Here is a 48438-nt window from a genome sequence, read left to right on the forward strand (position 1 = left end):
AAAGACCTGACGGCATTCAACTGATCTGGATTTCATGGAGAAACCCGGCTTCCCCGGTTTTATGGGGTAGCCGGGGCAGTTGCCAGATCGCAAAGATCCAGGGGAGGGAAACAGGCTGTCTCGGTTCGCGGTCTTGACGCGGAATCTGACAAGGGCCTGGCTACCTGTCCGCTCCCCGATCACAGACTTACGAACGGAGCGATGCCATGAATGGTTTGATGATGCAAAAGCAGCTATTGATTTCCTCGCTCATTGAGCACGCCGATCGCCATCATGGCGATACGCAGATCGTGTCCCGGAGGGTGGAGGGCGATATCCATCGCTACACTTTCCGTGACTGCCACCGTCGCGCGCGCCAGATGGCCAGTGCATTGACCAGCCTGGGCGTCCAGCCCTCCGACCGGATCGGCACGCTGGCCTGGAATGGCTATCGTCACCTGGAGTTGTACTACGGCGTGTCCGGCATGGGTGCCATTGTGCATACCATCAACCCTCGCCTGCATGAAGACCAGGTCGCCTACATCGCCAATCACGCCGAAGACCAGTACATCTTCTTCGACTTGACCTTCTTGCCGCTGATCAAGGCCATCGCTGGTCGCTGCAATACGGTCAAGGCGTTCATCGCCATGACCGATCACGCCCACATGCCGACAGACGCCGGAATCGACAACCTGCTGTGCTATGAAGATCTGCTTCAACGGGGGGCCTCTGACTACGCCTGGCCGATTTTCGACGAGGACGCCGCCAGTACGCTCTGCTACACCTCTGGCACGACGGGCAACCCGAAAGGGGTTTTGTACAGTCATCGCTCATCGGTGCTGCACACCTATGCGGCCGCGCTGCCTGATGCCCTGAATTGTTCGGCGCACGACGTGATCCTGCCCGTTGTGCCGATGTTTCATATCAACGCCTGGGGGCTTCCCTACATCGCGTGCATGGTCGGGGCCAAACTCGTACTGCCCGGACATGCCTTGGATGGAGAATCGCTATTCGAGCTGCTCGAAGCCGAGCAGGTGACACTCTGCGCTGGTGTCCCGACGGTGTGGCAAAGCCTTCTTAGTCATCTGGAAAAAACGGGCCAGCAATTCTCCAGCATGAAACGCACCATCATTGGTGGCGCGGCCTGCCCCCCGTCCATGCTGCACACGTTTCAGGAAACCTACGGCGTAGCGGTATTGCACGTCTGGGGGATGACTGAATTAAGCCCTATCGGAACCGTCGGCACCCTGAAGGCCAGGCACGTTGAAATGTCCTCGGCAGAGCGTTATGCCGTGCAATCCAAGCAAGGCCGAGCGGTGTTTGGCGTCGACATGAAAATCGTTGACGCTGATGGCATGGAGTTGCCCTGGGACGGCGTAACTTCAGGTGACCTGTTGGTGCGTGGGCCATGGGTGGTGCGCGATTATTTCAGGAACGAAGGAAACAGTTCGCTGCTGCTTGAGCACGCAGGCCAAGGATGGTTCCCAACCGGCGATGTGGCGACCATCGATGTCGATGGCTTCATGCAGATCACCGATCGCAGCAAAGATGTGATCAAGTCGGGTGGCGAATGGATAGGTTCCATCGAATTGGAAACCATTGCGATGGCCCATCCGGCAGTTTTCCAGGCGGCCTGCATTGCCGCGAAACACGCGAAGTGGGACGAACGCCCATTGCTGATCGTCGTCAGGAAACCGCAAGCAACACTGACGCGGGAAGAACTGCTCGCCTTTTATGAAAGCAAGATCGCGAAATGGTGGACGCCGGATGATGTGATCTTTGTCGACACGATTCCGTTGGGCGCTACGGGCAAGATCCAGAAGAACCGACTGCGGGAGCAGTTCGGCGACCATCTGATGGTCAAAGCTGTCGGCTGAGCGTTGTAAGGATCGATCCAGTCCTGCCTGTGCACAATGGCAGGGCCAACGGTGGCAGATGCCAATACCGTTCGCCCTGCCATTGCACCGACGCTATCAAGTGGCTAAACATGCCCCTTGCTCAAGCGTCATATCGCTGGACGCTAGCGCCTAGCGTTCCAACTGCTCGAGAAACTCCAAGAGCAATTCATTGACTTGATCGGCGCTCTCTTCCGCGGCGCTATGGCCCACGCCGGGTAGCAGTACCTTCTTCTGCAGTCCGGGTAGATAGGTGTCGAGCTGGTCGTAGAGACCGCGGATTTCGACTGGTTCAAGTGAAGGGTCGGCAGCACCACCGATAAACATGCTCGGCTGGCGGACCACCGCACCGTCGAGAAACGCAGTGATTTCCCAGTTCCGGTCGCGACAGCGGTAGTAGTTCAGGGCACCGGTAAACCCTGTGCGGGTGTATTCAGCGACGTAGTAGTCGAGCGACCGCGCGCTCAACCAAGACGGGAACGCCTCCTTTGGCTCAGTGAAGGCGTTGAGAATGGGCTCACCGGCCTCGACGAACAGGCGCCAGCGTTCGGCCCCGACAGCGCTGCCGGAGATCGAATAGAAGACGCTACGCAATGTTTTTCTCGTATCGCTGGCCAACTCGCGATCCGGCTTATCGATCTGCTGGAAGTACAGGTGGTGATACACCCTGCCCTTCGCCATTGCCTGCAAACCTACGGTCGGTTTGACCTTGCCGCGCGGTGGCACCGGCGTATTGAGCATCACCAGGCCACGGAACAGATCCGGTCGCAGCATGGCCGCCGCTTGGGCCACCCAGGCACCCAAGTCGTGTCCAATGATCACCGCGGACGTTTCGCCCAGGGAAGCCATCAAGCCGACCATGTCGCCGACTGACTGACTCATGTCATAGGCTTCAATGGAATCGGGTCGATCGGTTTGCCCGAATCCCCGTTGATCGGGGACGACGACTCGAAAGCCGGCCTCGGCCAACGCCACGATCTGGCGCCGCCACATGTACCAAAGGTAGGGAAAACCGTGCAGCAGAATGACGAGCGGGCCCTGTCCTTCGTCGATGTAATGCATGCGAATGCCGTTGAGTTCGGCAAAGCAGTGGTTGAATGCATCAGGGTCATCGGCATCCACTGGCTCCATTGCAGCGAGCGGCTGACCGATGCGCATTGCGGCGCGTGTGTCCATCATCTACCTCCATCTTTTTTTAGTTGTCGGCCTGAAGGTAGCCCTGACAGGGTGTCCTGCACTAAGCTTCTCAGGACACAATCTGGTGAAATTGGGACATGAGGGAAAGCATGTATACCTTGACGCGAAGCGCCAGCCTTACCAACTATGAACAGGTTGCCCGTTCAGTGGGACTGGATCCTTTTCGTATGCTGCGGCTGGCCAAGCTGCCGGCCAGTGCACTCGACGATTCGAATATCATGATCAGTAGCGATTCGGTTGGGTGGCTGCTGGAGGAGTCAGCCCATCTGTCTGGCCAAGAGGCCTTCGGACTGCTGCTCGCGGAGAAGAGACACCTTTCCAACTTTGGCATGCTGGCGCTGCTCATCCGCGAAGAACCAACACTTCGCGCAGCCTTGCAATCTTGCGCTCGCTATATGCGGCTGCATAACGCTGGCGTGGAATTGCGGCTTGAGGATGTAGGCGACCTGGTCCTGCTGCATTTAGGTGTGAATATGCAGGGTCATCACGGCGTCTGGCGCCAGGCTATCGAACAGTCGGCTGGCATCGGACTGCGGACGTTGAGCATGCTGACGGGCAATACGTTACGCCCGGTAAGAGTCAGTTTCACTCACGAGCGCCCTGTCAGCCTTGAAGTGCACCACCGCGTGCTGGGAACAGCCATCGAGTTTTCACAGGAGTCCAATGCCATCGTTTGCCGAAGGCGAGATCTGGACATGCCGATCCTTACTGCAAACCCGGCACTGCATCGCGAGATAAAGCGATCGCTGGACATGCAGTTGGCTAACCTGCGTGACGAGCCAGCGCAGCGGGCGCGCCAGATCGTCAAGATGCTGCTGCCAAGCGGACTGTGTTCCGTCGATGGCGTTGCCCAGCATCTTGGCGTGCATCGACGCACCCTTAACCGACACCTGGCGACCGAGGGTGAGAGTGTCACAACGATCATCAATGCTGTACGTGCTGAACTCGCTGAGGAGTATCTGGCTAACAGCAAACGCCGATTGTATGAGGTCGCCGAACTTCTCGGCTTTTCCTCTGCCGGTGACTTTTCACGCTGGTTCCGCAGCCAGTTTGGCAAGACACCCTCGGCTTGGGCCGTCTCCTATCGAGAGAGCAAGGCGGCATCCGAGCCCATATCGCCTGAATAAATAGAAAGACAGGTTCGTGGGCGACTCTCAAGCCTCCTGGCCAGCCACATGGGCTGAACCTGTCGAATCCTCGATATTTCTGACGCCGCCACCCAACCATGGCCCGCTGGCAGCGTCCCAATACGCGAAGAAACTGTCCCGAATAGCCCATAACCTCGCTCTCGTGCAACCTACTATGGGTCAGCGGCCCCTGCTCTGCTGATAGGGGACAGCAACATCTGCCGGATACACGTATCCCGCCCGCGATTGGATCTTTGATTGCTCCATCGGTTTCCGAATTCGAGTCCACCAGACAATTCGATGGTGATGCAAAAAAACACGATCTTAAATCTGATCGCGCTACTTGCACTCCGTCACCCGGATTACCGAAAGAGTATTGCTAGAGCCATCTGAACGCCGTCTTCGCACTCAACACATCTTCGATGAGAAATGGACCGCCGCCATCGGCCCTGGGAAGTACTACGCATGCCTATGCTTGTTCGCGCCGCCGTCTTGACCAAATACTTGGACGTCACCCAGAACCTGGGATTCAACCCGCACGACGTCATGGCAGTCGCCGGCCTAAGCAAGGCTCAGTTGCAAGCCCCCGAATACCGCATTCCCATCGATGCCGCCGTGCGCCTGCTGGAAGATTCGGCCGCCGCCAGCGGTTGCCAGACCTTCGGCCTGAGCATGGCCGAGTCGCGCCAGCTTTCGGATTTCGGCGTGGTCAGCCTGCTGCTCAGCCATCAGCGCACCCTGCGCGAAGCGTTGCAAGTGATGGTGCGCTACCGTCATCTGATGAACGATTCGCTGGCGATCTTCGTTGAAGAGGCCGGCAAGATGACGATCATTCGTACAGAGATGGTCACCGAGTCGCCGATGCCCAGTCGCCAGGCTACGGAGTTGGCCATCGGCGTGATGTTCCGTCTGTGCTCGACCCTGCTCGGCTCGCACTGGCACCCTTACAGCGTCAACTTCATGCACCAGCCGCCGGACAACCTGCACCTGCATCGGCGCCTGTTCGGCTGCAACCTAGAGTTCGGCAGCGAGTTCAACGGCATCGTTTGCTCCGACGCCAGTCTCGATATGATCAACCCCAATGCCGACCCGGCCATGGCCCGTTATGCCCAGAACTACCTTGACTCGCTGCAAAGCCCCGAAGGCACCTCAATACTGTTCGAAGTGCGCAAGGCAATCTACCTGCTGTTGCCCATGGGCCGCGCCACCATCGAGCAGATCGCCCAGTCCCAGGGCATGAACGTGCGTACCCTGCAACGTCGCCTCAAGGAAGACGGCTGTGCCTTCAACGACCTGATCAACGATGTGCGCCGCGCCTTGGTGCTGCGTTATCTGGAAAATCCGAACAACTCGCTGAGCCACATTGCCGACATGTTCGGCTTCTCCATGGCGAGTTCCTTTACCCGCTGGTTCATCAACCAGTTCGGCATGCCGCCGGCAGTGTGGCGTAGCGCGCAGCAACCGTCCGGTTCCCCCCTCAACGGACGCGGCCGCCCCCAAGCCTTTCTGAGCACACGGCCAAAAAAAACGGCGACTGCTGGTACAGTCGCCGCGAAAAACCGGTGTTTGTGACACCGGTCGAGAGCCTCACTGAAACGAGGAGCCAACCCAGTGAAGCCCTGCCATAACACCTATGGGAGGCCTGTATTCAAAGGCCCCAGCGCAGCAACAACAGCACCAGCACAACGAGGAACACCGTCTCGCCCACCATCAGCAGGATCGGTTTGATCCCGACCGCCACCAGCTCCTTGAGCCGTGTCTTCATGCCCAGAGCGCTGATGGAAATCACCAGGCACCAGCGCGACAGCTCGTTGACCGATCCTTGCACCGCAGGCGTCACCCAGCCGGTGCTGTTGATACACGCCAGAGCCAGAAAACCAACGGCAAACCACGGCAACAACGGCGGCCGTTTGCCCATCGGATCGGCGCCCTGCATGCGGGTGATCATCGCGGCGGTGACGATCACCGGCAACAGCATGGCGACCCGCATCAGCTTGACCACCGTGGCCGTGTCGCCGGTCTCCGTCGACATGCTGTAGCCAGCGCCGACCACCTGGGCCACATCGTGAATGGTCGCGCCGAGGAATACCCCGGCCACCTGCGGCGACAACCCCAGCCAGTTGGCGATCATCGGGTACACGATCATCGCCATGGTGGAGAGCGCCGAAACACCGATGACGGTGAACAACGTTGCGCGTTCTTTCTGCGGATGGTTGGGCAGCGCCGCCGCCAGCGCCAATGCAGCCGAGGCGCCACAGATTGCCGTCGCCCCGCCGGTGAGCATGCCGAACAAGCGCTGAAAGCCCAGGGCCTTGGCCGCGACCACGGACACGCCGATGGTCACTACCACCAGAATCACCACCAGCGCAATTGGCCTCCAGCCCAGCGCCACCATTTGCTCGAGGGTGATGCGCATGCCCAGCAGCGCCACGCCGATGCGCAACACCGTGCGTGCAGTGAACTCGACGCCGGCCTTGCAGGCGCCGTCATCGGCCAGAAAATTCAGGGCCATGCCCAATAGCAAGGCGAACAACATGACCGGCGCACCGTAGTGCTCGGACAGAAACGACGCAGCGGCCGCCACGATCAGGCTGACGATAAAACCCGGGGCCAGTTCGCGCGTGCGACTATGGATTCGGGTGAAAGCAATGGCGCTCATGGCGCGGACTCCTCGAAAACGATGACGATGAACGCCTGGCCGTCAATGATCTCGACCGGGTAGTGGGTGACTTTGACTTGGGTGGAATTGAGCAGGTAGCCGCTGTGCGAATCGAAGCGCTGGCCACGACCTGCGCGTCGAAGCCGCAGCACCGGGCGATTGCCGGCAACGTCTCGCGGCTACCCAAATCCTCGCCGTTCTGGAAGTACGCCGCGAACAGCCGCTCAAGCAAGGTCTCACGCTGGACAGCACTACCCGGCGTGCCGGCACACTCCAGCAGACGCTGGGCGCGCAGATTCACGACTTCACCCCTAACCCGGCTTCGCTGATTGGCTCAGAAACGCTCTGCCCCTGAAGGCGGGCGATATCTCTGTGGTAATGACACTTGGCATAAAAGAACACTGCCGCCGCCACGAGGCTAACCAGTGGCACCAATTGAAACGCGGCATGTAGACCAATGAGATCGGACACTCGGCCCGTTATGAACGGCCCCGGCGCCAACCCCAGCAGGTTGTTGGCCAGGGTCAGCGTGGCGAACGCCGTGCCGTGGACCGAGTAATGGGTCAGGTTGGCAACCATCGCGCCGCTAGGGCCGGTAGTACCCGTGGCAATCAGCATGCCCAGACAGATCAGCAGTAGTTGCACCGGCCCCGCCGGCAAGGCAAAGGCCGTCGACAGCAAAAGGCAACTGCCCAGGCAAAACGCGATGGCCAGGCTGACCTTGTGCTCCGGCGAGTGGCGACACAGCCGGTCGCTGAGCATGCCGCACAGAACCATCCCCACACCGCTGCACAGCACGATGCTTGCCGCCATACCGCCGGCCTTGTCCGTGGGCATGTCGTAATAGCGGTTGAGGTAGCTGGGAATCCACACCATCACCGTGCCGCCGACGAACAACTGCAAGCCACTGGCGACATAGGTCGCCACCACCGAACGACTGGACCACAGCGTGCGTAGCGGACGCTTGCCCGCAGCCGTTGCCTTGTTCGCCACTTGCGCGGCACGTTGCGGAGCAATGCGTGCTTCCTTGACGATGAGTGGATACAACGCCGCCAACACCAGGCCAAACAAAGCCATGCCGGCGAACGACCAGCGCCAGCCCAACTTGGCGGCGATGGCACCGCCCAGAGCCATCCCCAGAACAGCGCCGAACAAGCCGCCGGCCATGAAGGCACTGGCCAGGGTGGCGCGCATGTGTTTGGGGAACACCGAAATCACCACGGCGATGCCCACGCTGCCGTAGGCCGCCTCACCGACGCCGACCATGAAGCGTGCGATGAACATCTGTTGATAATCCTGCGCCAAGGCGCAGCCGAGGGTGGCCACACTCCAGAGCAGCGCCATCAACGCCAGGCTTTTGACCCGGCCGAAGCGGTCGGCCATCAACGACAGCGGGAACGTCAGCAGGCCCACCATCAGGGCCACGATACCGCTGAGCAAACCGAGCTGACCGTCACTCAGGGCCCACTCACCCTTGAGTAGCGGAAACACCGCGTTCAATACCTGACGGGACATGTAATCGGAAATCAACAGGCCGAACGTCAGTGCAAAGACGATCCAGGCATATTGGCGCGCAACGCCGACTCCACCGGAGTCGTCATCGTCGGCGGCGATTGGGTGAAAGGCCATGCAGCCTCCTCAATGTCTTTGTTTTATTGTTGTTATCAAGCGTGTAGCCGTACGGCGAGCGATAGTGTCTTCAATGCCCACACGCGGGTGCATCTACAGGGCCAGGGCCATGGTGTTGAACGGCAGAACGTTATTGAGCAGGGATTCGGCGGTCAGGGTGCAACTGTCCTGCACGCGGTGGATGAAGTTGAACGAGTTCGGGCCATCGAAACAGCCATCGATGCCGCTCCAGGTATGGGGTGGAATGCATCAGGGTCATCGGCATCTACTTGCCGCGCTGCGGCGAGCGGTTGACCAATGCGCATTGCAGTGTGTGTCTCCATTATCTACCTCCATCTATTCTCAGTTGACGGCCTGAAGGTAGCCCTGACAGGGTGTCCCACACTAAGCTTTTCAGGACACAATCTTGCGAAACTGGGACATGATGAAAAGCATGTATACCTGACGCGAAGTGTCGACCTTACCAACTATGCGCAGGTTGCCCGTTCAGTGGGGCTCGATCCAATTCGTATGCTACGGCTGGCCAAGCTGCCGGCCAGTGTCCTCGCCGATCCGAAGATCATGATCAGGAGCGATTCGGTTGGTTGGCTGCTGGAGAGCGGCTCTCACTGCCAGACAGCAATCGGCCAGAAGCGGCCTGCATGGCATGGCTGTTAGCTCAACTCTCCTCTTGCCTGTCAGCACCAGTCTGCCTAAAGCGGGCCACCTTGAGCGGCTACAACGCAATACATCGGCAGCGACTAAACTTTTGCGAATGAACCTTGTCCCCCAAGGAGATTTCCATGAGCACCGCCACCCTGTCCGAACTCGATGCCGCCCTCCCCCGTTTGGCCTGCAAGATTCGTGTACTGGATGCCCTGGCGTGGCCGGGTGGCGTCGAGGAAGTCTTCCTGGCGCATTGGCGCGGCGGGCATGCAGAGTTGCCCAAAGTCGAGCTGCGCCCACGCAGGCACAGCGCCGAGATCGCCGCCCTGGAAGCTTTTGTTGGCCGTTGCGATGAGGGGCATCCGGCCGGGAACTACCTCGCCATGACAGCGCGTAGCTATGCCACCGCCGGACGCATGCTGAATGCGATTGGCACACCCGCCTTTACTCACTATTCGTCAGCGCTGTATCGGCGCCCGGACTTCTATTACACCCGCCTGAAACTGAGCATGCTGGACGCGGCCCATTTCTTCCTCAAGACCACCGACGCCCTCCTGGGCGGCGTCCAGATTCCACCGAGCCTGGCCGAGATTCCGGCCGAGGCCTTTGCCGCCTGGATGCAGCCGGAACTGGACCGCTTCTTCGGTGCGGGCCGGATCACCGTCATGCTCGATCCGACCCTGGCCGCCAAGGCCATCGCCGGGGCAAGCCGCATCCGCCTGCGTGCCAGCGCCCTGTTTTCGGAGCTGGACAAGAACCAGTTATTGCAACATGAGGCCTTTGTGCATGTCGCCACGGCACAAAACGGTGCGCGCCAACCCAATCTCAAAAGCCTGGGTCTGGGGGCACCACGCACGACCCAAACTCAGGAGGGGATCGCCACCCTCGCCGAACTGTTCACCGGCAGCATGGACATCAACCGCCTGCGGCGCCTCGCCCTGCGCGTGCTCGCGGTCCAGCAAGCGCTGGATGGCGCCGACTTCATCCAGGTATTCGAAGGTTTCCTTGCCGCCGGTCAGTCGCAAGAGGAGTCCTTCCGCTCGACCCAACGGGTGTTTCGCGGCGCGGACCTGCATGGCGGCTCGGCGTTCACCAAGGATGCCGCTTACCTGACCGGTTTGATCGGCGTCCATACCTTGCTGCGCATCGCGATCCGCGACAACCGGCCGGAACTGGTAGGCCATTTGTTTGCCGGGCGCCTCAGCCTGGGTGATACCGTACGCCTGGCGCCACTTTTCGAGTCCGGCTGGCTCCAGGGACCGATCTATCTTCCAGCCTGGGCCTCGGACCTGCGTCTGCTCGCCGCCAACCTGGCCTTCTCTGCCTTTATCGCCCGGATCAAACTCGACGTGCTCGATCTGGAGGTGCTCATGGCATTTGCAGACGAGCACGAAGCCGATGCCAGCGCCCAGTGATCCCACATCAGTTTTTTCTGGCTTTCGGTGTAATAGATCCGAGGTCTCTGCTTCATCTGCAACACTCCTTCTGCTTACACAGAATTTAGTTGTGTTGCATCGACCGGTTGAATCCACAGTCGAAAGCGGTCCTTAGATGAACGTCCGATCTTGGCCAATAGCCCCCTTCGATACCGGCCGTTTTATCCCTGCCGACCGGGTCTCTGGCAACGTATGAGAGCCCGTACCCGGCAACCCAATCCTCAGAGCGACCTGCCAACAGCGCCATACCTCTAACTTCGCAAAACCCTCAAAGCAAGCGTTCAATGGCAGAATCTCCTTAACTTGATCGTTTTGGAGACCACCATGCTTCGTGCGTTTGAACGAAGGCTCGACCCCTTTCCTCCTGACGAGGTACCACCGCCACCCGATGGCTTGGTTCGATTTCTGTGGGCCTGCACACGGGGCGCCCGCGGTTACATCTTTGCGCTTGCGCTGCTCAGTGCGGGTGTGTCGATTTACGAAGCCTGGCTGTTTTCCTTCCTTGGGCAGGTCGTAGACCTGCTCTCGACCTGGCAGGCAGGCGGTGATGCGGCTTCGCAGGAAAGTCGCGTGTTGTGGGGCATGGGAATCGTAATGGTGACCAGCGTCGGGCTAGTGGCGTTGCGCACCATGGTGCAGCACCAGATATTGGCGATCAATCTGCCGTTGCGGCTGCGCTGGGACTTCCATCGCCTGATGCTGCGGCAAAGCCTTTCGTTTTTTTCCGATGAGTTTTCCGGCCGGGTCACTACCAAGGTGATGCAGACTGCGCTAGCCGTGCGCGACGTGCTATTCACCTTTATCGAGATCGCACCCGGGATCGGGGTGTATTTCATCGCGATCATCGCACTGGCCGGCGGCTTCGCACTGAAACTGATGCTGCCTTTCGTTGCCTGGGTCGTGTTGTTCGGGCTGGCCATGCTGTACTTCGTGCCCCGTCTGGGGAAAGTCGGGCAGGAACAGGCCAATGCGCGGTCGATGATGACCGGGCGTATCTCAGACGCCTACACCAACATCACTACGGTGAAGCTGTTCTCCCACTCCAATCGTGAAGCGCACTTCGCGCGTGCAGCGATGGAGGATTTCAAGCAAACCGGCTTCCGCCAGATGCGCTTGGTAAGCCAGTTCGAGATCGTCAACCAGGCATTGGTGGTGGCGTTGATCATGGCCGCAGGTGGTTATGCCCTGTGGCTATGGCACCAGGGTGAGGTCGGTGCAGGTGCCGTGGCGGCAATCACCGCCATGGCGTTGCGTATCAATGGCATGTCGCACTGGATCATGTGGCAAATGACCTCGCTGTTCGAAAGCATCGGCACCGTACAGGATGGCATGGCAACCCTTACCCGCGGCCCCAAGGTGCAGGATGCGCCGGACGCGGGTGTGCTGGTGACCTCCGGCGGGGCGGTAACCTTCGACAATGTGAGCTTCAACTACAATGGCGAACGCCAAGTGCTCGATGGCCTGAGCCTGAACATTCGCCCGGGCGAAAAAATCGGCCTGGTAGGCCGATCCGGAGCAGGCAAATCCACGCTCATCAACTTGCTGCTGCGCTTCTATGATGTAGACAGCGGGCAGATTCGCATCGACGGCCAAAACATCGCAAAAGTGACGCAAGACAGTCTGCGCGGCTCCATCGGCATGGTCACGCAGGATACCTCCCTGCTGCACCGTTCCATTCGAGACAACATCGCCTACGGCCGTCCCAATGCGACCGACGCGCAAATCCGAAGCGCCGCGGCCAATGCCCAGGCCGATGAGTTCATAAGCCAACTGAGCGACCAGCAAGGCCATACCGGCTACGACACACTTGTGGGTGAGCGCGGCATAAAGTTGTCGGGCGGCCAGCGCCAACGCGTCGCAATTGCCCGGGTGATGCTCAAGAACGCCCCGATCCTGCTTCTTGACGAGGCCACCAGCGCGCTGGACTCGGAAGTCGAAGTGGCCATTCAGGAAAGCCTCGATGAAATGATGCAGGGCAAGACTGTGATCGCCATCGCCCATCGGCTGTCCACGATTGCGGCCATGGACCGGCTCATCGTCATGGATGACGGACGCATCATCGAACAGGGCACCCACACCGAATTGCTCGGGAAGAGCGGCGTCTATGCGCGGCTGTGGCAGCATCAAAGCGGCGGGTTTCTGGGTGAGGATATGGGAGTAGTCGAGGCTATGGATCAGGCGTGAGCGTGAAGGGGGCGCAGCAGAGGGGGCTTTGAGCGGTGCAGTGGGGCGAGAGTCAAGGGCTGCTCTGACCCATCTTCGATGTGTTGTAGATGACACCGGAGTCGGGTGCACGAAAATATCGGCGTAAATCAAAGGCATGTTTCTGGTTGGAGCGTACTACGGGCCTATAGTGGTGCGATTGTATCTGGATAGTTTTTGGCGGTGACGACTGTCGCTTATGGCCGACAACAGCCACTCATGCCCGCACCTGAAGTACTTGTCCTATGCCTGCGTCCAACCAACAACGCCGGACATCGACATGCCCGCCCCCGAATCCACCCTCCTCCAAAGCTGGCACCACAACGCCCAATCCTGGATCGAAGCCATCCGCACCGGCGCCCTCGAAAGCCGCCTCAAGGTCACCGACCAGGCCATCCTGCTGGCGGTGCAAGGCTGCCAGCCCGAGCACGTACTCGACCTGGGCTGCGGCGAGGGCTGGCTGTTGCGTGCGCAGGCTGAACGAGCCATCAAGGCGGTCGGTGTGGATGGCGATGCGACACTGGTCGAGGCGGCACGGGCCGCAGGCTCTTGGCCGGTACATGTGGCGAGCTATGAGGAACTGGTGGAGGCAGAAGTCGACATCGGCAGCGACTACGATCTGATCTGCGCCAACTTCTCCCTGCTGCACCAAGACATCATCCCTTTGTTCGCCGCCATGAACGCCCTGCTCGTCCCTGGCGGCGCGCTGATGATCCAGACACTGCATCCGTGGACCGCTGCCATGGGTGACTATCAGGATGGTTGGCGGGAAGAGACCTTCGTCGGGTTCAAGGGGCAATGGCAACCCATGCCCTGGTACTTCCGCACCTTGTCCAGTTGGCTCAATGCGCTGGACATGTCCGGTTTTCGCCTGGTCAGCCTGCAGGAGCCACAGCACCCGCAAAGTCCTGTGCCGCAGTCATTGCTGCTGGTGGCCGAGCGGCGGGATTGAGCGATCGGTTGGGCCTGCCTACGAAACCAAGGGCGATTCATAGGCCGCGATGAACGCGCAGCATTTCCAGCAGCGAGAACAAAACGTTCTAATCCCTCGGGCGGCTCAGGTCCATACTTAAAGACGGGCTCCTGGCCAATGAGTTTAGGGGGTCCACTACGTCTCTACTTTCCAGGAGCTTCAACATTCCTTTCTGACAAAAGTCACTTGGCTGACTCCCGTCGAGGCAAGTCACCATGTTATCGACTTTAGAACTACGTCACCTGATAGAGCAAAGCTTCCTCCCGACCCGCTGCGAATGTACGGTTGACCCAACAGCAGCGCTGACCGTGCGTTTTTATCAAGGCGCCTCGAGTCAAGAAATGCTCGTTGTCACCGGGATCTCGATGGCCCCGCTCAACAACGGTTATGCCATCGCGAGCCTGATTGCAGATCTACGTAAAGACCTCGAACGGGGCGCTTCAACCTCTCTGTACCTGGCGCATTACACCGCCAGGTAGATCGCAGCGCAGCCAGATTCATCCCTCCTCCTACCCCTCCGCGTTATCAAATTGAATGATGCAGCGGATTGGACATCGCCCCCCTCAACGAAACCTAACGATGTCCAATGCAAACTGACCCGACAGGCAGAAAACGCCAAAAGCGGTCACTCGTAGGCTTCTAGAAAACCAGGGGCGATTCACCGCCTATTTCCAGCGTTATACACTAAGTGCGCACCACAGGAATCTGACCCAATCTTTTAAGCTGATATCATTCAAGAACATACAAACCGAGTAGAAAAATATGAACCGTCGTAAAAAAATAAAGCAGTTATTAAAGGCTCACGCCAAAAAGGCTAGTGCCAAATTGGCACCGCAAAGCAAGTCTAAATACATTAGTAAAGCTGACCGATTGAAGCTAGCTGCCGAATCCAGTCACGACCCAATCATTTCCTCTGAGAGCTGATCTATGTAGCTTAAGCACCTCCGGAATTTACAAATTTGATTGGGCTATTCATTCCGATGGCAGGTACCGCGAGGACGCGGCCTATCAATTCATTCAAGCCGAAGCCGCTTCGCGGCTCTGAATCGAACCGGTTGAATCCACAGTCGTAAGTCGTCTTTCGGACAGGTCTACGAACCCAGAGGCGATTCACTGAACGACTCATGTGCGTAAAGCGTCACGGAAGCACGCAGCTTGTTGCCGCCGAAAACACACATCTTTTCGAACGCCTTGTGGCTGACGGGAAGATGCTGGCAGTCGAGTGCCTGGCGGTGCTGACTGTGATCGATATCCGGATCATGCAAGTAGACAAACTCCTCATCGTAATCAGTGACGATGACCCAGTGAGGGGCTTTTGAGCGGGTCAGGCGATAACTGCTGATCAGTACCAAGGGTTGGCCGCCGGCCTTCAGCGCCAGCGGCAGGTCCAGCTGGTTGCTGCTGACCTGTTCCACATCACTGTGCTGGAGTTCGCTGCAGAACGCTTCATGTACCAGGCGCATCACCTCCTTCTTGTGTTCGTTACGCACGCCGTCGAGAAACAGCGGACCTGCGACGCTGACCTGCAGACGCACTCGAAATCCTCGACGCCAGGCCGCCAGTGCCAGGCCTTGTGGGCTGCAACCACCGTGACCTGAAGTCATGAACACCGTCGTGGCTTCACGCCAGATCTGCAGCTCGTCCCTGCGCCGAATCACGCGATCAGGCTGTAACGCGCTCATGGCCATCAACAGGCAAGCCGGGCCGCAGGTAAACTCAGTGGTCTGTTGGTAATAAGGAACCTGGAACTCACGGTTGTCCCGATGCTGCACAATACGTTTCTCCAACCGCAGCGCCGGCACATGATCTTCGTAGTAGTCGTTGACCACAGCGAAACGCCGGTAGCCATTGCGCTCGTAAAGACCGATGGCGACCGGATTGTCCGGACGGACTTCCAGTCGCAGGTAAGCGCAGTCATGCGCACGAGCACAGTCTTCCGCCTGGTCCAGCAGCTGTTTTCCCAGGCCCAGGCCACGGCTGTGGGTGGCAATGGCGATGGAATACAGGCGCGCCAGGGAGGTGCCGCGATGGAACAGGACCAGACAGTAGCCCATCAGTTGGCTGCCGACTTGTGCGACGATCAGGCTGGCATGGGCCCGGCTGATCATCCACTGAAAGCTGCGCGGCGTCAGCCGATCAGAGGTAAAACACTGGTTTTCCAGTTCCAGCAGAGACTTCAGGTCATCCTGTGTGGCTTTACGAAATAACAGGGTCATAGGGCCGCCGTAAAAGTTGCGTAATGAAACGAGACTTTTAAAAAGTATCGTGCTTAATAGATAAGGACTTGTTCTCCAACGGACCTTTTCATATGTCAGCGGTACAGGGCGGCTTGCGCGAAGTATCAGAGCAAAATCGATTAACGGCAATATCAAACCTGACTTATTTACCGGATGCACCAGGCAGATCCAGCCAGGTGATTATTATTGTTGAGCGAAAAGAAGATTGGGCCTCTTACTTCCCCTCAGAGGACGTGATGAGTGCGCAGGAGTACCTGGAGCAACCCCTTGAGATCGAAGCCGGCAAGCGCGTTCAGGTTATTAACCTGTGTCGCAGCTACAAGTACCTGGGGCATGGTTACTACTGCTCACTGCTGGCAGAGGCACGTGGCCATAAGGTTATTCCGTCCGTGCGCACTATCAGCGAACTGACCAAGAAGTCACTGTATGGCCTGGCGCTGGACGATCTTGGCAAACCGCTGGACAAAGCACTGAGCAACCACATTTACAGTAATACCGAAGGATTCACGCTGACGTTGTACTTCGGTAAAACCAATCTCGAACCTTTACAGGAACTGGCACGGCAAATTTTCGAAATCTTCCCGTGCCCTATCCTCCTGGTAGAGTTCCGCAAAAGTAATAGTTGGCGCATCGAGGGAATAAAATCCGGGGTCTTGCAAAAGTTACGCGAAGACCAGGAAGACCCATTTGCCAACTCGCTGGACAGTTTCAGCCGCAAGGTCTGGCGAGTACCGCGCTCACCCCGCGTGGCCCGTTATGACCTGGCCATCTTGCATGACCCACAAGAAGCATTACCGCCCTCCAATGCCCAGGCACTGGACAGTTTTATCCGGGTCGGCAAGGGGCTGGGCATTGACGTCGATCTGATCGAAAAGAAAGACTATTCACGAATCGCCGAGTACGACGCCCTGCTGATTCGCGAAACCACCAGCGTGGATAACCATACCTACCGCTTCGCCAAGAAAGCGGAAAGCGAAGGCCTGGTGGTGATGGATGACCCCGCCTCCATCCTGCGCTGTACCAACAAGGTGTACCTGACCGACCTGCTCAAAAGCCACCAACTGGGGATGCCAGCGACCGAGATCCTCTATAAAGAGCGACCGGAAGACTTCGAGCGCGTCGGTGAGCGCCTGGGCTTTCCATTAGTGCTGAAGATTCCCGACGGGTGTTTCTCCCGTGGCGTGATCAAGGTCGAAAGCCAGCAAGCCTTACTGGAGGCCACCTCAGAACTGTTCGAACACTCGGTGTTGTTGCTGGCACAGGAGTTCTTCTACACCGAATACGACTGGCGTATCGGCGTGCTTAACCGTAAACCGATTTTCGCCTGCCAGTACTTCATGTCCAAAGGTCACTGGCAGATCTACAACCACAAGGCCAAGGGCCAGGACATTAACGGCGAATGCCGCACCCTGGCAGTCCACGAGGCACCGCGCGCGGTTGTCGAACTGGCGGTCAAGACCGCCAACCTGATTGGCGACGGCTTGTACGGCGTCGACCTGAAACAATCGGGCGACAAGGTGGTGGTGATCGAAGTCAACGACAACCCCAACCTGGATGCGGGTATCGAAGACGCGTACCTGCAGGACGACCTGTATGCCCTGGTCCTGGAAGAGTTCATTCGCCGCCTTGAGTTGAAGCGGCGTGGCCAGGCCTGGTGAGCGTCTTTTACATCTCGACCTGTGTGCCCAGTTCTATCACCCGATTCAACGGCAATTTGAAGTACTTCAGGTTGCTGTTGGCATTCTTGAGCAGAAAGGCGAACAAGGTCTCTCGCCAACGAGCCATACCGATGCGCTTGGTCGGGATGACCGTCTCACGGCTGAGAAAGTACGTCGTGCGCATTGGACTGAAATCCAGTTCGTTCAAATGACAGAGGCTCAAGGCCAGGGGCACATCCGGCTCTTCGATAAAACCAAAGTGCAGGCTGACCCGGAAGAACCCCTCACCGTAAGCCTCGACTTCGAATCGCCGGTCCGCCGAAACGCGCGGGCTGTCTTCGGAGACCACGGTGAGCAACACCACTTGATCATGCAGCACCTGGTTATGCAGCAGGTTATGCAACAGCGCGTGAGGAACGGCATCGGCCCTGGCGGTCAGGAACACCGCCGTACCCTGCACGCGATGGGGCGGTTGCGAGCGGATGCTGCTGATAAACAGCGGCAGGGGCAGCGTGCTTTCGTCCAGCCGTTCGACAATGATCTTGCGGCCCCGCTTCCAGGTGGTCATCAAAATGAACAGGCCAATGCCCGCGATCACCGGGAACGCACCGCCCTGGAAGATCTTCGGCGCATTGGCGGCAAAGTACAGGCTGTCCACCAGTAGAAAACCGAGGAGCATCGGGATCGCCAGCCAACGTGGCGTTTTCCAAAGCAGCAGGACGACCGCCGAAGACAGGATGGTGGTGATCAACATGGTCCCCGTCACCGCGACCCCATAGGCGGCGGCCAAGGCACTGGATGATTCGAAACCGATCACCAGCAGCACCACACCGACCATCAACGCCCAGTTGACCGTGCCGATGTAAATCTGGCCCTGTTCCTGGCTCGAGGTGTGCTGGATAAACATGCGAGGGACATACCCCAGCTGGATGGCTTGGTGAGTCAGGGAGAAAGCGCCGGAGATGACGGCTTGGGAGGCGATAATGGTGGCCAGCGTGGAAAGCGCGATCATGGGCAGCAGTGCCCAGCCCGGCGCGAGCAGGTAGAACGGGTTGCGCACCGCCTCCGGGTTGTCCAGGATCAGCGCGCCCTGGCCAAAGTAATTGAGTACCAGCCCTGGCAACACCAGGATGAACCACGCGCGGGCAATGGGCTTGCGACCAAAGTGGCCCATGTCGGCGTACAAGGCCTCAGCGCCGGTCAATGCCAGAACCACCGCCCCCAGGATCGCCACGCCGATCCCCGGGTGAACCACAAAGAAGCGTACCGCCCAAGCCGGGTTGAGCGCCTGGAGCACTTCCGGGCGCTGCAAAATACCGTAGATGCCGAGCACGCCCAACACCACAAACCACAACACCATGACCGGGCCAAACAGAATACCGATGCGGGCCGTGCCGTGTTTCTGGATCAAGAACAGCGCCACCAGAATGATCACGGACAAGGGGACGACCCAGTGCTCGATACCATCAAAGGCCAACTGCAGCCCTTCAACCGCCGAAAGCACCGAAATGGCCGGGGTGATCATGCTATCCCCGTAAAACAGCGCCGCGCCGAACAGCCCCAGCAGAACCAGCACCCGGCTCATGTTCGGGTAGGGCGCTGCCGCCCGGCGAGCCAATGCCGTCAATGCCATGATGCCGCCTTCACCCTGGTTGTTGGCACGCAGGATGAACAGCACGTATTTGACGGTGACCACCCAGATCAGTGACCAGAAGATCAACGACAAAACGCCCAGCACGCCATCGTGGTTGGCCTGGACCCCGTAGTGTCCGGCAAACACCTCTTTGAGGGTGTAAAGAGGACTGGTGCCAATATCGCCATAGACCACACCCACGGCAGCGACGAGCAAGCCCGCCCCTGACGTCTTGGCGTGGGAGTCATCATTTGCGCGGGTCGCTGTGTCGGTCACGTGCGGCGTCTCGAAAATTGAGGGGGGAAGCGCCTGCCATCCCTGGACCAGGCGGTTTGCGTGGCCGTTGGTTAGGCACTGCGTGGATCAACCAAAGGATTCGAACGATTAACGATTAATAAGACTGTAGCCCTTGCGATGCCCACCATTGGCTTGTGCAACCGGGCAGTTCCAGGGCCCCCAAGGAAACGAAGGGCTACAGGCCCCGTGGACGCTCGAAAATTCGCCCGCAAGTATCCTTGCGAGTAAAAACACCTACCGTAAAGAAAGCGTAATTTTTTTCGCCAAGTGAGCAGCGAGTAACGGACACGCAATAATCGCCCCGGCCCTGAAGTGCAATGACAGATTTCACGCCGACAAATTTGCAGATCCCTCTATCCCCTACCACACTGCACTGATCGTCTGTCCAGACCGTCAGGCGCGCCGTATTGCCTTCACGATCGGAAACCGGACTTCGCTCCAAAGGCCTGCAATACCGGGGGGATTGCCAGCGCCATCTGTACGGGGTTTCTCAAATGGCGGTTATAGAACGTGCGTGCCAAGTCTATCCGCGGGCATCTGTGCGGCACGTCGCAATCACTGATTAAAGTCAGCAAATGCCCCCTATGAGCGGTGCTACGCTGTTCGGTGACTTTTATTATGGAGGGGTTCATGGGTGTAACCACGATCGATGTCGGACAGTTCCAAGGGAAAGACCAGCGCCAAGGCACCGCTCAGGTGCAGACTACGGCCATCAGTACCCCGCACTGCCCAGCACCTGGAACGCATCCGCAGGGAGGCATTTTTTCCAGCCGTATTGGTTTGTCGATTGCCGTTCTGGCCGGGATAGTCGGCCTGCTTGCCGGTTGCGGCAAGGAACCCGTTTCCACGGCCCGCCATGCCCCGAATGTGACCGTAATGACTGTCACCGCCCAGGACACCCCCGTCACCTTCGAATTCGTCGCCCAGACCGAGAGCTCCCGCGAGGTAGAGATTCGCGCCCGTGTGGCCGGGTTCCTGGAAAAACGGCAGTACGTCGAGGGCGATCTGGTCAAGGCCGGGCAAACGCTGTTCCAGATGGACCGCAAGCCGTTCGAGGCCTCCCTGCTCTCGGCCAAGGGCCAACTGGCGCAGCAGCAGGCGCGCTGGGAAGTGGCCAAGGCCACGCTGGCCCGCGTTCGCCCGTTGGCGGAACAGAATGCCGTCAGTAAGATGGACCTGGACAATGCCGTCGGCGAAGAGCGTCAGACCCGTGCTGCCGTGCTGGCCGCAGAAGGTACCGTTCGTACCGAGCAACTGAATCTCAGCTACACCACTATCAGCTCTCCCCTCACCGGCCTGTCCAGCTTTGCCAAAAAGCAGGAAGGCAGTTACATCACACCGGGTGAGTCAGGGTTACTGACCACGGTGTCGCAGATGGACCCGATCTACGTCAACTTCAGCCTTTCGGAAAACGAAACCCTCAAGTACCGCGACGACATTGCAGCGGGCAACCTGAAGTTCCCGCCACGCAGTGAGTTTGTCGTCGAAGTGGTGCTGGCGGACGGCTCCGTGGTCCCTGATCGCGGCACCCTCAATTTCACCGCCCCGTCCTATAGCCAGGAGACCGGTACCTTCCTGGTTCGCGCCGTGGTGGCCAATCCGAAGGGACTGCTGCGCCCCGGACAGTTTGTACGGGCCCGGGCGGTAGGAGCCTCTCGGCCGAATGCCATCCTGGTGCCGCAAAAAGCCGTGCTCGAGGGCGCCAAGAGCCATTTCGTCTGGGTCCTCAATGCCGAGGGCAAGCCCGAGCAACGGGTGGTCGAGGTCGGTAGCTGGCAAGGCGACGGCTGGTTTATCAACCAGGGCCTGCACGCCGGTGAACGCATCGTGGTCGATGGTGCTATCAGGGTCACCCCCGGTGGTCCGCTGAACATTGTCGAGCCAAAAGCGTCCGCCCCGGCAGGCAAGGCCGCCGCGCCAACGCCTGCCGCCGGTGAGCCGAACAAAGACAGTGAGAAACGCCCATGAGTCTTTCTCACTACTGTATCGACAGACCGATCTTCGCCGCCGTCATCTCGATCATCATCACCCTGGCCGGTGCCGTGGCGATGCTCCAGTTGCCTGTCGCCCAATACCCGGACATCACGCCGCCGCAAATCACGGTGTCCGCGACATACCCCGGGGCGGATGCGGAGGTGGTGGCCAACAACGTGGCCGCGCCTATCGAACAGCAGGTCAACGGTTCGGACAACATGATCTACATGAACTCGTCGAGCTCCGCGACGGGCAACATGACCCTCAACGTGTTCTTCGAGATCGGCACCGACCCGTCCCTGGCCCAGGTGGATGTGCAGAACCGGGTCAACCTGGCCCTGCCCCAACTGCCTTCCGCCGTGCAGAACCAGGGCATCCAGGTACAGAAAAAATCATCGGCGTTCATGATGGTCCTGGCGGTGTATTCCAAGGGTGACCGCTACGACAGCACGTACGTCGCCAACTACGCCAACCTGTACCTGCTCGATGCGATCAAGCGCATCCCCGGGGCCAACCAGGCCGCCATCTTCGGCACGCCGGACTATGCAATGCGGATCTGGCTCAAGCCTGACCGCATGGCACAACTGGGGATCACCGCCGCCGATGTGCAAAAAGCGGTGTCCAACCAGAACCAGCAATTTGCCGTGGGCCGTGTCGGCCAGTCCCCGACGGGCGAAGCCGTGGAGCAGTCCTTTGCGGTGACCACCAAGGGGCGCCTGACCGAGCCGGCCGAGTTCGAAAACATCATCCTGCGCGCCAGCAACGACGGCGCCGCCATTGTGCGTCTCAAGGATGTCGGACGCGCAGAACTGGGGCAGAAAGACTACTCGCTGCGCAGTACCTACCAGGGCCGTCCCGCCACGCTGATCGCGGTGTATCAACAACCCGGCGCCAACGCTCTCGACGTGTCGAAGGCCGTCACCGAGACCCTGGCGCAAATGAAGGAGACCTTCCCCGAAGGCATCGAATACAAGATCGTGATGGACACCACCGCGTTTACCCGCGCATCGATTTCCGAGGTGATTTACACCTTCTTCGAAGCGCTGGTGCTGGTGGTGATCGTGGTGTTCCTGTTCCTGCAGAGCCTGCGTGCCACGCTGATTCCGGTGCTGGCCGTGCCGGTGTCGATTGTCGGCACCTTCATCGGTATGGCGGCCATGGGCTTTTCGGTGAACATGCTGACCCTGTTCGGCATGGTGCTGGCCATCGGTATCGTGGTGGACGATGCCATCGTGGTGATCGAAAACGTCGAACGCAACATGCATGTCCACAAGATGAACGCCAAGGACGCCGCCAAGCGAGCCATGGATGAAGTGGCGGGGCCAGTGGTGGCCATTGTGCTGGTGCTGTGTGCGGTGTTCATCCCGGTGGCCTTCATGGGCGGGATCACGGGCCAGCTCTATAAACAGTTCGCCATCACCATCGCCATTTCCGTGGTGATCTCCGGCCTGGTGGCCCTGACCCTGTCACCGGCCCTGGCCGCGCTGCTGCTCAAGCCGCAGCACGGAGAGAAGAACGCCTTCTTCCGCTGGTTCGAACGCAGCTTCGACCGCATGACCGCCAGCTACTCGCGCTCGGTGGCCTTCATGATCAAGCGCTCGGCACTGGCGCTCATGCTGTTTGCCGGCATGATCGTGCTGTCCGTGGTGATGGCGCAGCGTATCCCCAGTGCGTTCCTGCCGCCCGAGGACCAGGGCTACTTGCTCGGCGCCGTGATCATGCCCGATGCCGCCAGCCTGGATCGCACCGGAGAGGTAGGCAAGGTGGCCAGCGACTTCTTCATGAATGATCCGTCCGTCGAAGGGGTGGCCATCGTGAACGGCTACAGCCTGCTGGACGGCCAGAACAAGAACAACGCTGGGGCCTTCTTCGTTGGCTTCAAGGACTTCGAGGAGCGTTACAAGGACTCCGAGACCATCGAGGAGCAAAGCGCTCCCGCCGTCATACAGAAGGCTGCCCGCGCATTTTCCACCATACAGGACGGTATCATCCTGCCGGTCAACCCCCCCTCCATTCCAGGCCTTGGTACCACAGGGGGTATGGAGGTATGGGTGCAAAGCAAGGGCGATGGCAGCATCGACCAATTGGCCGAAATGGTCACCACCCTTGTCGCCAAAGCCAAGGAGCGCCCCGAACTCGGCATCGTCACCTCCACCTTCAACGCCCACTCCCGGCAACTGATGGTGGATGTCGACAGGGAAAAGGCCGAAGCACTGGGGGTGCCGGTCGAAGATGTCTACAGCACCATGCAGACGATGTTCGGCTCCCTGTACGTCTCGCAGTTCAACAAGTACAGCCGGCTGTGGCAGGTCATCCTGCAGGCCGAGCCGGTCTATCGCCTCAAGGCCGAGGACCTGCAAGAGATCTATGTGCGTAACAAGAATCTCGAAATGGTGCCGCTCAAGGCCCTGTTGAACACCCGTTACGTCACCGGTCCCGACCTGCTGACCCGCTTCAACAACTTCCCGGCGGTCAAGCTCACGGCCAACGCCGCCCCCGGCTACAGTTCCGGCCAGGCGCTCAAGGCCCTGGAGGAAATCAGCGCCGAGATCATGACCAACGACTATGCGCTGGCCTTGAGTGGTGAAGCGTTCGAGGAGAAGAAAAGCGGCGGTGCGTCCTCCAAGGTCTTCATCTTCGGCCTGGTCATGGTGTTCCTGATCCTGGCGGCCCAGTACGAGAAGTGGTCCCTGCCCATTGGCGTGCTGCTGGCGGTGCCGTTCGCCTTGTTCGGTGCCCTGCTCGCGGTCATGCTTCGGGGCTTGAGCAATGACGTCTACTTCCAGATCGGCCTGACCATGCTGGTGGCCCTGGCCGCGAAGAACGCGATCCTGATTTTCGAGTTCGCGGTGCTGAACCGGGAAAGCGGCATGTCCGCCTACGACGCCGCGATGACTGCCGCCAAGGAACGTCTACGGCCGATCGTGATGACGTCCCTGGCGTTCATCCTCGGTTGCGTGCCGTTGGCCATCGCTGTCGGTGCCTCGGAAAACAGTCGCCACTCCATCGGTACAGGGGTAATCGGCGGGATGCTGGCGGCGACCGTCATCGCCGTTTTCTTCATCCCGTTGTTCTACTACCTGGTGGAACGGATCACCGAGAAAAAGGGCTCGGCCCAACAAACCGCCCAGCCTCCTGCGGCAACGCCATCCGGGGAAACTCCCGGCAGTGCTGCCCAACCACGCCATGAGGGGGAATGAGATGCGTACCTTCCCTATTCCCCTGGTGCTGTGCCTGAGCCTGAGCAGTTGCATGATCGGCCCGGATTACCAGCGCCCGGCCACGGACGCTCCCGCGGCCTATCGCTACGCCGACCATGAGGTCAGCGCGTTGTCCAACAGCCTGTGGTGGGAGCAATTCAAGGACCCGGTCCTCGATGAGCTGATTCGCAGTGCACTGGCCGAGAACAAAGACATCAAGATCGCCGCTGCGCGGATCGAGCAGTTCCAGGGCCGTTACGGCCAGGTTCGCTCGCAGATGTATCCGCAAGTCGGCGTCGGCGCACAGGGCGACCGCAACCGGGCGCCCCGGGACAACAGCCCGGTGCCCCTGGACTCCGGCATTGACCCGATCTACAACAGCTACGAGGCCGCTCTGAGTGTCAGCTGGGAGCTGGACATCTGGGGCCGCCTGCGGCGCCTCAACGAGTCCGCCCGGGCCGACCTGCTGGCCTCGGAAGAAGGTCGGCGCACGGTGATCCTGAGCCTGGTGTCGTCGGTGGCATCGAGCTACATCACCCTGCGCGATCTGGATCGGGAACTGGAAATTGCCCGCACTACCGCCAAGGCCCGCGGCGAATCCTACGAGATCTTCAAGCTGCGCTTTGCTGCCGGCACCATTTCCGAAATGGAACTGGCGCAGAACCTCTCCGAGTTCCAGCGCACCCAGGCCTCGATCTCGCAATTCGAGTCCCAGGTGGCACAACAGGAAAACAACCTGGCCGTGCTGCTTGGACGCAACCCCGGCGCTATCATCCGCGGGCGCAGCCTGGCGCAATTGACACTGCCGTCGGTACCCGCCGGATTGCCTTCGGACTTGCTGGAACGGCGCCCCGACCTGCGTCAGGCGGAGCTGAACCTGATTTCCGCCAACGCCCAGATCGGTGCCGCCAAGGCCCTGTACTACCCGTCCATTTCCCTGACCGGGCTGGTGGGCTCGGCGAGCAATGAACTCTCCAACCTGTTCACCGGCCCGGCCGCCACCTGGAACTATGGGGTCGGGGTGAGCATGCCGATCTTCACCGCCGGCGGGATCTCCGGACAGGTGAAACAGGCCGAAGCGATCCAGCAACAAGCGCTGTTGACCTACCAGCAGTCGATCCAGTCGGCTTTCAGGGATGTTGAAAACGCGCTGGTCGCGGCGAGCAAGAGCCGTGAGCAAATGCAGTCCCAGGCCAATCAGGTCGAGGCCCTGCGCACTTACACCAAGTTTGCGCGACTGCGCTATGACAATGGCTACACCAGCTACATCGAAGTGCTGGATGCCGAACGCAGCCTGTTCGACGCCGAGCTGAATTACACCCAGACCCGCGGTCTGGTATTCAGCGCCATGGTTGATGTCTACAAGGCAACGGGCGGAGGTTGGGTAACCCAGGCTGACAAGCTGACGGCGAGCGCCAACGAAAAACCACAATGAACAGGAGGCCGGCAGCTCGCCGGCTTGACCGATGTATCGGTGCAAGCGCGAGCCTGCCAAAGGCCCTATTCGAGAGCAACTGGAGGCTAATGAATGGCTAAGAAAAAACATGATCGTGCGCAGCCTGAACCGGTGGTAGAACCCACCACCCGGCTCAGCCGCAAGGATTACGAAGCGCAGTTGAAAACTCTGCACGTCGAACTGGTCAAGTTGCAGCAATGGGTCGTTGCCACCGGTGCCAAGGTGGTGGTGGTCTTCGAAGGCCGTGACGGCGCCGGCAAGGGCGGCACCATCAAGGCCTTGACCGAGCGCGTCAGCCCGCGGATCTTTCGCGTAGTGGCATTGCCGGCACCGTCGGAGCGGGAAAAATCCCAGATGTACCTGCAGCGGTACATGCCACACCTGCCGTCGGCTGGCGAGGTCGTGATCTTCGACCGCAGCTGGTACAACCGTGCGGGCGTCGAGCGGGTCATGGGCTTTTGCACCGACGAGCAGGTGCAGAACTTCCTCGATCTGGCGCCGGGCTTCGAGCGCCTGATGGTCAACTCCGGTGTCCTGCTGTTGAAGTACTGGCTGGAAGTCAGCCCGCAAGAGCAGACCCGGCGCCTCACGCAGCGCATCACCGACGGGCGCAAGACCTGGAAACTGTCGCCTATGGACATCAAGTCCTATAACCGTTGGGACGACTACACCCGCGCCCGTGACGAGATGTTCGAGGCCACCGACGTCGAATGGGCGCCTTGGTATGTCGCCCGCTCCGAGAACAAAAAGGCCGTACGCCTGAACCTGATCACCCACCTGCTGGAACAGATCCCGTACGAGACCATCAAGCAACCCAAGATCAAGTTGCCCAAGCGCAAGGTCGGTGACTACGAGACCATCAATTACCCCTTCAAATACATCGCTGAACCCTTCCAGGCCTCAGTGTCGGAGGAGTAATCCTGATGAGGTGCCGCCAGGTCGTTTTCGACCTGGCGGTAATGGTTCGAATGTCATTGATCATCTGAACCCACAGGCTATGGGCAAGCCCCTGGAAACACTGGGGCTTGGCGGTTCATAAATTACTGGACTAATCAGTAATCCTACCTACGCTCTTTCCGGGGGGAGATGCATTTAACGGCGACCGGGGGTTCGTCCCAGAGTACCAATACTCAAGCATGGGAACTCGTCATGAACCGCACACGACAACCCACGGCCCTGGCCGCGGCGATACTGATTTCCACACTGGCCCTCCCCTTCACTCTCCATGCCGCCGATAACCCGCCCCCCAACATTGTCGTGATCATGGGCGACGATATCGGCTGGTCGAACATCGGCGTCTACAACCAGGGCATGATGGCCGGCCGAACACCCAACCTCGATACCCTTGCGGCCGAAGGCATGCGCTTTACCGACTACTACGCCGAAGCCAGTTGCACCGCCGGGCGCGCCAACTTCATCACCGGCGAACTGCCGATCCGTACCGGCATGACCACGGTCGGCCAGGCCGGCTCGCCCATCGGCATTCCCGCCGAAGCCGTCACCATCGCCACCGCGCTCAAGGCCATGGGCTATGCCACCGGCCAGTTCGGCAAGAACCACCTGGGCGACCTCAACGAGTTCCTGCCCACGGTACATGGCTTCGACGAGTTCTTTGGCTACCTCTATCACCTGGACGCCATGGAAGACCCGGCGCACCCCAACTATCCGCAGGCACTCCTGGCCACCGTCGGCCCCCGCAACATGGTCCACAGCTGGGCGACCACCACGGATGACCCGACAGTGATGCCACGCTGGGGCAAGGTCGGCAAACAGAAGATCGAAGACGCTGGAACGCTCTACCCGCAACGGATGAAAACCGTCGACGAAGAGATCCGTGACAAGGCGTTCAGCTTCATCGACAAATCCAGGCAGGACAACAAACCGTTCTTCCTGTGGCTCAACCCGACCCGCATGCACATCGTCACCCACCTGTCCGACAAGTACCAAGGCATGCGCAATGCAGACAATGGCTGGTCAGAACAGGAAGCCGGCATGGCGCAGCTCGATGACATCGTCGGCGACGTCATGGCCAAGTTGAAGAAAGATGGCATGGACGACAACACCATCGTGGTCTTCACTACGGACAATGGCGCGGAAAACTTCACGTGGCCAGATGGTGGTCAGACACCGTTCGCCATGGGCAAGGGTACGGTGATGGAGGGCGGCTTCCGGGTACCGGCAATCATTCGCTGGCCTGGCAAGGTGCCGGCCAATCAGGTCGCCAACGGCATCATGTCCGGCCTGGACTGGTTCCCGACCCTGGTCGCGGCGGCAGGCAACCCGGACATCACGGCGCAATTGCTCAAAGGCAAGCAGATGGGTGACAAAACCTACAAGGTGCACCTGGACGGTTATGACCAGACACCGATGCTCACCGGCAAAGGTCCGTCCAGTCGCCATGAGATTTTCTATTTTGGGGAGAGTTCGCTCGGAGCGGTACGCATCGATGACTACAAGTACCGCTTCATTGACCAGCCTGGCGGCTGGCTGGGGGCCAAGCTGACCGTCGACGTGCCAATCCTGACCAACCTGCGGCTGGATCCGTTTGAACGTGCCGGCTGGCCGGAAAACCAGGCCGCCAACGGTTCGCAGCAGTACTTCGACTGGTTCAAGTTCCAGTTCTGGCGCTTTGTGTTTGTGCAGCAGCAGGTCGCCAAGCTGGCTGAAACAGCGGTTGAGTTCCCGCCCATGCAAAAAGGCGCGAGCTTCAACCTGGACTCGGTGAAGGCCAAGATCGAGGCGGCCAGGGCTGCGATGGCCAAATAGATGAACCAATGACGGTGGGCAGGGTTGCCCGCCGTCATTGACTCAAACAACAATAAATAAAGGGTGCTTTCATGCGGTCCAGACTCCCCGGCAAGTATGCATTGAGCCTGACACTGCTGTCGGTGTACTACGCGCAACAAGCGAGTGCCGGCGGTCTCATGCTTTACGAAATCGGCACCGACAACGCAGGCCTGGCCAATGCCGGCGCCGCGGCTCGTGCGCAGGGCCCCTCCACCATCGCCAGCAACCCGGCGGGCTTGAGCTACCTCAAGGGAACCCAGGTCACCGGTGGCCTGCAAGTGCTCTACGGCGACCTGACCTTCGACCGCGACAATGGCAGCAACGTGCCCGGCAGCGGCAGTGGCAATGGCCTGGACCCGATCCCCGGTGGCAGCTTCTTCATCAGCCATGAACTGGACGACAACTGGAGCGTCGGCTTCGGCACCTACGGTGACTTCGGACTGGCGTTCAATTACGACAACGACTGGTCCGGGCGCTACTTCGCGCAAAACGGCAGCATTGCCGGGTTGTCGCTGGTGCCCAGCGTGGCGTATCGCTTCAACGACCAGTGGTCGGTCGGCGTCGGCGTGAAAGCCATGTACGGGATGCTGCAAGCCCAGACCGCGATTGACCGCTCGCCCTTTGGCTTCACCGACCGCGGCGACGGCCAGTTCAAATACGAGGACACCGATTGGGGCTACGGCGCCAATGTGGGGGTGATCTATGCCCCCGGGGCCGGTACGCGCATCGGCCTGACCTACACCAGCCAGGTCGACCTGGATTTCGAAGACCGGCTCAACGTCAAGGGCAACGGCCCCGCGCTGGATCGCCTCAACGGCCTGAACACCGACCTGTCGATGCAAGTCCCCCAGACCCTCACCCTCAGCCTGTTCCAGCCACTGGACCAGCAATGGGCGTTGCTGGCGTCGGTCAACTGGCAGGACTGGTCGGAGTTCGGCGAAGTCGGGGTGCAGGTCGATACCTCGGCCGTCGGTGCCCAATCGACCACGATCGATGCCCACTACAAGGACACCTGGCAACTCGCGCTGGGTGCGCAGTACCAGGCGACGGCGCAACTGCTGTGGAACGTCGGGCTGGCCTATGATTCCAGCGCCGTCTCCGACAGCGACCGGACAGTGACCGTGCCCATGGCCGAATCCTGGCGCATTGCCACTGGTGCGACCTATGCTGTGGACAAGGACACCGACGTGAATGTCAGCTGGGCCATGGTCTGGTTGGGCGACATGACGGTGGACCAGAGCAAATCCATTTCAGGCAATCGAATATCGGGGCAATTCGACAACGCCTGGATTCAAGCCGTGACCGGCAATATGACGTGGCGCTTCTGACGCCCTGAAACCCGAGCAGAACATTTCAATCCATGGAGTAGAACCCTATGAGCTTGTCGCGAAAACTGATCTTTGGCGCCGCCTTGGCCAGCCTGCTACTGGGCGGTTGTACCTCGAAAGTCACCGAGCGGGACCAGTACTCCGGTTTCATGTACAACTACAACGACCTGCAGGAAGTCACCACCACCAGTGGCGAGAAAGCGATGCGCTGGGTCAGTCCGTCATGGAACGCCAATGCCTACGACACCGTGGCGTTCAACAAACTGGAACTGTATCCGGCACCCAAGCCTGATGAGCGGGTGAACCGACAGACCCTGGAAGAACTGCAACAGCACATGAGCAGCGGTGCAAAAGCCGTGCTCGGGCAGAAGTACCGCGTCGTCTCCACCCCGCAAGCCGCACCACCCGGATCAAGGCTCCTGGTGCTGCGCGCGGCGATCACCGGGGTCAGTGCATCCAACGAAGGCATGAAATGGTATGAAGTGGTGCCCATCGCAGCCGTCGTCGGCGGGGTCTCCGCCGTTACCGGCCACCGCGACCAGGACACCGAACTGTTCGTCGAGGCCGAGCTGATCGATGCGAGAAGCCAGCAGACCATGGTCAAGGTGGTCCGCAAACTCTTTGGCGAAACCCTGGAAAACTCCAGCCAGCCAATCACCACCAATGATTTCAAATCGGCGATCGGCAAACTGAACTCCGACATGCAGGCGTTCATCCGTTAACCACCCGCCATCACCCGCGCCACCACCGGGCGGCGCGGGCCTCACCTGAGTTCGACCCCTGGCCTGAAGACAGCCGCACAGGAGGTTCTACGTGAATCATCTACTGGTCGCCTTCATCGTCTTCCTCTGCCTGTTCGGCAGCGCGCTGCTCGGCGCCTATGTGCGCGCACGCCTGCCCTCCCACCACCTGAGCGAAGACTCCATCAGTGTCGTCAAGCTGGCCACCGGCCTGATCGCGACTATGTCGGCCCTGGTGCTGGGACTGCTGGTCTCCAGCGCCAAAGGCACCTTCGACACCGCCAACAACGAACTGGTCAGCACCGCGGCCAAGGTGGTGGAGTTCGACCGTTTGCTGTCACGCTACGGCACGCAAACCGACCCTATCCGCCAGCTGGTCAAACAGCGCTACGCCGAAGTCGTGACGCTGCTCGCCTCGCGCAATGCCACACTGCTGGAACAACTCGACAACCCCCAGACCATCCGCCGCTCCGAAGCGCTGCAACGCGAAATCGAAGCCCTGTCACCGGCCAATGACGGCCAGCGAGCCCTCAAGGCCCAGGCCCTGGCACTGATCGACGAAGTGTTCGCCACCCGCTGGCTGGTGCTGCTGCAGGCCCATGCCTCGATCCCGTTGACGATGCTGGTGATCCTGGTGGCCTGGCTGTCCATCATCTTCGGCTCATTCGGCCTGTTTGCGCCACGTAACGGCACCGTCCTGGCGGTGTTGATGATGTGCGCGCTCTCAGCCTCGGCCTCGATCCTGCTGGTCGAAGAGCTGAACCGCCCCCTCGATGGCCTGATCAGCCTGTCGCTGTCACCGATGCGTGAGTCCTTGACCCGACTGGGTCTGTGACCCGCACCAAAGCGCACCTACCGGACCACCCTCACCGCCCGATGGATCAGGCGCCTTTTTTCCCCTTCGAGACATTGAGCGCGACGGCGGCGCGAATCAGCGCCATGAAGGCGGTTTCATCAATCCCGCCCCCCTCATGCATATCAATGGCGCGCCGGGTATTGCCTTCAAGGCTGGCGTTGAACAGCCCCGCTGGGTCCTCAAGTGCAGCGCCCTTGGCGAAGGTCAGCTTCACCACCTGCTTGTAGGTCTCGCCGGTGCAGAGAATGCCGCCATGGGACCACACCGGAACGCCCCGCCACTTCCACTCTTCAACCACCTCGGGATCGGCCTGCCTGATCAGCGCCCGAACCCTGGCCAGCGTCTCGCCCCGCCAGTCGCCGAGCTCCCTGATTCGCCCGTCTATCCGCTCAGAGACAAAGCCTGCCTCTTGCTCTTCGTTGACCTCGTCCTGCACCGTTTTCATGGTCGTCACCGCCCCCTTTGAAGATGGTTGTCACCCGCTTCAGGGTAGAGGCTGCTCGTGCACCACAGGAGTCTCACTGACTGACGGCTGCCCCACAGGGCATCAACAAACCTGGCGCCCACAAGAAACGAACCCTGCCCAAGGGCAGCGGTCAGAAAAGTGATGGTATTGAGAAGTGACAGCGCTACAGACTCCCGCATTCCACAACGGAGGTTTGGTCATGAGTGCCCTGACAATTGAGGGTTGGTGCAAAGCCGGCGACGACCAGAAGTCTGTCCCGGTGGGGGAAATCCATTTCTACGTCGATGGCCCCCTCCATGTACGCCTGGAACAAGCCGAAGAACGCCTGCAAGAAACCCATGAGCCGGAAGCCATGGTTGACGTCGACATGGACACCATGGACTTGATCGTCCCCGAAGGCTACGGACCCTTGGCCGACTGCCAGATGCGCGTCTACCTGCACCGCGAGCGCGGTCAGTTCCATCTGGTTGGGCACCGGGCCAGCGATGGCAGCCTGATTTACAGCAACGCGGTGCTGATTGATCAGTTGCTTTAAAGACCGCTCCTGGAGAGCGCCAGCGTCAGGTCGAGAGCAGCCGCTTATCAGGGGCTGCTTTCGCCCAGGCGCGGACGGAGGGCTTGCCGTCATCCGTGCATCGCACTGTCGATATCGCAGCGTCTCGTTCGACTATTCGTGAGGGAATGAACCTGATTGATCGCAGTGATTGTAGGCGTTCCTTGTACGAGAACTTTCACGAAGACGAACCTGGAGAAGCGTATGCGCAAGCTCATCGTTGCCGCGTTCACGAGTCTGGATAACGTTATTCAAGCACCCGGCGGGCCTGAAGAAGACACCAGCGGCGAATTCCACTTGGGTGGCTGGATAGTGCCCTACGCCGACAAAGGCATCAGCCAGGCCATACAGGCGTTGTTCTCGCAGCCGTTCGAGTTGCTGCTGGGGCGTCGCACCTACGACATATTCGCGGCGTATTGGCCGCACGTGCAGGCCAATTCGAACAGCCGCACCATCGCTGACCTGTTCAACAACGTGCCCAAGCACGTGGCCACGCATCGTTGCGATACGCTGAATTGGCAGAACAGCCATGCGTTACAGGGAAACCTTGCCGATGCGGTACGCACGCTCAAGCACCAGGACGGTGCCGATCTATTGACGCAGGGCAGTGGCGATCTGGTGCGCCAACTGCTTGCAGCCGGGTTGGTGGACGAGCTTCGGCTGATGATTTATCCCATCGTGCTTGGGCACGGCAAACATCTGTTCGGCGACAACGCACACGCGTCGGCCTTCACGTTGGCGCACTCGACCAGCACGCCGGGCGGTGTGCTGATCACCCGCTACGTGCGCAGCGGCGACGTGCGCACAGGAACGTTCGTGTAAGCGGGATAGGCAATAGTGCCCCGGCAGCCAATCGACCCTCGAACCCTGCCGATGCCAAAACCAGGGAGGTCGCCATCAATCAGCACCGCCGCGGGTCTGGTTCATTCCCACTTAACGGAATCGGCGGATAATGCAACTTGGGCATTGGATCATGGACGAGGTGCCCGCCACCTCTAGTGGGAGACATGCCATGAAACGCACAACCCTGATCGTCGCTGTCCTGATGACCTTCGGCTCGGCATCTGCCTTTGCCGAAGGTGGAGCCGAACGGATGAGGTACTACTTCGCCAACTTCCCGGTGGGCCAACAAGAGGCACAGAGCAAGGCCGACGCGAGCAGAAACAATGAAATCTGGGTGCCGAATGATCAAACCGCACAAGTGACCGAATCCTACAGGCCGGAATAACCGATGGACTGCTGACAGCCGTGCTGCAGAGTCAGCGACAAACGTTCCTTGATCCAGGCATCCGACTGTGTGCCGGGTTGAATCACCCATAGGTTCATGGGTATATCTGAACGACTGTTTTTGGCTGTTTTTGCCCGTCACGACTGGCTGCCGTGGATCGATCGCAGCCAGTGGTGACAGGCAGTTTTGGTGGAAGGGGGGCAGATTTGTTTTTTTCACTCTAGTTCTGTCTAATCAGTCAGTTTTCGAGCAGATAAATAAATCCTCGCTCTTTTTCTCCTTGGAGCTGTGTTCAGGCACCTGTGACTGTCAATCGAGGGTATATTTGCCTTCGACCATGAACGCCGGCTCTCTCCAGTTGGGCCCCCTGACAATTCCGCCCCCACTATATTTGATAAAGCCGGCGTCGCACATGTTCTTGACGAGGTTCAATAGTCCCATATTGTCTGTCACATGCGCCCAGTTGGCTCTATTATACAGGCCATCAAGTTGAGGAAAGGAGATACCCAACTCATTTTTGGTTAGAAATAGAATGACCTCTTCAGGCTTCTCGTTGAGTACAATAGCTTTCATGATGCTCATCGCTTTACCCCTCCTATTTGTTTGTACTCTTTTTCCCTTTGCTTTTCATCCGCCGCTATAGCGCCAGGCGTATAGAGCAACTCAAAGTCGCCCTTTAGCTTGTAGTCTTCCAGTGTTGCGGTGTGAGTGTTATTCCAAATGACACCCTCGTCATTCGGGTATACACCGTCAGCCACCCCTACTGCTCTGAAGCGCTCCAGCTCTACCACTGTACTTTCCTCTCGTGGTAGCCCCTTCATAAGGACTATTGAAAACAACGTAGATTGGCGGCAGGCCACTCTCGCTCGGAAAGCAGTAAATGCAATCCTTGAAGTCCGGCAATTCGACAGCGGGCAAGGGTTCAGGTTGCACGAGCAATGGCGTCAGCGTAATACCCGTGTAAATCGGTACTTCCGCGGGCCGGGCGGGCGAAGTTGTCGAGCTGCTTCCCGGGCGAATGATAGGAAAGCTGAGGGTAATGGGCGGTGTATCGTTTGACGTGAAACTGTAACTGCTGGTCGTCGGATCGAACGCCAGGGCCCGCACTGGCACTTTTGCCGAAATGCTCCCTTCAACCGGGGTTGCAACGAGTCTGTACTGGCTGAGGTCGCCATAGATCCGATAGGGAAGGTCAATGGTTCCTTCGGCAGCGGCGATTTCATTCAGGTTAAACGGCAGCTCCGGCATGAAGGTGCGGCCAGGCAGGCTAAGCGCTGTTTGCGGATAACGTTCGCCGTTGCCAAGGGAGGGTGAGTAGAACAAGGCGCCGATGCCGACGGCAGTAGCGCGACTGAGCAGTGCTTCCCCCAATCTGCTCAACAACTGAATGCCTTTATGGATAGCTGCCTCGAAGGTCCAACCGTTGGCGGTGTGGAGGGTAATGGCACCCACCACGGTTCCCAGCTGTGCGCTTTGGCTAATGGGTAGTCTGAAGGTGTAGGCAGCTTCGCCCCTAGCCAAGGCAGAATGGATTGCAGCGTCTGCCGCTTTGGAGGCGTCTTCCAGAATGGAAATGGCTTCGATAAGGATTCGTTTAACGTAGGCGGCGGTCAGTGACCTCAGAAAGCTTTCATAAAGGCTTCTTGACGCTCCCTCGAAATCTTCTGTATCCACAGAAGCTGCGAACAAATCTGAACTTTCGGTGCTGTCCAGGGACAGAGCATCTATGCCAAAAAACTCTTCCGCCTCGCTCCAGCTTTTGTTCAGCCTGACCCTTTGCAGAAGTTCAACCACAATCGCTTTCTTTTTCAAGGCGACTTCCAGTGTGTCGGGTTGTTGGGTATCAATGGCTGAAGCTATGTGCTTCTCCAGGCCGTTTCGAACATTGGGTCTACTGCCCTGAAAACTGCTCTTTATCTGGACTTGCGCCGAAAGGGCTATTTCCACTAAATTTTCGTATGCGTTGCGAGTGGCTTTGATACTGTCAATACTGTAAGGCGTAGTGACCGCCGGGACAGCACCCTCCCAAAATAGAATGCTGTCGAAGTCTGAAGGAAAGGCCAGAGTTTCTTTGGGTGGGGCAGGCAGAGAGTCAGGCGTTATCAAAAGTGGTGGAAGCGTTATAGGTTCCTGCATGGGGTGCTCCGTGCAATAATATGAGTTCCATGTGATAGACAAGCACCCTAAGTTTTGTCGATATAATTGAGTTATTTCAATTTTAAAATATTGACTGGATTTGTCGCGTGCAGACGCTGGCTTTACGTTGAAGTAATTTCTGAAAATTTCCGTAAAAAGTTCTTACAGCAAAAGTGCCGAATTCACTCTGTTATATGCAGGCTGCGATTTGTAGAGCTTGTCGTGGGCTATTACCCAGCGTGTCCACTCTTTAACTGCTCTGGAAAGAGAACGGCAGCGAAGTAGTCGCCTAACCTGGGCGCTGGGCCCGTTCCGATTCATCCAGGTGCTCCAGCAGCACCGCTATCGTTGCATCCCGCAGCTTGATTGCCTCTGTCCAGCCCGTCCCTTCCGCCAACTGCGGGGGGCAGACGTTGACCTGAATTGCACCGTGGCGCGGGAACCACTGACCGTCGCGCAGTACCCGGCGCGTACCGCGGATTGCGACCGGCAGCAGCGGCACGCCGACACGCGCGGCGAGCACGAAGGCGCCCATGTGGAAGGTGCGCAAGCCTGGCTCGCGGGTAAAGGTCCCCTCGGGGAAGAACACCAGGGGCTGGCCAGCCTGTAGCGCCTCGGCCAGGGGCTCGGTGTCCGCGGCGCCGCGCTGCAGGTCGAAGCGTTCGACGAAGCGGGCGCCGAGCTTGCGCAGGAACAGGCCGGCGATCCACTGGTCAGCCAGTTCGCGCTTGGCAACGAAGCTGAACTGCGGCGGCAGCGCCGCGCAAAGAATGATGCCGTCGAGGTAGCTGGCATGGTTGACGGCCAGCACGCTCACCGAGGATGAAGGCAGACGCTCCAGCCCCGTGACGCTGAACGGCACCCCCGCCAGGCGCACGAACAGCCGTGCGGCCGCGCGGGTAAAGCTGCGGCACCAACGCTGGCGCGGCAGGATCGCGACGCCCAGCCAGGTCAGCGGTGTGACCAGCCAGAACAGCAGCCAGATGTAGGCGGCGTACAGCGCGGCGCGGCAGGTCCGCCAACTGCGGCCGAACTGCCCGCGAACGGCTTGCAGCACCAGGCGCAGTAGCTGGCGCCACACGGCGAGGTGCGGCCGATCCACTTCGCCGCGCTCATACAGTTCGCGGCTGGCAGCACGGCGAATCTTGCCGCTGGAGGTCTTCAGTACGCTATGCGGTGGCGCCAGAACGATATCGTCGGGCGGCACACCGGTGAGGTCGACCACGATGCGGTTGACCTCCTGCTGCAGGCGCTGCCGCGCGGCAGCTTCCTTCTCGTAGCTTTCCGCCAGCACCACCAGGCGCTCAGTGCCGGTGGCCGGGTCAGGACTGCCGAACACTGCGATGCAGCCTTTACGCAGGCCGGGCAAATTGCCGACTGCTGCTTCGACATCGTAGGGGTAGATGTTGCGCCCGGCACGGATGATCAGGTCCTTGGCGCGGCCGGTCAGGTAGACCTCACCGCCGGCCATGTAGGCGAAGTCGAGCGAGTCAATCCAGCCATCGCGCAGCACCCGACGAGTCTCTTCGGGGTTACGGTAGTAGCCACCGGTGGTGGACGGTCCGCTGAACTGCAGGTGACCTTCGCTGCGCTCGGGGAGTTCGACCCCGTTGCCATCGACGATACGAATCTGATGGCCCGGCAGAGGCCGGCCGCTGGAGACGAAGCATAGCGTCGCACTGGCACCCGCCTCGGCGGGCAGTGCATGGCCGCGGGCCTGGAACGCCTCGCGTTGCACCCGATCGATCAGCGGCCCTCGGCCCAAGGGCGGAAAGGCTACACCCAACGTGGCCTCGGCCAATCCATAGACCGGCGCCAGCGCGGTGGGCGCCAAGCCGTAGCGAACGAAGCGTTCGGCGAAGCGTTGCAAGGTATCCGGGCTGACCGGCTCGGCACCGTTGAAGGCCATGCGCCAACTGCTCAGGTCCAGGCCCTCGAGGTCGGCGTCAGCGAGTTTGCTCAGGCACAGTTCGTAGGCGAAGTTGGGCGCCGCCGACAACGTGCCGTGGAAGCGGTCGATGGTCCATAGCCAACGCGCCGGCCGCGCGAGGAAAGCCAGCGGCGACATCAGCACCAGGCTGTAGCCGTAATACAGGCTCCCCAGCCAGGCACCGATCAGGCCCATGTCGTGGTACATGGGCAACCAGCTGACGAACACGTCCTGCGGCCCCACGTTCAGAGCCCTACCCATGGCGCGCAGATTGGCCAGCAGATTGGCGTGGCTAACCATCACGCCCTTGGGCTGGCCAGTACTGCCCGAGGTGTACTGCAGGAAGGCGATGTCATCCGGTTGCCGCGCGGGTGTGATGCACTCGCCCCCCTCACCGGTCAACTCGGCCACGGTAGCAATGCGAGTCAGACTCGGAACCTGCGGCTGGAGCAGTCGGGCGAGCAGCTTCGCTTGTGTCACGGTAATCAGCACTTTGACTTCGGCGTTGCGCAGGATGCCGGCCTGGCGGCGCAGATGATCCTCTATCTGCGACAGACGCAGCGGTGGGTAGATGGGCACCGGCACACCGCCGGCCAACAGAATTCCGAAAAAGCCATGGAGAAAGTCGCGCCCTGTAGGCAGCATCAGGGCCACGGTCTGACCGGCCTGCAAGCCACTGCGTTGCAGCCCTGCGGCAACGGCCAGAGCGTCCTGGTGCAAGGCGCCATAGCTGATGTCCTCCGGCTGCTCACTTTCATCCAGCAGGCGCACATGGGGATGTTGCGGCTGATGGCGCACATGCCATTCCAGCACTTCGATCAAGGTCCGCGCGGTGTCCGGCGTCTGCCCCATTGCTGTCGGGGCCTCGCTGGAAGGCAACGGGCGTGCCGCCTCGGCGCCAGGTCTGCTGCGCAATACACGCAGTACATCGGCGGGAGTGTCTGCCGAGGCGAACAGGGTTTCCGGCAAGCGCACAGCGAACTCGTGCTCGATACGTGACCAGAGCTCGACCCGGGCCAGGCTGTCTACGCCCAGGTCCCGGTCCAGCACGCTGGACAAGGTGACGTGCAACCCTTCTGCCGCCTGCGGACGCAACTCGACCACCGTGCGCTGGACAATTTCGAGCAATTTTTCTGCGTCCCCATCGGAGCGGGGAACGGCGCGGGTTTCTGGAGGCGGACGAGACATCGGCGGCCCCTCATGACAGGCACTCGGTGTAGATCCTTGCCAATTGCCATTATGCGCCTATGGCGGTAACTGGGAATGCCATCTTCGACTGCAGAGCTCGCAGGATGTGTAGGAGCGAGCTTGCTCGCGATGGACTCCAGAGCGGCACGTTTAATCAGAAAACACGCGTTATCGTTAACGTCCATCGCGAGCAGTCGAGCGTCGACCGGCTGCTCCTACTGATATTAGGGCTAGGCTCTTAAGGACCCAGCGCATACAGAGACATCACCATGCCAGCCAGCCTTGCCCCCGGAGTGACACGCCGAGAAATCTGGGCTTGGGCGATGTTCGATTTCGCCAACTCCGGCTACACGACGGTGGTGATCACCGCCGTGTTCAATGCCTACTTCGTCGCGGTGGTCACCGAGGGCGAAGCCTGGGGTACGCTGGCCTGGACCAGCGCCACTACCCTCTCCTATGTCCTGATCATCCTGACCGCGCCGCTGATCGGCGCCTACGCCGACGCCTTCGCCTGCAAGAAGCGCCTGCTGCTGTTCAGCACGGTCGGTTGCGTCGCCTTCACCTCTGGACTCGCGCTGGCCGGACCAGGGGAGTTCGGTGTCGCGATCCTTTTCATCGTGCTATCCAACTTCTGCTTCGGCAGCGGCGAGAACCTGATCGCCGCCTTCCTGCCCCAACTCGCCCGTGCCGATGCCTTGGGCAAGGTGTCCGGTTGGGGCTGGGGGTTCGGCTATATCGGCGGTCTGGTCAGCCTGGGCGCCTGCCTGGCCTTCGTCAGTTGGGCCCAGGCGCAGGGCCAGACTGCGGCGCAGTTCGTGCCGGTGTGCATGCTGATCACCGCAGCCTTGTTCGCCGTAGCCAGCGTACCGACCTTCCTGTTCCTGCGCGAACGTAGCCAGCCGCAGCCCGGGCGCGGCGACACGCCTATTGCGCAAGCGGCGCTAGCGCGCTTCGCGCAGACGCTGCGAGAGGCCGATCGTTATCGTGACCTGCTGCGCTTCCTTGCCTGCACCGTCTGCTACCAGGCCGGTATCTCGGCGGTGATCACCCTGGCTGCCATCTATGCCAATCAGGTCATGGGCTTCAATACCCAGGACACGCTGCTACTGATCTTCGTGGTGAATATCACGGCCTCCATCGGCGCCGTGCTGTTCGGTTGGCTGCAGGATCGCCTCGGCCATCGCGCCACGCTGGCACTGACATTGCTGGGCTGGCTCGGCATGGTCGGTCTGGTCTGGATTGCGCACGGTCCCGGGCTGTTCTGGCTGGCGGCCAATCTTGCCGGTCTGTGTATGGGCGCCAGCCAATCGGCCGGCCGCGCGATAGTCGGTCTGCTGGCGCCGCCGAACCGCCTGGCGGAGTTCTTTGGCCTCTGGGGGCTGGCAGTCAAACTGTCGGCAATCCTCGGCCCCATGACTTACGGCCTGACCAGTTGGCTGTCCGGTGGCGATCACCGCCTGGCAATGCTGATCACCGGTGGCTATTTCGTTGTCGGCCTGCTGATCCTGGCTGGCGTCGACCTCAAGCGCGGACGGCAGGCAGCTTTCAGCCATGCCGAGAATCTCGAAAAGTGAGAGGGACCGTCCATATCGAGTCAGTTATCACCTAACGCGACTGCCTCAATTCGGCTGTGGATTCAAACGGCCAGGTCCCCTTATTGGTCGGACTTCCTGCTATCGCGCATGCAGCGGCTGTAATTGACCCGCGCGCATTTTCCAGGCGCGGTTGATCGGGCTCTCAGGCTTCAATGCAAGGCGCTCGGCAACCAGTGCCTCGGCAAGTGTGCGGTTGCCAAGGCGAATAGCGGCTTCGGTCAGCGTCCATGAGAAGACATCACGCTGCGCGTGACTACCGCCGAAGCGGTTGGCTTTGGCTCGTAGCGGCATCAACGACGCTATAGCCTGGGCGTAATCCCCACGACCAAACGCCACCAACCCTTCGCACGCCGGCACACCAATCTCTCTACTCATCATGGCGTTGGTACCAGTGCCAGCAGCGGCCCGCTTCAGGGTATCCAACTGCTGAGTTTGTGCACGGCTGTTTCCAGAACCCACGAATGACATCATCGCGTTCACGTCGTTAAAGGCGTAGAAGCCGTCTTCACAACGGGACTCCCATCTTTCGGCCAGTCCTTTCCACCGATCTCCAACGTCATGACCGAGCAGAGAGAGTCTCCAGAGCAGCGCTGATCCATCAAGTAGCTCAAGCGCTTGACCAAATCCACCCGCTGAAATGTCCTCATCAAAGAGACGAAACGCGCCCGCCACATCATTGGCCTCAAGGAGGAATAGCGCTTGGTGCCACCACAAATGGAAGGCAAACATGCTATTGGGAGCCCAAGCACTGGCGCTGGATGAAAGATACTTGGCCCCCTCTTCGCTACGGCCCTGCATTTCCATGACATGGGTGACGGCATGCACTGCCCAGCCATCCTGCGGGTTCAAGGCAACAGCCTCGCGCCCCTGCTCTTCGGCCTGCCGGTAATCCCCTGCCTCTTCCAGGCCAAAGGCATACATCCCTTTCACAAAGCCAAAGCCAGGAATCTGGTTATCCCAGCGCGGCATCACACGAGCCACGCGATCACGTAGCATGTGCGAGTAACCTAGGTAGAAGTCGCCCAAATGGGCGAATTGCAGGGCCAGCAGATCGCGAGGGTGCTCCATCGAAACACGCCCCCAGGTTTCGATTGCCCGCTCCCAGTCGCCGTCGAACCAAGCGCGTACGGCATGGATATGCTGCCGCTCGCGATCATTCGCTTTCGGTGCCAACCGCTCTGCCGCGTCCAAACTTTTGAACAGCTCTGAGTCAAACGCTTTGTCGGTCGCAGTCGCAATCGCGCCAGCACGAAAGGCGTGGGCCAGCGCAAAATCCGGGTGCTGCGCGATAATTTTGTCAGCCGCCGCCAGAGGATCGGCCTGGTAGGCATGCAGCAAGTCGCAAGCGCTATCCAGAGCATCGATCGCCTCCTGCACGCCATAGGAAACAGGATTGCCACGCTTGTCGCGTTTGCTCATGATTTCCTCCTGACCACGCCCTAAGGGCATACATGATCGAGATGTGAAGATCGCTCTCGATTGTCCCCCCGAATGTGGCTCAGAGACACTTTCCCGACGAAACGTGAATGGCTGCTTCTGGTCCAGGCTGTGTAAAAACGCCTGCATCATTTTTTAGGTCTGCGTTGCTACGTGAAATCTGCCGGAGTTCTGGTCAAATCAAGACCTGAAATTTGCGTGGGATCGCGTTATTTGACCCGATTCAGATCGCCGTTACTGGTCGAGAACGTTTTTACACAGCCTCGGTCGATTGCGGCCAATCATGTGTGTCCATATACGGACTGTGAATGACCTCCCTGCATTGGACAAACACGGACTTAAAAGAGCCCGCTCAGCAAATCGCCCCCCAATGCGCCAAGTCCGTTAATCTGCCCCAAGGGCAGACGCAACACCGTCTAATCTAAGTAGGGCGCGGCCACAAACACGCCTCGAGCCTCTTGATACAGGGGAAACAGGATGACCGGAAAAACAGCGCGTCAATACTCGTCATGGGTCCTACCCTCCCTGCTCGCCATCAACCTGGCGCTGACAGCAGGATGTGCTGGCAAAACTGCCACGGCTCGCTCTTCGGCTTCAAGCACAGGCTCAAACTGCTACGCAAAAGCGCTTCCCACTGCCGGCGAGGGCGCCCTGGCTTGGGGCTCCACCTTGAGCATGGCTCGCAAAAAATCCATGGATAATTGCATACGCTATGCCGGCCGATCCGGTGGCACGCCGCATACCTGCCAAGTGGTATTGGCGGAGTGCAAACATTAATAGAATTGCTCAAACTAACCTGGCTGTCGCGCTGCCCCATACAGCATCACCCTTGATTCAGCGCCGGATCGTCCGCGTTGGGTCGGTTGCAGCCCTTCGCAACCGGCAGCCATAGGCCGACAACAGCCACTCATGCCCGTACCTGAAGTACTTGTCCTATGCTTGCGTCCACCCAACGACTCCGGACATCGAAATGGCCGCCTCCGAATCCACCCTCCTCCAAAGCTGGCACCACAACGCCCAATCCTGGATCGAAACCATCCGCACCGGCGCCCTGGAAAGCCGCCTCAAGGTCACCGACCAGGCCATCCTGCTGGCGGTGCAAGGCCGCCAGCCCGAGCACGTACTCGATCTGGGCTGCGGCGAGGGCTGGCTGTTGCGTGCGCTGGCTGAACGAGCCATCAAGGCGGTCGGTGTGGATGGCGATGCGACACTGGTCGAGGCGGCACGGGCCGCAGGCTCTTGGCCGGTCCATGTGGCGAGCTATGAGGAGCTGGTGGAGGCGGAAGTCGACATCGGCAGCGACTACGATCTGGTCTGCGCCAACTTCTCCCTGCTGCACCAAGACATCATCCCTTTGCTCGCTGCCTTGAACGCCCTCCTCGCCCCTGGCGGCGCGCTGATGATCCAGACGCTGCATCCGTGGACCGCTGCCATGGGTGACTATCAGGATGGTTGGCGGGAAGAGACCTTCGCCGGGTTCAAGGGGCTCTGGCAACCCATGCCGTGGTACTTCCGGACCTTGTCCAGTTGGCTCAATGCGCTGGACATGTCCGGTTTTCGTCTGGTTAGCCTGCAGGAACCGCAGCACCCGCAAAGTCCTGTGCCGCAGTCGTTGCTGCTGGTGGCCGAGCGGCGGGATTGAGCGATCGATTGGATCTGCCTACGAAACCAGAGGCGATTCATCATGCAGGTTATTTGGATCCTCGCAACAGAATCGATAAGCTTGCCCACGCCCCGCAGAGGCCATCTGTGCCGCGGACATGTTCTTATATTCCAGGAGTTCCACAGACATGAACGTCTCGTTTCGCCCTCATTGGCTACTCGCCCTCGCGCTTCCCCTTGCACTCATCGCCTGCGGCAGTGACGAACCTGAGCAGCGCACCGCATTCACGAAGTTCCTGCAAACCCGCATCGTCGACAAACCCGGTGTCCACGTACCTCAGTTGACGTCGGATGAGTCGAAGGCGTTTGGCGAATACACCACTCATTACGCGGTGATCACCGACTTCAATGGCGCAATGGACGCCGTTGTGAAACCCCTCGGCAACCTTGTTCAGAAGGGAGCGGTGCGCTCGTTGAGTGATGTGATTTCACGCCGTGACGACATCAAGATGGTGCAAAGCGGCCTGAATGACATGGGTGTACAACTCCAGCAGCAACGGGCAAAAGCCGATAGCGCCCATGCCCAACTCAAGCAACCGGAAGACTTGAAAGCCGTGTACGACAAAGCCTACGACAAGACCGTCAGCGTACCCGCCAACACGTTTCTGGAGGTGCTGCCGCAAATCGACAGCACCTTGGACAGCAGCCTGAAAGTGGCCGATTACGTGACTGCCCACAAGGCGCAAATCGAAATCAATGGCCCGGTGGTCAAGGTGCAGGACCCTAAAGTGCAGGCGGAGTTGAATGCGTTGCTGCACGACTTGAACGCACAGGCCAAAACCGTTCAACAGGCCCAGGCTCGCCTGCAGACCGTGATGCTCGGCCGCTAGACATCGCTCCCCAAATGCCCGTCCCGCCCAGTGAAACGCCCCTGAGCTCTCACTGGGCACCTGACGGAGACCCTTGCCATGAGCCCGGCAGACGTCGTGAGCGTTGATCTACTTAACAGTGCTGAATGAATGGCAGCTGTCGATAGCGGCTGTATGGCTGTACGCTGAGTTCTCCTCTTGCCTGCCAGCCCCCGTCGACCTGAAGCGCGCCACCTTGAGCGGGTGCAACGCAATACATCGGCAACGGCTAAACTTTTGCGAATGAACCTTGTCCCCCCAAGGAGATTTCCATGAGCACCGCCACCCTGTCCGAACTCGATGCCGCCCTGCCCCGTTTGGCCTGCAAGATTCGCGTGCTGGATGCCCTGGCGTGGCCGGATGGCGTCGAGGAAGTCTTCCTGGCACATTGGCGTGGCGGGCATGCGGAGTTGCCCAAAGTCGAGCTGCGCCCACGCAGGCACAGTGCCGAGATCGCCGCCCTGGAAGCCTTTGCTGGCCGTTGCGATGAGGGGCATCCGGCCGGGAACTACCTCGCCATGACAGCGCGTAGCTATGCCACCGCCGGACGCATGCTGAATGCGATTGGCACACCGGCCTTTACTCAATACTCGTCAGCGCTGTATCGGCGCCCGGATTTCTATTACACCCGCCTGAAACTGAGCATGCTGGACGCGGCCCATTTCTTCCTCAAGACCACCGACGCCCTTCTGGGCGGCGTCCAGATTCCACCGAGCCTGGCCGAGATTCCGGCCGAAGCCTTTGCCGCCTGGATGCAGCCGGAACTGGACCGCTTCTTCGGTGCGGGCCGGATCACCGTCATGCTCGATCCGACCCTGGCCGCCAAGGCCATCGCCGGGGCGAGCCGCATCCGCCTGCGTGCCAGCGCCCTGTTCTCGGAGCTGGACAAGAATCAGTTGTTGCAGCACGAGGCCTTTGTGCATGTCGCCACGGCCCAAAACGGCGCGCGCCAACCCAATCTCAAAAGCCTGGGCCTGGGGGCGCCACGCACGACCCAAACTCAGGAGGGCATTGCCACCCTGGCCGAGCTGTTCACCGGCAGCATGGACATCAACCGCCTGCGTCGCCTCGCCCTGCGCGTGCTCGCGGTCCAGCAAGCGCTGGATGGCGCCGACTTCATCCAGGTATTCGAAGGTTTCCTTGCCGCCGGTCAGTCGCAAGAGGAGTCCTTCCGCTCGACCCAACGGGTGTTTCGCGGCGCGGACCTGCATGGCGGCTCGGCGTTCACCAAGGATGCCGCTTACCTGACGGGTTTGATCGGCGTCCATACCTTGCTGCGCATCGCGATCCGCGACAACCGCCCGGAACTGGTAGGCCATTTGTTTTCCGGGCGCCTCAGCCTGGGTGATACCGTACGCCTGGCGCCACTTTTCGAGTCCGGCTGGCTCCAGGGACCGGTCTATCTTCCAGCCTGGGCCTCGGACCTGCGCCTGCTCGCCGCCAACCTGGCCTTCTCTGCCTTTATCGCCCGGATCAAGCTCGACGTGCTCGACCTGGAGGTGCTCATGGCATTCGCAGACGAGCACGAAGCCGATGCCAGTGCCTTGTGATCAGAGTGCCCGTGCACCGAGCCATTTTGGTTTCAGGGATGCACCTCAGCGACTGCTTCTGGCTATTTTCTGCCCTGCACGACTGGCTGCCATGGGTCGGTTGCAGCCCTTCGCGACAAGCAGCATTCGGCCAGAAGCAGACCTTCATTTTTCGCTTTGGTACGAGATGCGACCACTGACCCAATTGTTTTTCCTTCAGACCTAGCGCTACCTTCGTCACAAGTGGAACACTGTAAACAAATGGACTTGCCACCGTGGTGTATTCCCGTCGGCAAATAATCTGATAGGAAGCCGAGGGGAAAAGTGGACTTTAAAGAAGCATTCATCTTAGTAATGGATCTGGCTCACGCCATGCCTGCGCTATTCGACAAGGTCGAAATAGAACTCGCCTTTGGTGACGCTAATCCCTCCATCGGCGACTGGTCGGACCCAACCAACCTAGGAATGCTCGTAACCGGCGATGGAGTTGGTTGCAAGAGCGGCGTGTACTTTTTTGGCTCTCCTGAAAGCGAAATTCTGTACATCGGAAAGGCAACCAAGAACAACCTTCACCATAGAGTTTGGGACCATGTTAAGACGCCCAATATCCGAGAAGACGGAAGGCGAACCTTTCCCAATCACCGGTTCACCGGGTTTGAGCAAGCCAAAAATCAAATGCCCCACGTTCTAAGCGGCGAAGCACGGATTGCAGTCGTTACGGTCTCTGACCCAGAAGTAGTATCCCTCATTGAGGTCTATCTACATACGGCCCACAAAAAACGGCACGGTACTTTGCCAGCTTTCAACAGACAAATTGGATAGGCGCCTAACTGGCGGTCCTGGTCGCTCGTTGGGACAGGCTAACTATATTGGATCATCAGCGGACAATCGTATCTGACCGTTTTCGACTGTGAGTCCAACTATCGCAAGAGACTGCAATCGGTCAAAAGCAGCCTATTGGATGCGTCCAGGAAACCAGAGGCGATTCACAGGGCGGATTTGAGTAATCACATTTAAGGATAAAAATGAACAAAAGCACGGTCCGTTTTACACCTTGGGTTGGGGCCCACTATGAGAGGGGTTTTTGCGGTTTACGCATTCTCTTAGTGTGCGAGTCTCACTATGGAGGTAAGGAGCACGAACGCCCAACAGTCACTCCCGAGATTGTGAAAGCCCTTGCTTTAGGCGAGAGACATCCCCAGGCAACCAAGAAGCTTCGGCGGCATCCACACTTCACAAAAATTATGGCTGCGGTCCAGAACGTCAGACAAAGCTTCTCCAACGCACAAAGAAGAGACTTTTGGGGTAGCGTTGCCTATTACAACTTCCTGCAGGAGTTTCTACGCGACAGCCGTGTTCCGCCACCGCCGGGTGCTTGGGAAAGGGGTAAGAGACCATTTGCCGAAGTCTTGGATGTGTTGTCACCAGATTTGATTGTTTGTTTTAGCGCACGTAACGGTACTCTGATTCAGTCACTAGCTGGTGATATTCCGGTGGCTGTGGTGAATCATCCCTCTTCACGGTTTGCATACTCTAAAGTCAATCCAGTTATCGCTACACATATCGAGATGGCCCTAGTACGGAAAGCTCAACTATCAGCGTTCACAGGTACTACTCCCTTTTATCGCTGGCGCGAGGCTACAACTTCTGCCTTGCCCACCCCGGGCCCGCATCTTTCAAAGGTGGACAAGATCGCGCTCCTTGCGGAACGAAGGCTATCAATGGGGGCGGTTGACGAATCTTCACTGACGTAGAGCAAATGCCGTCAGAGTGAACCGTCCAGGGAATTATAGGCATGCATATTTGAGGAACAGCAGCTTGGCCCGGACGACCGTATATGGACTCCCCCTCATTGCAAGCCCCGTTGCTTTGGCGCCCGTGCCGACTGCACACGTATATTCGGCCTCTAAATACGGCATCGTTTCGATGCAGGGCCATGATGGGCTATTCGCGCGCCG

General features: G+C 59.5%; 38 protein-coding genes and 2 pseudogenes (1 of these 40 cut by a window edge). 28 read left to right on the forward strand and 12 right to left on the reverse strand.

What is annotated here, in order from left to right; all coding sequences use genetic code 11:
* On the forward strand, positions 1 to 24 hold the end of the coding sequence (locus CKW29_RS02870; protein ID WP_095146635.1) for a 2,4'-dihydroxyacetophenone dioxygenase family protein. Its footprint begins 456 nt before the window's first position; the window shows 24 of its 480 coding nt (coding positions 457-480); the start codon falls outside the window, past its left edge; it ends in the stop codon at positions 22 to 24.
* Positions 25 to 206: 182 nt separating this feature from the next.
* Entirely contained in the window at positions 207 to 1856 is a 1650-nt protein-coding gene (locus CKW29_RS02875) for a 3-(methylthio)propionyl-CoA ligase (RefSeq protein ID WP_095147910.1), read from the forward strand.
* A gap of 150 nt (positions 1857 to 2006) precedes the next feature.
* Here the strand turns inward: CKW29_RS02875 and CKW29_RS02880 are convergent, their stop codons facing one another.
* On the reverse strand, positions 2007 to 3050 hold the full coding sequence (locus CKW29_RS02880) for an alpha/beta fold hydrolase (RefSeq protein WP_218192038.1): 1044 nt from the start codon (positions 3048 to 3050) through the stop codon (positions 2007 to 2009).
* A gap of 110 nt (positions 3051 to 3160) precedes the next feature.
* On the opposite strand from CKW29_RS02880, the gene CKW29_RS02885 reads away from it, so the two are divergent.
* Together CKW29_RS02885 and CKW29_RS02890 are read left to right on the forward strand one after the other, a co-directional pair.
* A complete protein-coding gene (locus CKW29_RS02885) occupies positions 3161 to 4198 on the forward strand; it encodes an AraC family transcriptional regulator (protein ID WP_095147911.1) in 1038 nt (345 codons plus the stop codon).
* 465 nt (positions 4199 to 4663) lie between these two features.
* On the forward strand, positions 4664 to 5770 hold the full coding sequence (locus CKW29_RS02890; protein ID WP_095146638.1) for an AraC family transcriptional regulator: 1107 nt from the start codon (positions 4664 to 4666) through the stop codon (positions 5768 to 5770).
* Positions 5771 to 5846: 76 nt separating this feature from the next.
* Here the strand turns inward: CKW29_RS02890 and CKW29_RS02895 are convergent, their stop codons facing one another.
* The 4 genes and pseudogenes from CKW29_RS02895 to CKW29_RS02915 all read right to left on the reverse strand — a co-directional run.
* Positions 5847 to 6857 (reverse strand): YeiH family protein, encoded by a 1011-nt coding sequence (locus tag CKW29_RS02895; protein ID WP_095146639.1) that lies wholly within the window; start codon positions 6855 to 6857, stop codon positions 5847 to 5849.
* Positions 6854 to 6982 (reverse strand): annotated as a pseudogene (locus CKW29_RS02900) ((2Fe-2S)-binding protein); the annotation flags it as partial. The gene CKW29_RS02895 and the pseudogene CKW29_RS02900, both read right to left, overlap by 4 nt.
* A gap of 172 nt (positions 6983 to 7154) precedes the next feature.
* The gene (locus tag CKW29_RS02910) at positions 7155 to 8486 is read right to left on the reverse strand and encodes an MFS transporter (protein WP_095146640.1); all 1332 of its coding nucleotides are present in this window, start codon (positions 8484 to 8486) and stop codon (positions 7155 to 7157) included.
* A gap of 96 nt (positions 8487 to 8582) precedes the next feature.
* Positions 8583 to 8720 (reverse strand): annotated as a pseudogene (locus CKW29_RS02915) (3-keto-5-aminohexanoate cleavage protein); the annotation flags it as partial.
* Positions 8721 to 9268: 548 nt separating this feature from the next.
* Here CKW29_RS02915 and CKW29_RS02920 point away from each other — a divergent pair.
* The 5 genes from CKW29_RS02920 (at position 9269) to CKW29_RS02940 (ending at position 14666) form a co-directional block, all read left to right on the forward strand.
* Positions 9269 to 10546 carry a flavohemoglobin expression-modulating QEGLA motif protein gene (locus CKW29_RS02920; protein ID WP_095146641.1) on the forward strand — a complete coding sequence of 426 codons (1278 nt, stop codon included), beginning with the start codon at positions 9269 to 9271 and terminating at the stop codon, positions 10544 to 10546.
* 345 nt (positions 10547 to 10891) lie between these two features.
* Complete coding sequence (locus CKW29_RS02925) at positions 10892 to 12751, forward strand: ABC transporter ATP-binding protein (protein WP_095147912.1); 1860 nt, start codon at positions 10892 to 10894, stop codon at positions 12749 to 12751.
* Between the two features lie 298 nt (positions 12752 to 13049).
* Positions 13050 to 13721, forward strand: a complete 672-nt coding sequence (locus CKW29_RS02930; RefSeq protein WP_095147932.1) for a bifunctional 2-polyprenyl-6-hydroxyphenol methylase/3-demethylubiquinol 3-O-methyltransferase UbiG — start codon at positions 13050 to 13052, stop codon at positions 13719 to 13721.
* Between the two features lie 236 nt (positions 13722 to 13957).
* Positions 13958 to 14221 (forward strand): DUF1652 domain-containing protein, encoded by a 264-nt coding sequence (locus CKW29_RS02935; protein ID WP_095147913.1) that lies wholly within the window; start codon positions 13958 to 13960, stop codon positions 14219 to 14221.
* A 283-nt stretch (positions 14222 to 14504) separates the two neighbouring features.
* Complete coding sequence (locus tag CKW29_RS02940; protein ID WP_095147415.1) at positions 14505 to 14666, forward strand: DUF2986 domain-containing protein; 162 nt, start codon at positions 14505 to 14507, stop codon at positions 14664 to 14666.
* Positions 14667 to 14833: 167 nt separating this feature from the next.
* Here the strand turns inward: CKW29_RS02940 and CKW29_RS02945 are convergent, their stop codons facing one another.
* Positions 14834 to 15958 carry a GNAT family N-acetyltransferase/peptidase C39 family protein gene (locus CKW29_RS02945; protein WP_095147416.1) on the reverse strand — a complete coding sequence of 375 codons (1125 nt, stop codon included), beginning with the start codon at positions 15956 to 15958 and terminating at the stop codon, positions 14834 to 14836.
* A gap of 92 nt (positions 15959 to 16050) precedes the next feature.
* Between CKW29_RS02945 and CKW29_RS02950 the strand changes: the two genes are divergently transcribed.
* Positions 16051 to 17637 carry a RimK family protein gene (locus tag CKW29_RS02950; protein WP_095147417.1) on the forward strand — a complete coding sequence of 529 codons (1587 nt, stop codon included), beginning with the start codon at positions 16051 to 16053 and terminating at the stop codon, positions 17635 to 17637.
* Positions 17638 to 17644: 7 nt separating this feature from the next.
* Here the strand turns inward: CKW29_RS02950 and CKW29_RS02955 are convergent, their stop codons facing one another.
* Entirely contained in the window at positions 17645 to 19546 is a 1902-nt protein-coding gene (locus CKW29_RS02955) for a potassium transporter Kup (RefSeq protein ID WP_095147418.1), read from the reverse strand.
* A gap of 651 nt (positions 19547 to 20197) precedes the next feature.
* Between CKW29_RS02955 and CKW29_RS02960 the strand changes: the two genes are divergently transcribed.
* The 8 genes from CKW29_RS02960 (at position 20198) to CKW29_RS02995 (ending at position 31887) form a co-directional block, all read left to right on the forward strand.
* Positions 20198 to 21535, forward strand: coding sequence for an efflux RND transporter periplasmic adaptor subunit (locus CKW29_RS02960; protein ID WP_095147914.1), 1338 nt, complete (start codon positions 20198 to 20200; stop codon positions 21533 to 21535).
* Entirely contained in the window at positions 21532 to 24741 is a 3210-nt protein-coding gene (locus CKW29_RS02965) for an efflux RND transporter permease subunit (protein ID WP_095147915.1), read from the forward strand. Before CKW29_RS02960 ends, CKW29_RS02965 begins: the two co-directional genes overlap by 4 nt.
* 1 nt (position 24742) lies before the next feature.
* Complete coding sequence (locus tag CKW29_RS02970; RefSeq protein ID WP_095147421.1) at positions 24743 to 26176, forward strand: efflux transporter outer membrane subunit; 1434 nt, start codon at positions 24743 to 24745, stop codon at positions 26174 to 26176.
* Positions 26177 to 26269: 93 nt separating this feature from the next.
* A complete protein-coding gene (ppk2, locus tag CKW29_RS02975; RefSeq protein WP_095147422.1) occupies positions 26270 to 27115 on the forward strand; it encodes a polyphosphate kinase 2 in 846 nt (281 codons plus the stop codon).
* Positions 27116 to 27346: 231 nt separating this feature from the next.
* Positions 27347 to 28963: an arylsulfatase gene (locus tag CKW29_RS02980; protein ID WP_095147423.1), complete on the forward strand. Its 1617-nt coding sequence runs from the start codon at positions 27347 to 27349 to the stop codon at positions 28961 to 28963.
* A 71-nt stretch (positions 28964 to 29034) separates the two neighbouring features.
* Positions 29035 to 30312, forward strand: a complete 1278-nt coding sequence (locus CKW29_RS02985) for an OmpP1/FadL family transporter (protein WP_095147424.1) — start codon at positions 29035 to 29037, stop codon at positions 30310 to 30312.
* Positions 30313 to 30359: 47 nt separating this feature from the next.
* On the forward strand, positions 30360 to 31034 hold the full coding sequence (locus CKW29_RS02990) for a DUF3313 domain-containing protein (protein ID WP_095147425.1): 675 nt from the start codon (positions 30360 to 30362) through the stop codon (positions 31032 to 31034).
* Between the two features lie 91 nt (positions 31035 to 31125).
* The gene (locus CKW29_RS02995) at positions 31126 to 31887 is read left to right on the forward strand and encodes a DUF4239 domain-containing protein (protein ID WP_095147426.1); all 762 of its coding nucleotides are present in this window, start codon (positions 31126 to 31128) and stop codon (positions 31885 to 31887) included.
* A 46-nt stretch (positions 31888 to 31933) separates the two neighbouring features.
* Here the strand turns inward: CKW29_RS02995 and CKW29_RS03000 are convergent, their stop codons facing one another.
* Positions 31934 to 32353, reverse strand: coding sequence for a DUF1801 domain-containing protein (locus CKW29_RS03000; protein WP_095147427.1), 420 nt, complete (start codon positions 32351 to 32353; stop codon positions 31934 to 31936).
* 220 nt (positions 32354 to 32573) lie between these two features.
* On the opposite strand from CKW29_RS03000, the gene CKW29_RS03005 reads away from it, so the two are divergent.
* The 3 genes from CKW29_RS03005 (at position 32574) to CKW29_RS03015 (ending at position 34155) form a co-directional block, all read left to right on the forward strand.
* A complete protein-coding gene (locus tag CKW29_RS03005) occupies positions 32574 to 32909 on the forward strand; it encodes a hypothetical protein (RefSeq protein ID WP_095147428.1) in 336 nt (111 codons plus the stop codon).
* Positions 32910 to 33131: 222 nt separating this feature from the next.
* Positions 33132 to 33749, forward strand: a complete 618-nt coding sequence (locus CKW29_RS03010; protein WP_095147916.1) for a dihydrofolate reductase family protein — start codon at positions 33132 to 33134, stop codon at positions 33747 to 33749.
* A 190-nt stretch (positions 33750 to 33939) separates the two neighbouring features.
* The gene (locus CKW29_RS03015) at positions 33940 to 34155 is read left to right on the forward strand and encodes a hypothetical protein (protein WP_095147430.1); all 216 of its coding nucleotides are present in this window, start codon (positions 33940 to 33942) and stop codon (positions 34153 to 34155) included.
* A 309-nt stretch (positions 34156 to 34464) separates the two neighbouring features.
* On the opposite strand, the gene CKW29_RS03020 is transcribed toward CKW29_RS03015, so the two are convergent.
* The 3 genes from CKW29_RS03020 to CKW29_RS03030 all read right to left on the reverse strand — a co-directional run bounded on the left by CKW29_RS03020 (position 34465) and on the right by CKW29_RS03030 (position 39409).
* Positions 34465 to 34737, reverse strand: coding sequence for a hypothetical protein (locus CKW29_RS03020; RefSeq protein WP_095147431.1), 273 nt, complete (start codon positions 34735 to 34737; stop codon positions 34465 to 34467).
* Between the two features lie 168 nt (positions 34738 to 34905).
* Positions 34906 to 36291 carry an S-type pyocin domain-containing protein gene (locus CKW29_RS03025; RefSeq protein ID WP_256584821.1) on the reverse strand — a complete coding sequence of 462 codons (1386 nt, stop codon included), beginning with the start codon at positions 36289 to 36291 and terminating at the stop codon, positions 34906 to 34908.
* Between the two features lie 289 nt (positions 36292 to 36580).
* The gene (locus tag CKW29_RS03030) at positions 36581 to 39409 is read right to left on the reverse strand and encodes an AMP-binding protein (RefSeq protein ID WP_177452379.1); all 2829 of its coding nucleotides are present in this window, start codon (positions 39407 to 39409) and stop codon (positions 36581 to 36583) included.
* Positions 39410 to 39678: 269 nt separating this feature from the next.
* Between CKW29_RS03030 and CKW29_RS03040 the strand changes: the two genes are divergently transcribed.
* Complete coding sequence (locus CKW29_RS03040) at positions 39679 to 40983, forward strand: MFS transporter (RefSeq protein ID WP_095147918.1); 1305 nt, start codon at positions 39679 to 39681, stop codon at positions 40981 to 40983.
* Positions 40984 to 41082: 99 nt separating this feature from the next.
* Here the strand turns inward: CKW29_RS03040 and CKW29_RS03045 are convergent, their stop codons facing one another.
* Positions 41083 to 42423 (reverse strand): tetratricopeptide repeat protein, encoded by a 1341-nt coding sequence (locus CKW29_RS03045; protein WP_095147436.1) that lies wholly within the window; start codon positions 42421 to 42423, stop codon positions 41083 to 41085.
* A gap of 495 nt (positions 42424 to 42918) precedes the next feature.
* Between CKW29_RS03045 and CKW29_RS25965 the strand changes: the two genes are divergently transcribed.
* The 6 genes from CKW29_RS25965 to CKW29_RS03075 all read left to right on the forward strand — a co-directional run bounded on the left by CKW29_RS25965 (position 42919) and on the right by CKW29_RS03075 (position 48234).
* Positions 42919 to 43218 carry a hypothetical protein gene (locus CKW29_RS25965; RefSeq protein ID WP_095147437.1) on the forward strand — a complete coding sequence of 100 codons (300 nt, stop codon included), beginning with the start codon at positions 42919 to 42921 and terminating at the stop codon, positions 43216 to 43218.
* A gap of 193 nt (positions 43219 to 43411) precedes the next feature.
* Positions 43412 to 44083 (forward strand): bifunctional 2-polyprenyl-6-hydroxyphenol methylase/3-demethylubiquinol 3-O-methyltransferase UbiG, encoded by a 672-nt coding sequence (locus CKW29_RS03055; RefSeq protein WP_095147438.1) that lies wholly within the window; start codon positions 43412 to 43414, stop codon positions 44081 to 44083.
* A gap of 148 nt (positions 44084 to 44231) precedes the next feature.
* On the forward strand, positions 44232 to 44933 hold the full coding sequence (locus CKW29_RS03060; protein WP_095147439.1) for a DUF3053 domain-containing protein: 702 nt from the start codon (positions 44232 to 44234) through the stop codon (positions 44931 to 44933).
* Positions 44934 to 45223: 290 nt separating this feature from the next.
* A complete protein-coding gene (locus tag CKW29_RS03065; protein ID WP_095147440.1) occupies positions 45224 to 46501 on the forward strand; it encodes a flavohemoglobin expression-modulating QEGLA motif protein in 1278 nt (425 codons plus the stop codon).
* Between the two features lie 303 nt (positions 46502 to 46804).
* Positions 46805 to 47302 carry a hypothetical protein gene (locus CKW29_RS03070; RefSeq protein ID WP_176465372.1) on the forward strand — a complete coding sequence of 166 codons (498 nt, stop codon included), beginning with the start codon at positions 46805 to 46807 and terminating at the stop codon, positions 47300 to 47302.
* 203 nt (positions 47303 to 47505) lie between these two features.
* The gene (locus CKW29_RS03075) at positions 47506 to 48234 is read left to right on the forward strand and encodes a hypothetical protein (protein WP_095147441.1); all 729 of its coding nucleotides are present in this window, start codon (positions 47506 to 47508) and stop codon (positions 48232 to 48234) included.
* Positions 48235 to 48438: the final 204 nt, after the last annotated feature.

The sequence above is a fragment of the Pseudomonas sp. Irchel s3a18 genome (assembly GCF_900187535.1).
Classification (GTDB): Bacteria; Pseudomonadota; Gammaproteobacteria; order Pseudomonadales; family Pseudomonadaceae; genus Aquipseudomonas.

What these genes read in the sequence shown, in the direction of transcription:
- CKW29_RS02875 (WP_095147910.1), top strand. Translation starts at nt 207, where the DNA reads ATGAATGGTTTGATGATGCAAAAGCAGCTATTGATTTCCTCGCTCATT.
- CKW29_RS02880 (WP_218192038.1), bottom strand. Translation starts at nt 3,050, where the DNA reads ATGGACACACGCGCCGCAATGCGCATCGGTCAGCCGCTCGCTGCAATG.
- CKW29_RS02885 (WP_095147911.1), top strand. Translation starts at nt 3,161, where the DNA reads ATGTATACCTTGACGCGAAGCGCCAGCCTTACCAACTATGAACAGGTT.
- CKW29_RS02890 (WP_095146638.1), top strand. Translation starts at nt 4,664, where the DNA reads ATGCCTATGCTTGTTCGCGCCGCCGTCTTGACCAAATACTTGGACGTC.
- CKW29_RS02895 (WP_095146639.1), bottom strand. Translation starts at nt 6,857, where the DNA reads ATGAGCGCCATTGCTTTCACCCGAATCCATAGTCGCACGCGCGAACTG.
- CKW29_RS02910 (WP_095146640.1), bottom strand. Translation starts at nt 8,486, where the DNA reads ATGGCCTTTCACCCAATCGCCGCCGACGATGACGACTCCGGTGGAGTC.
- CKW29_RS02920 (WP_095146641.1), top strand. Translation starts at nt 9,269, where the DNA reads ATGAGCACCGCCACCCTGTCCGAACTCGATGCCGCCCTCCCCCGTTTG.
- CKW29_RS02925 (WP_095147912.1), top strand. Translation starts at nt 10,892, where the DNA reads ATGCTTCGTGCGTTTGAACGAAGGCTCGACCCCTTTCCTCCTGACGAG.
- CKW29_RS02930 (WP_095147932.1), top strand. Translation starts at nt 13,050, where the DNA reads ATGCCCGCCCCCGAATCCACCCTCCTCCAAAGCTGGCACCACAACGCC.
- CKW29_RS02935 (WP_095147913.1), top strand. Translation starts at nt 13,958, where the DNA reads ATGTTATCGACTTTAGAACTACGTCACCTGATAGAGCAAAGCTTCCTC.
- CKW29_RS02940 (WP_095147415.1), top strand. Translation starts at nt 14,505, where the DNA reads ATGAACCGTCGTAAAAAAATAAAGCAGTTATTAAAGGCTCACGCCAAA.
- CKW29_RS02945 (WP_095147416.1), bottom strand. Translation starts at nt 15,958, where the DNA reads ATGACCCTGTTATTTCGTAAAGCCACACAGGATGACCTGAAGTCTCTG.
- CKW29_RS02950 (WP_095147417.1), top strand. Translation starts at nt 16,051, where the DNA reads ATGTCAGCGGTACAGGGCGGCTTGCGCGAAGTATCAGAGCAAAATCGA.
- CKW29_RS02960 (WP_095147914.1), top strand. Translation starts at nt 20,198, where the DNA reads ATGGGTGTAACCACGATCGATGTCGGACAGTTCCAAGGGAAAGACCAG.
- CKW29_RS02965 (WP_095147915.1), top strand. Translation starts at nt 21,532, where the DNA reads ATGAGTCTTTCTCACTACTGTATCGACAGACCGATCTTCGCCGCCGTC.
- CKW29_RS02970 (WP_095147421.1), top strand. Translation starts at nt 24,743, where the DNA reads ATGCGTACCTTCCCTATTCCCCTGGTGCTGTGCCTGAGCCTGAGCAGT.
- ppk2 (WP_095147422.1), top strand. Translation starts at nt 26,270, where the DNA reads ATGGCTAAGAAAAAACATGATCGTGCGCAGCCTGAACCGGTGGTAGAA.
- CKW29_RS02980 (WP_095147423.1), top strand. Translation starts at nt 27,347, where the DNA reads ATGAACCGCACACGACAACCCACGGCCCTGGCCGCGGCGATACTGATT.
- CKW29_RS02985 (WP_095147424.1), top strand. Translation starts at nt 29,035, where the DNA reads ATGCGGTCCAGACTCCCCGGCAAGTATGCATTGAGCCTGACACTGCTG.
- CKW29_RS02990 (WP_095147425.1), top strand. Translation starts at nt 30,360, where the DNA reads ATGAGCTTGTCGCGAAAACTGATCTTTGGCGCCGCCTTGGCCAGCCTG.
- CKW29_RS03000 (WP_095147427.1), bottom strand. Translation starts at nt 32,353, where the DNA reads ATGAAAACGGTGCAGGACGAGGTCAACGAAGAGCAAGAGGCAGGCTTT.
- CKW29_RS03005 (WP_095147428.1), top strand. Translation starts at nt 32,574, where the DNA reads ATGAGTGCCCTGACAATTGAGGGTTGGTGCAAAGCCGGCGACGACCAG.
- CKW29_RS03010 (WP_095147916.1), top strand. Translation starts at nt 33,132, where the DNA reads ATGCGCAAGCTCATCGTTGCCGCGTTCACGAGTCTGGATAACGTTATT.
- CKW29_RS03015 (WP_095147430.1), top strand. Translation starts at nt 33,940, where the DNA reads ATGAAACGCACAACCCTGATCGTCGCTGTCCTGATGACCTTCGGCTCG.
- CKW29_RS03020 (WP_095147431.1), bottom strand. Translation starts at nt 34,737, where the DNA reads ATGAGCATCATGAAAGCTATTGTACTCAACGAGAAGCCTGAAGAGGTC.
- CKW29_RS03025 (WP_256584821.1), bottom strand. Translation starts at nt 36,291, where the DNA reads ATGCAGGAACCTATAACGCTTCCACCACTTTTGATAACGCCTGACTCT.
- CKW29_RS03030 (WP_177452379.1), bottom strand. Translation starts at nt 39,409, where the DNA reads ATGTCTCGTCCGCCTCCAGAAACCCGCGCCGTTCCCCGCTCCGATGGG.
- CKW29_RS03040 (WP_095147918.1), top strand. Translation starts at nt 39,679, where the DNA reads ATGCCAGCCAGCCTTGCCCCCGGAGTGACACGCCGAGAAATCTGGGCT.
- CKW29_RS03045 (WP_095147436.1), bottom strand. Translation starts at nt 42,423, where the DNA reads ATGAGCAAACGCGACAAGCGTGGCAATCCTGTTTCCTATGGCGTGCAG.
- CKW29_RS25965 (WP_095147437.1), top strand. Translation starts at nt 42,919, where the DNA reads ATGACCGGAAAAACAGCGCGTCAATACTCGTCATGGGTCCTACCCTCC.
- CKW29_RS03055 (WP_095147438.1), top strand. Translation starts at nt 43,412, where the DNA reads ATGGCCGCCTCCGAATCCACCCTCCTCCAAAGCTGGCACCACAACGCC.
- CKW29_RS03060 (WP_095147439.1), top strand. Translation starts at nt 44,232, where the DNA reads ATGAACGTCTCGTTTCGCCCTCATTGGCTACTCGCCCTCGCGCTTCCC.
- CKW29_RS03065 (WP_095147440.1), top strand. Translation starts at nt 45,224, where the DNA reads ATGAGCACCGCCACCCTGTCCGAACTCGATGCCGCCCTGCCCCGTTTG.
- CKW29_RS03075 (WP_095147441.1), top strand. Translation starts at nt 47,506, where the DNA reads ATGAACAAAAGCACGGTCCGTTTTACACCTTGGGTTGGGGCCCACTAT.